This window comes from Hydrogenophaga intermedia, assembly GCF_023715105.1.
GTDB lineage: Bacteria > Pseudomonadota > Gammaproteobacteria > Burkholderiales > Burkholderiaceae_C > Hydrogenophaga > Hydrogenophaga intermedia_A.
The window spans coordinates 1-57,671 of record NZ_JAMBNO010000003.1 but is presented as its reverse complement, the minus strand read 5'-3'; the positions used below and the strand labels follow the sequence as shown (position 1 = coordinate 57,671).

At 64.2% G+C, this 57,671-nt stretch carries 51 protein-coding genes, 1 tRNA gene, 2 pseudogenes and 1 other annotated feature (1 of these 55 running past the window's edge); of the genes and pseudogenes, 33 read left to right on the top strand and 21 right to left on the bottom strand.

Annotation, left to right across the window (positions count from 1 at the left end):
• Positions 1–508 carry the end of a CaiB/BaiF CoA transferase family protein gene (locus M3149_RS03590; RefSeq protein WP_251707973.1) on the top strand. It extends 698 nt beyond the left edge of the window, so only the last 508 of its 1,206 coding nucleotides appear in the window; the start codon falls outside the window, past its left edge; its stop codon occupies positions 506–508.
• 56 nt (positions 509–564) lie between these two features.
• Here M3149_RS03590 and M3149_RS03585 read toward each other — a convergent pair whose 3' ends face one another.
• Positions 565–1,347 (bottom strand): enoyl-CoA hydratase/isomerase family protein, encoded by a 783-nt coding sequence (locus tag M3149_RS03585; protein ID WP_251707972.1) that lies wholly within the window; start codon positions 1,345–1,347, stop codon positions 565–567.
• Between the two features lie 123 nt (positions 1,348–1,470).
• Between M3149_RS03585 and M3149_RS03580 the strand changes: the two genes are divergently transcribed.
• From M3149_RS03580 to M3149_RS03555, 6 genes are all read left to right on the top strand, one after another.
• Positions 1,471–2,439: a Bug family tripartite tricarboxylate transporter substrate binding protein gene (locus tag M3149_RS03580; protein WP_251707971.1), complete on the top strand. Its 969-nt coding sequence runs from the start codon at positions 1,471–1,473 to the stop codon at positions 2,437–2,439.
• Positions 2,440–2,484: 45 nt separating this feature from the next.
• Positions 2,485–3,465, top strand: coding sequence for a Bug family tripartite tricarboxylate transporter substrate binding protein (locus M3149_RS03575; protein WP_251707970.1), 981 nt, complete (start codon positions 2,485–2,487; stop codon positions 3,463–3,465).
• Between the two features lie 25 nt (positions 3,466–3,490).
• On the top strand, positions 3,491–3,916 hold the full coding sequence (locus M3149_RS03570) for an acyl-CoA thioesterase (RefSeq protein ID WP_251707969.1): 426 nt from the start codon (positions 3,491–3,493) through the stop codon (positions 3,914–3,916).
• Positions 3,913–4,818 (top strand): acyl-CoA thioesterase, encoded by a 906-nt coding sequence (locus tag M3149_RS23140; protein ID WP_251707968.1) that lies wholly within the window; start codon positions 3,913–3,915, stop codon positions 4,816–4,818. Before M3149_RS03570 ends, M3149_RS23140 begins: the two co-directional genes overlap by 4 nt.
• 1 nt (position 4,819) lies before the next feature.
• Entirely contained in the window at positions 4,820–6,022 is a 1,203-nt protein-coding gene (locus tag M3149_RS03560; protein WP_251707967.1) for a CaiB/BaiF CoA transferase family protein, read from the top strand.
• An 83-nt stretch (positions 6,023–6,105) separates the two neighbouring features.
• Positions 6,106–7,089, top strand: coding sequence for a Bug family tripartite tricarboxylate transporter substrate binding protein (locus M3149_RS03555; RefSeq protein ID WP_251707966.1), 984 nt, complete (start codon positions 6,106–6,108; stop codon positions 7,087–7,089).
• Positions 7,090–7,136: 47 nt separating this feature from the next.
• Here M3149_RS03555 and M3149_RS03550 read toward each other — a convergent pair whose 3' ends face one another.
• The 11 genes from M3149_RS03550 to M3149_RS03500 form a co-directional block, all read right to left on the bottom strand.
• The gene (locus M3149_RS03550; RefSeq protein WP_251707965.1) at positions 7,137–7,619 is read right to left on the bottom strand and encodes a MaoC family dehydratase; all 483 of its coding nucleotides are present in this window, start codon (positions 7,617–7,619) and stop codon (positions 7,137–7,139) included.
• A gap of 38 nt (positions 7,620–7,657) precedes the next feature.
• Positions 7,658–8,545, bottom strand: a complete 888-nt coding sequence (locus M3149_RS03545) for an SDR family oxidoreductase (protein WP_251707964.1) — start codon at positions 8,543–8,545, stop codon at positions 7,658–7,660.
• The gene (locus M3149_RS03540) at positions 8,542–9,000 is read right to left on the bottom strand and encodes a PaaI family thioesterase (RefSeq protein ID WP_251707963.1); all 459 of its coding nucleotides are present in this window, start codon (positions 8,998–9,000) and stop codon (positions 8,542–8,544) included. Before M3149_RS03540 ends, M3149_RS03545 begins: the two co-directional genes overlap by 4 nt.
• Positions 8,997–9,488, bottom strand: a complete 492-nt coding sequence (locus M3149_RS03535; RefSeq protein ID WP_251707962.1) for a PaaI family thioesterase — start codon at positions 9,486–9,488, stop codon at positions 8,997–8,999. The genes M3149_RS03540 and M3149_RS03535 overlap by 4 nt, the downstream gene beginning before the upstream one ends.
• Positions 9,472–9,630: a hypothetical protein gene (locus M3149_RS03530; protein ID WP_251707961.1), complete on the bottom strand. Its 159-nt coding sequence runs from the start codon at positions 9,628–9,630 to the stop codon at positions 9,472–9,474. Before M3149_RS03530 ends, M3149_RS03535 begins: the two co-directional genes overlap by 17 nt.
• Before the next feature lie 13 nt (positions 9,631–9,643).
• On the bottom strand, positions 9,644–10,435 hold the full coding sequence (locus M3149_RS03525) for a crotonase/enoyl-CoA hydratase family protein (protein ID WP_251707960.1): 792 nt from the start codon (positions 10,433–10,435) through the stop codon (positions 9,644–9,646).
• Positions 10,436–10,543: 108 nt separating this feature from the next.
• Positions 10,544–11,497: a hydroxymethylglutaryl-CoA lyase gene (locus M3149_RS03520; protein WP_251707959.1), complete on the bottom strand. Its 954-nt coding sequence runs from the start codon at positions 11,495–11,497 to the stop codon at positions 10,544–10,546.
• Between the two features lie 12 nt (positions 11,498–11,509).
• Positions 11,510–13,546: an acetyl/propionyl/methylcrotonyl-CoA carboxylase subunit alpha gene (locus M3149_RS03515; RefSeq protein ID WP_251707958.1), complete on the bottom strand. Its 2,037-nt coding sequence runs from the start codon at positions 13,544–13,546 to the stop codon at positions 11,510–11,512.
• A 1-nt stretch (position 13,547) separates the two neighbouring features.
• Positions 13,548–15,155 carry a carboxyl transferase domain-containing protein gene (locus M3149_RS03510; RefSeq protein ID WP_251707957.1) on the bottom strand — a complete coding sequence of 536 codons (1,608 nt, stop codon included), beginning with the start codon at positions 15,153–15,155 and terminating at the stop codon, positions 13,548–13,550.
• A 16-nt stretch (positions 15,156–15,171) separates the two neighbouring features.
• Positions 15,172–15,957, bottom strand: a complete 786-nt coding sequence (locus tag M3149_RS03505; protein ID WP_251707956.1) for an enoyl-CoA hydratase/isomerase family protein — start codon at positions 15,955–15,957, stop codon at positions 15,172–15,174.
• A complete protein-coding gene (locus M3149_RS03500; protein ID WP_251707955.1) occupies positions 15,954–17,120 on the bottom strand; it encodes an acyl-CoA dehydrogenase family protein in 1,167 nt (388 codons plus the stop codon). Before M3149_RS03500 ends, M3149_RS03505 begins: the two co-directional genes overlap by 4 nt.
• A 217-nt stretch (positions 17,121–17,337) precedes the next feature.
• On the opposite strand from M3149_RS03500, the gene M3149_RS03495 reads away from it, so the two are divergent.
• From M3149_RS03495 to M3149_RS03425, 15 genes are all read left to right on the top strand, one after another.
• The gene (locus tag M3149_RS03495) at positions 17,338–17,967 is read left to right on the top strand and encodes a TetR/AcrR family transcriptional regulator (protein WP_251707954.1); all 630 of its coding nucleotides are present in this window, start codon (positions 17,338–17,340) and stop codon (positions 17,965–17,967) included.
• The gene (locus M3149_RS03490) at positions 17,964–18,470 is read left to right on the top strand and encodes a MaoC family dehydratase (RefSeq protein ID WP_251707953.1); all 507 of its coding nucleotides are present in this window, start codon (positions 17,964–17,966) and stop codon (positions 18,468–18,470) included. Before M3149_RS03495 ends, M3149_RS03490 begins: the two co-directional genes overlap by 4 nt.
• Positions 18,471–18,505: 35 nt before the next feature.
• The gene (locus M3149_RS03485) at positions 18,506–20,179 is read left to right on the top strand and encodes an electron transfer flavoprotein-ubiquinone oxidoreductase (RefSeq protein WP_251707952.1); all 1,674 of its coding nucleotides are present in this window, start codon (positions 18,506–18,508) and stop codon (positions 20,177–20,179) included.
• A 4-nt stretch (positions 20,180–20,183) separates the two neighbouring features.
• Complete coding sequence (locus M3149_RS03480) at positions 20,184–21,050, top strand: SDR family oxidoreductase (RefSeq protein WP_251707951.1); 867 nt, start codon at positions 20,184–20,186, stop codon at positions 21,048–21,050.
• Positions 21,002–21,931: an SDR family oxidoreductase gene (locus M3149_RS03475; protein WP_251707950.1), complete on the top strand. Its 930-nt coding sequence runs from the start codon at positions 21,002–21,004 to the stop codon at positions 21,929–21,931. The genes M3149_RS03480 and M3149_RS03475 overlap by 49 nt, the downstream gene beginning before the upstream one ends.
• Positions 21,928–23,169, top strand: coding sequence for a CaiB/BaiF CoA transferase family protein (locus M3149_RS03470; RefSeq protein WP_251707949.1), 1,242 nt, complete (start codon positions 21,928–21,930; stop codon positions 23,167–23,169). The genes M3149_RS03475 and M3149_RS03470 overlap by 4 nt, the downstream gene beginning before the upstream one ends.
• Positions 23,170–23,250: 81 nt before the next feature.
• The gene (locus M3149_RS03465; protein WP_251707948.1) at positions 23,251–24,408 is read left to right on the top strand and encodes an acyl-CoA dehydrogenase family protein; all 1,158 of its coding nucleotides are present in this window, start codon (positions 23,251–23,253) and stop codon (positions 24,406–24,408) included.
• 42 nt (positions 24,409–24,450) lie between these two features.
• On the top strand, positions 24,451–25,641 hold the full coding sequence (locus tag M3149_RS03460; protein WP_251707947.1) for a CaiB/BaiF CoA transferase family protein: 1,191 nt from the start codon (positions 24,451–24,453) through the stop codon (positions 25,639–25,641).
• Between the two features lie 235 nt (positions 25,642–25,876).
• The gene (locus M3149_RS03455; RefSeq protein ID WP_251707946.1) at positions 25,877–26,677 is read left to right on the top strand and encodes an ABC transporter ATP-binding protein; all 801 of its coding nucleotides are present in this window, start codon (positions 25,877–25,879) and stop codon (positions 26,675–26,677) included.
• The gene (locus tag M3149_RS03450) at positions 26,667–28,610 is read left to right on the top strand and encodes an AMP-dependent synthetase/ligase (RefSeq protein WP_251707945.1); all 1,944 of its coding nucleotides are present in this window, start codon (positions 26,667–26,669) and stop codon (positions 28,608–28,610) included. The genes M3149_RS03455 and M3149_RS03450 overlap by 11 nt, the downstream gene beginning before the upstream one ends.
• A 2-nt stretch (positions 28,611–28,612) precedes the next feature.
• A complete protein-coding gene (locus M3149_RS03445; RefSeq protein ID WP_251707944.1) occupies positions 28,613–29,500 on the top strand; it encodes a branched-chain amino acid ABC transporter permease in 888 nt (295 codons plus the stop codon).
• 4 nt (positions 29,501–29,504) lie between these two features.
• Entirely contained in the window at positions 29,505–30,578 is a 1,074-nt protein-coding gene (locus tag M3149_RS03440) for a branched-chain amino acid ABC transporter permease (RefSeq protein WP_251707943.1), read from the top strand.
• 42 nt (positions 30,579–30,620) lie between these two features.
• Positions 30,621–31,865, top strand: coding sequence for an ABC transporter substrate-binding protein (locus M3149_RS03435; RefSeq protein WP_251707942.1), 1,245 nt, complete (start codon positions 30,621–30,623; stop codon positions 31,863–31,865).
• A gap of 64 nt (positions 31,866–31,929) precedes the next feature.
• Entirely contained in the window at positions 31,930–33,171 is a 1,242-nt protein-coding gene (locus M3149_RS03430; RefSeq protein ID WP_251707941.1) for an ABC transporter substrate-binding protein, read from the top strand.
• Positions 33,172–33,197: 26 nt separating this feature from the next.
• Entirely contained in the window at positions 33,198–33,992 is a 795-nt protein-coding gene (locus M3149_RS03425) for an ABC transporter ATP-binding protein (protein WP_251707940.1), read from the top strand.
• A gap of 170 nt (positions 33,993–34,162) precedes the next feature.
• On the opposite strand, the gene M3149_RS03420 is transcribed toward M3149_RS03425, so the two are convergent.
• On the bottom strand, positions 34,163–35,101 hold the full coding sequence (locus M3149_RS03420; RefSeq protein ID WP_251707939.1) for an AraC family transcriptional regulator: 939 nt from the start codon (positions 35,099–35,101) through the stop codon (positions 34,163–34,165).
• Positions 35,102–35,295: 194 nt separating this feature from the next.
• Here M3149_RS03420 and M3149_RS03415 point away from each other — a divergent pair, with 194 nt between their 5' ends.
• Positions 35,296–37,539, top strand: a complete 2,244-nt coding sequence (locus tag M3149_RS03415) for a fatty acid desaturase (RefSeq protein WP_251707938.1) — start codon at positions 35,296–35,298, stop codon at positions 37,537–37,539.
• Between the two features lie 82 nt (positions 37,540–37,621).
• Here the strand turns inward: M3149_RS03415 and M3149_RS03410 are convergent, their stop codons facing one another.
• From M3149_RS03410 to M3149_RS03400, 3 genes are all read right to left on the bottom strand, one after another.
• Complete coding sequence (locus tag M3149_RS03410) at positions 37,622–38,383, bottom strand: enoyl-CoA hydratase/isomerase family protein (RefSeq protein ID WP_251707937.1); 762 nt, start codon at positions 38,381–38,383, stop codon at positions 37,622–37,624.
• Positions 38,384–38,515: 132 nt separating this feature from the next.
• Entirely contained in the window at positions 38,516–38,941 is a 426-nt protein-coding gene (locus M3149_RS03405; protein WP_251707936.1) for a Zn-ribbon domain-containing OB-fold protein, read from the bottom strand.
• The gene (locus M3149_RS03400; RefSeq protein WP_251707935.1) at positions 38,938–40,143 is read right to left on the bottom strand and encodes a thiolase C-terminal domain-containing protein; all 1,206 of its coding nucleotides are present in this window, start codon (positions 40,141–40,143) and stop codon (positions 38,938–38,940) included. Before M3149_RS03400 ends, M3149_RS03405 begins: the two co-directional genes overlap by 4 nt.
• Positions 40,144–40,659: 516 nt before the next feature.
• Here M3149_RS03400 and M3149_RS03395 point away from each other — a divergent pair.
• The 4 genes from M3149_RS03395 (at position 40,660) to M3149_RS03380 (ending at position 43,606) form a co-directional block, all read left to right on the top strand.
• Positions 40,660–41,301: a hypothetical protein gene (locus tag M3149_RS03395; RefSeq protein ID WP_251707934.1), complete on the top strand. Its 642-nt coding sequence runs from the start codon at positions 40,660–40,662 to the stop codon at positions 41,299–41,301.
• A 323-nt stretch (positions 41,302–41,624) separates the two neighbouring features.
• Complete coding sequence (locus tag M3149_RS03390) at positions 41,625–41,855, top strand: hypothetical protein (protein WP_251707933.1); 231 nt, start codon at positions 41,625–41,627, stop codon at positions 41,853–41,855.
• Positions 41,856–42,193: 338 nt separating this feature from the next.
• Positions 42,194–42,667, top strand: coding sequence for a hypothetical protein (locus M3149_RS03385; RefSeq protein WP_251707932.1), 474 nt, complete (start codon positions 42,194–42,196; stop codon positions 42,665–42,667).
• A gap of 273 nt (positions 42,668–42,940) precedes the next feature.
• Entirely contained in the window at positions 42,941–43,606 is a 666-nt protein-coding gene (locus M3149_RS03380; RefSeq protein WP_251707931.1) for a hypothetical protein, read from the top strand.
• A gap of 39 nt (positions 43,607–43,645) precedes the next feature.
• On the opposite strand, the gene M3149_RS23135 is transcribed toward M3149_RS03380, so the two are convergent.
• A complete protein-coding gene (locus M3149_RS23135; protein ID WP_353056793.1) occupies positions 43,646–44,077 on the bottom strand; it encodes a recombinase family protein in 432 nt (143 codons plus the stop codon).
• Between the two features lie 342 nt (positions 44,078–44,419).
• Between M3149_RS23135 and M3149_RS03375 the strand changes: the two are divergent.
• Positions 44,420–44,620 (top strand): annotated as a pseudogene (locus M3149_RS03375) (GDCCVxC domain-containing (seleno)protein); the annotation flags it as partial.
• A gap of 610 nt (positions 44,621–45,230) precedes the next feature.
• Positions 45,231–45,434, top strand: a complete 204-nt coding sequence (locus M3149_RS03365) for a HupE/UreJ family protein (protein WP_435370726.1) — start codon at positions 45,231–45,233, stop codon at positions 45,432–45,434.
• Positions 45,435–45,723: 289 nt separating this feature from the next.
• Here M3149_RS03365 and M3149_RS03360 read toward each other — a convergent pair whose 3' ends face one another.
• Positions 45,724–47,379, bottom strand: coding sequence for a recombinase family protein (locus tag M3149_RS03360; protein ID WP_251707930.1), 1,656 nt, complete (start codon positions 47,377–47,379; stop codon positions 45,724–45,726).
• A 233-nt stretch (positions 47,380–47,612) separates the two neighbouring features.
• Here M3149_RS03360 and M3149_RS03355 point away from each other — a divergent pair, with 233 nt between their 5' ends.
• Together M3149_RS03355 and M3149_RS03350 are read left to right on the top strand one after the other, a co-directional pair.
• Positions 47,613–48,269 (top strand): hypothetical protein, encoded by a 657-nt coding sequence (locus M3149_RS03355; RefSeq protein ID WP_251707929.1) that lies wholly within the window; start codon positions 47,613–47,615, stop codon positions 48,267–48,269.
• Between the two features lie 481 nt (positions 48,270–48,750).
• A tRNA-Arg gene (locus M3149_RS03350) sits at positions 48,751–48,826 on the top strand.
• A 413-nt stretch (positions 48,827–49,239) separates the two neighbouring features.
• On the opposite strand, the gene M3149_RS03345 is transcribed toward M3149_RS03350, so the two are convergent.
• Positions 49,240–49,791: a hypothetical protein gene (locus M3149_RS03345; protein ID WP_251707928.1), complete on the bottom strand. Its 552-nt coding sequence runs from the start codon at positions 49,789–49,791 to the stop codon at positions 49,240–49,242.
• A 200-nt stretch (positions 49,792–49,991) separates the two neighbouring features.
• Between M3149_RS03345 and M3149_RS03340 the strand changes: the two genes are divergently transcribed.
• Both M3149_RS03340 and M3149_RS03335 read left to right on the top strand, forming a co-directional pair.
• A complete protein-coding gene (locus M3149_RS03340; protein ID WP_251707927.1) occupies positions 49,992–50,285 on the top strand; it encodes a hypothetical protein in 294 nt (97 codons plus the stop codon).
• Positions 50,275–51,084 (top strand): hypothetical protein, encoded by an 810-nt coding sequence (locus tag M3149_RS03335; RefSeq protein ID WP_251707926.1) that lies wholly within the window; start codon positions 50,275–50,277, stop codon positions 51,082–51,084. The genes M3149_RS03340 and M3149_RS03335 overlap by 11 nt, the downstream gene beginning before the upstream one ends.
• Positions 51,085–51,581: 497 nt before the next feature.
• On the opposite strand, the pseudogene M3149_RS03330 reads toward M3149_RS03335, so the two are convergent.
• Both M3149_RS03330 and M3149_RS03325 read right to left on the bottom strand, forming a co-directional pair.
• Positions 51,582–52,817, bottom strand: a pseudogene (locus M3149_RS03330) (IS3 family transposase).
• Positions 52,420–52,536, bottom strand: a sequence feature (AL1L pseudoknot). It overlaps the preceding pseudogene by 117 nt.
• Before the next feature lie 242 nt (positions 52,818–53,059).
• Positions 53,060–57,508, bottom strand: coding sequence for an NACHT domain-containing protein (locus M3149_RS03325; RefSeq protein ID WP_251707925.1), 4,449 nt, complete (start codon positions 57,506–57,508; stop codon positions 53,060–53,062).
• Between the last annotated feature and the right edge of the window lie 163 nt (positions 57,509–57,671).

The window sequence follows — 57,671 nt, the reverse complement described above, 5'->3', positions numbered from 1 at the left end:
GCGGCGGCCGTTCCGCACTCTGGACGGCTACATCTGCGCCTTCCTGATCAACGACCAGCAGTGGCGCGCATTGCTGGAAAGCATTGGGGACGGCGCCCGCATGCAGGACCCGCGATTCGCCACCCTGCAGGCCCGCACCGACCATTCCACCGAGGTGTATGCGTTCCTCGATGCCACCTTCCGCACGCGCACCACGGCGCAATGGCTGGAGCTTCTCGCAAAGGAGGACATCCCCGCGGGGCCGTTGCATTCGCTGGAGTCGCTGCTGGAGGATCCCCACCTGAAGGCCGTGGGCTTCTTCGAACGCCACCAGCACCCGACGGAGGGCACGGTGGTCAGCCTGCGACCGGCCTCGCACTGGTCGCGCACGCCGCTGTCCGTCCGCCGCCTGCCGCCGCGGCTCGGCGAGCACAGCGCCGAGGTGTTGCGGGAAGCCGGGTACTCGCAAGCGGAGGTGGCAGCGCTCGTGGCGGCCGGCGTGACATCGGATCGCAACGGCGGGAGTTGAAGGGCATGGCCGACAGCTTGCGGTCCACCCTCGCCCACGCGGCGGCGCACCAGCCGTCAAACACCGCGGAACTGCGGCTGGCGCTTTTCCAGCAGTGCGGCCACGCCTTCCTTCGCGTCGGCCATTTCGAGGGTGCGCGACTGCGCGAACGCTTCGATCTCCCCGGCCGACCTCGGGTCCCAGTTCAGGCCCCGGTAGAGGCTGCGCTTCATCATGCGAACAGCGGCGGGCGCACAAGCCGCGATCTCGGCCGCGAGTTCGCGCGACTTCGACAGCACCTCGCCGGGTTCCACCGCGTAGTTGGCGATGCCCATCTCGGCGGCCTCCACGCCGGAAAACACCCGCCCGGTGAACAGCAGTTCGGCCGCGCGAGGCACCCCGGTGATGCGCGGCAACAGGTAGCTGACGGCCATCCCCGAATGCACGCCCAGCCGGGCGAAATTCGCCCCGTATCGCGCCTCGCGGTTCGCCACGCGCAGGTCGCAGACCAGGCCCAGGCCGAAGCCGCCGCCGATCGCATGGCCATTCATGGCGGCGATCACCGGCACCGCGACGTCCAGGATGGTCAGGAAGGGGCGGTAGATGGCGTACGCGGCATCTGCCGGCAACTGGTCGCCCAGGTCGAGCAGGCTGCTGCGGAAGTCGGCCCCGGAGCAGAAGCTGGCGCCGCTGCCGGTGATGACGACGCAGCGGATCTCGCGATCGGCCTTGACCTGGTCTATCACCTGCTGGAAGGGACCCAGCAGCTCCGGCGACATCGCGTTGCGATGTGCAGGACGGTTGAGGGTGATCTCGCACACGAGATCCCGGCGGCTGACAAGCACCGCGGTTTCGGTCATGGGGCCTCCAACGGACACGACGATTCGGTCCGCATGAATTGTATTCAGCGCCGCACGCGCTGTTCCCTCGGCCGGCCCATGGCTGGCCCGTCTTGACTCAAGCCACCCTCCCTGGAGACCTGCATGAACTTCCTGAAATTTGCGTCCATCCTGCCGATCCTCGCCTGCCTGGTGCAGCCCGTGACGGCGGCAGCCCAGAGCTGGCCCACCAAGCCGCTGCAGATGATCGTTCCCCAGGGCGCCGGTGGCAGCACCGACAACCTGGCCCGGCTGGTGGCGCAAGTGCTGGGCGAGCGGCTTGGCCAGAACGTGGTCATCGACAACCGGGCCGGTGCCGGTGGTGTGCTGGGCGTGGCCGCAGCAGCGCGGGCGGCGCCTGACGGGTACACGCTGCTGGTCGGCTCGAACACGACGGTGGCGGCGAACGCCTTTCTCTATGCCAGCTTTCCCATCGATCCGCTGAAGGACCTGGTGCCGCTCGCGATGGCGGCCGACGCGCCCTTCGCCCTCGTCGTGCCGGCCGCCTCACCCCTGAAGTCGGTAGGCGAACTGGTGAAGGCAGCCAAAGCCGCGCCAGGCAAACTCAACTACGGCTCGGGCACGAGCTCGGCACTGCTGTGCACCGAACTCTTCAAGGCCGCTGCAGGCGTCGATCTGCGCCGGGTCCCCTACAAGTCTTCCGCGCAAGCCCTGACGGACCTGATGGGAGGGCAGCTCGACGTCGTGTGCGAGCCGCTTTCCACCAGCCTGCCCAATGTCCGGGCCGGGCGACTGCGCGCCCTCGCGCAGACCGGTGCGCAGCGCTCGCCGTCGGCACCGGACCTGGAAACCGTGATGGAGAGCGGCGTGAAGGGAGTGGCCTATACGGCCTGGATTGCGTTCTACGCGCCTGCGGGGATTCCGAAGGACGTCCATACACGCCTGTCCAACGAGCTGTTCTCCATCCTGAGCAACCCCGCCGTCATGGAAAAGATTCGCGCCATCGGCTTCGATCCGCGACCGGGCAACGCCGAGTCGCTGGCGGCCGCACACCGGGCGGAAATGGCTTCGGTGGCGGCAACCGTGAAGACGGCCGGCATCAAGGCCGAATAGGGGCACCGCACGCCGATCATCAACCAAACGACCGGAGAACATCGCATGACACGGGCATTCACTCTCCTCGGGAAAGCGATACGGCGCTTTGCCTTGTGCGGCTCGCTCGCCCTGGCATCCTTCACGGCTGGCGCGCAGCCCTATCCCGCCAAGCCGGTGCGCATCGTCGTGCCATTCGGCGCCGGAGGGAGCACGGACGTGTTGGCCAGGTTGGTCGCGCCCCGGCTGTCCGAGTCGCTCAAGCAGAGTTTCGTGGTGGAATCGATGCCGGGGGCCGACGGCATCGTCGGCACCAGTGCGGTGGCACGAGCCGCGCCCGACGGCTATACCCTGCTCATGACGGCAGCGAGCCCCCTGACACTGGCGCCGATTCTGCAGAAGGTACCCTACGACCCGGTCAAGGACTTCGCGCCGATTTCGCTGATGGTCCATCTGAACGGCGTCCTGGTTGTCAACTCGGCGCTTCCGGTCCGCACCCTGCAGGAGTTCGCTGCCGAAGCGCGCAGCCGGCCGGGGCGCTTCAGCTTCGGCGCCGGGACCTCGCTGCTGCGCCTGATCGGCGAACAGTTCAAGCAGGCGCTGCAGGCGGACATGACGGTGGTGCCGTACAAGGGCACCGGTCCCCAGCTGAATGCCGTTCTCGGCGGGGAGGTCGACGCGGTGGTCGACCCGTTCGTGGGGATCCAGCACATCAAGGCCGGCAAGCTCCGCCCGCTGGCAGTGCTGCAGGGCAGCCGCTCGCCGCTGTTGCCGGACGTTCCCACCCTGGAGGAAGTGGGCATCAAGGGGATCACGCTGGGCAGCTGGACAGCCCTGCTGGCGCCGGCGGGGACGCCACCGGAGATCGTCTCGCGCCTGTCCGCCGAAGTGGCTCGCATCATGGCGCAGCCGGACCTGCGCGAGCGCCTGGTGACGCTGTACCAGGAACCTGCCGGCAGCACGCCGAGCGAGCTGGCATCGACGGTGCAAGCCGACCTCGCGAAGTGGCGGCGTATCGCGACCGAGTCGAACTTCAAGCCGAACTGAGCCTGCATCTCTGACGGGAGCCACCTTGTTCATCGAAACCCACCTGGGCCGCGTTGCGCCCGGCGAGTGCGACCACCTTGGCCACATGAACGTGCAGTTCTACGTGTCCAAGGTTTCGGACGCCGCCTGGCACGTGATGGCCTTCATCGGCATCACGCCATCCTTCATCCGCGAGCGCCGACAGGCGCCCGCAGCGGTGCGGCAGGAGATCGCCTACCTGAGGGAACTGCGCGCCGGCGACCTGCTGCGCATGGACAGCGGTGTCGTCGAAGCCAGTGCAAAGCGCCTGACCTTCTACCATCGGCTGACGAATGTCGAGAGCGGGCAGGTGGCGATGACGTCGAAGGTCTACACCGTCAACATGGATCTCGACGCCCGCCGTTCGACGCCGCTGGATCCCGCCGTGCTCGCTGCGGCGCTGGAACGCCTGCTGCCGGAGAGCGCGCTGTGAGCGCTGAGACCTTCATCACCGGGCGTGGTGCCATCAATCCGTGGGAATGCGACCAGTGGGGGCACCTCAACGTCCAGTTCTACCTGTCCAGGGCGAGCGATGCACAGGCTCACATCGCAGCCAGGCTGGGACTGCCGCCATCGAAGCTGCGCGCCTGCGATCCTGGCCTTCTCCCTGTGGCCGACCGCGTGTTGTTCAAGCGCGAACTTCGCGCCGGCAACATCTATTTCATCCGCAGCGGCATTCGCGCGGTCAGCCCTGGCGGCGCGATCGACATCGCCAGCCGGATGGTGAACCAGGAATCCGGGGTGGAGTCGGCGCTCTTCGAAACCCGCCTGCAGTGGGTAGCGCAGGATCGGACGACGGCGCTGCCCTTGCCGACCGAAGTGCTGGCGTCGGCACGCGGCCAGGCTGGCGCATTGCCCGACATGCCGCTGCCGCAACCGATGGCCCCGGTGCTGCCGCCCGGCCAGCCCGAGGTTGAAGGGCTGCATCTGACTTATCGCGGCTCGGTCGAGGCCTGGGAATGCGCAGTCGACGGCGCGGCGCCGCCGCGCGCCCAGATCGCGCGCCTGAACGATGCCATCACGCACCTGTTTCGCGCCATGAAGATCGACCGTGCCGAGCTCCTGGCGCGCGGACTCGGTTCGGCCGCGCTCGACTACGCCATCAGCTACCACCGTCCGGTCCGCTCGGGCAAGGCGGTCGACATTCGAAGCCGCATGGTGGCCGTCGCTGACAAGATCTTCCACGTGGTCCACTACGTGCTCGATGCCGCCAGCGGCGAAGTCCTGACTACCATCGTCGTGGCCGGGCTGTTCTTCGACCTCGCCGCGCGCAAGTCGGTGCCCATCCCTCCCGCCATCCGGACCGAAGCCGAACGGCTTCTCGTGCAGAACTGACATGGAAACCACCCGACCCGGCGCACTGGACGGCCTGCGCGTGCTCGACCTTTCGCGGGTGCTGGCCGGCCCGCTGTGCGCGCAGATGCTCGCCGACCACGGCGCGAACGTCATCAAGGTCGAGCCGCCTGAAGGCGACGAGACCCGACGCTTTGGTCCGCCATTGGATGAACGGGGCGAAGTGGCGTATTTCGGCGCCCTGAACCGGGGCAAGCGATCGATCGCCGTCGACCTGTCGCGCACGGCCGGGCGCGCCGTGCTCGAGCAGCTGCTCGCGGACGCGGACGTGCTGATCGAGAACTTCCTGCCCGGGACGATGGAAAAGTGGGGCCTGGGGTACGACGCAAGCCTGGCCCCGCGTCACCCGCGTCTGGTCTACTGCAGTGTCAGCGGTTTCGGCGGCGACGGGCCGCTGGGAGGGCTGCCCGGCTACGACGCCGTGCTGCAGGCGATCTGCGGCCTGATGAGCGTCAACGGCGAAGCCGGTTCCGGCGCATTGCGCATCGGCGTGCCGGTGGTCGACTATCTCACCGGCTACAACGCCTTCAGCGGGGTGCTGCTGGCGCTCGCCGCCCGCGAACGCACCGGCCTCGGGCAGCGCGTCGAGGCCACGCTCTTCGACACCGGCCTGGCGCTGCTGGTTCCGCACGCGTCCAACTGGTTCTACTCCGGCCGGGTCCCGCAACGCATGGGGAGCTCCCACCCCAACATCGCACCCTACGACCGGTACGCCGCCGCCGATGGGGACGTGTTCCTCGGCGTCGTCAACAACGGCCAGTTCAAGCGCTTTTGCGAATGCGTTTCCCGTCCCGACCTCGCCGCCGACCCGCGTTTCACGGACAACTCGGCGCGGCTGGCCAACCGCGAACCGCTGCGCGCCGAGATCGAGCGGACATTGATCGACTTCCCGGCGGCCGCACTGTGCGAGATGCTGATGCGCCACGGTGTCCCGGCTGGCCCCGTCAACGATGTTGCGCAGGCCTTGTCGCAGCCGCACGCTGCGCACCGCGCGATGGTCATCGACCAGCAGGGCCATCGCTCGCTGGGCCTGCCGGTCAAGCTGTCGGCCAGCCCGGGGCGCGCCGGGGCGCTGCCGCCGCGCCTGAGCGAGCATGCGGATGCCATCCTGGACGAATTGGGGTACGGCAGCGCCGCCATCGAGGCCCTTCACGGCGACGGCACCGTCACCCGGCCGCCGGAATGAAACATCGGCGTGTCCCGCATCCCGGCCGCGCCGACCTGCAGACGCGTGCGGCGCACGGGGGCAAGCACAAGGAGACATGAACCATGAACCACCAGCATTCCGCTGATCCCATGCGGCGTCAGATTCTCAAGGGCGTTGCGTCCGCCGTCGCTGCGGTGACGCTACCGGCACGCGCGCAAATGACGAACGCATTGCGCCTCGTCCTGCCCTTCTCCCCAGGGGGACCCACGGATGCCGCGGCACGAAGCATCGCAGCGTCGATGTCGAACCACCTGGGGCAAGCCATCGTCGTGGAGAACAAGGCCGGCGCAAATGGCGCGATCGCCGCGAGCTTCGTGGCCAAGTCGCCGGCCGACGGAAACACCTTGCTGTACCACACGTCGGCCTTCACGCTGGAGGCGGCGCTGAGCAAGGCTCCCGCATACGACCCCTCGACCGACTTCACGTACGTGGGCCTGACCACTTCGGCACCGCTCGTGCTGCTGGTGCATCCGGACTTTCCGGCGAGAACGCCCGCCGACTTCATCGCCCGCCTGAAGGCGGCGCCCGGCCGGTTCAACTACGGTGCCGTGATTCGATCGATCGTGCACGTCGCGCCTGAGCAGCTGTTCCACGCCCTGGGCGTGAAGGCCGTGGCCGTCCCGTACAAGGGCACGGCGCCAGCGCTCGTCGACCTCATGGCGGGGCAGCTTCAATTCGCGTTCGATGCCGTGAACTCCGCCTTGCCCCATGTCAGGGGGGGTCGCGTCCGGGCGCTCGCCATCGCCAGCCGCGAAAGATCCCCGGTGCTGCCGGAGGTCGCGACCTTCGCCGAAACCGTGTTGCCTGGCTTCGAGGCCGGCACCTGGGGAGCGATCATGGGGCCGGCCGGCGTGCCTTCGGACAGGATCGCCCGGCTTCACCTCGCCCTGGTCAGGACCCTGCAGGAGCCTGCCTTCCGCAGCCAGCTCGAAAGCCAGGGACTGCGCATCCTCGGCGGCACGCCGGAGCAATGCCGGGAGTTCGTGGCCCACGACGTGGCGCGCTGGAAGCAGGTCGCCGCCACCACCAACCTTCCCACGGAGTAGCCCGGATCCGGAGGCCATGCGGCGGCCTGCGGCCGCTGCCGTGCCGGTCAGCCGGCGCCCGTGGGAAGAAAGGTGATCGTCTCCGTGAACTCGGCCAGGACCTCGCCGTGCTGGTTGATGACGCGATGGCGCAGGTCCATGAGCGTGTAGCCCCGAGAGGTCGGGGCCCTCAACCAGGCCTCGCCTTCCACATGGACGGTGTCGCCGGGGAACAGCGCCGCCTTGATGCGTGCGTCCACGCTGGTCATGCCGCCGAACGGCCCGTGCTCGCGCCCCTCGAGCACTTTGTCGATGATGCCCGCAACGGTCGGCGCCAGCAGCCCCATGCCGAGCGAGATGATCATCGGGCCGGGGGCAAAGCGGTTGCGGTGCTTGCCCGCCATTTTGACCCTGATGTACTCCATGTCGATGAAGAAGGGTTCGTGCAGACCGACCACGTTGACGAACGTGACGATGTCGGTTTCCGTGATGGTGCGGTTGTGCGTCTTGAACGGCACCGTCGTGGCGCCGGCGGGTGGTTCGATGGGCATGTGCAGGCCTCAGTGTGTGATCGGGCAGACGGCCGGGCCTAGGCGGCGCCGGGTTTCAGGCACTCCGGCATCGTGGCCAGCGGGAAGCCCTCGTACGGCGTCGAGCGGCTGTGTTCCTCCAGCTTCCAGGTCTGCCGCGCATTGGGCACACCGCCGTCGACACGGATGAACGAGCCCGTGATGTACGCGGCCCCCTCGGAAAGCAGGTAGACCACGGCCGACGATACTTCGGCCTCGGTGCCATAGCGCTGCAGCGGAGAAGTCTTCATCAGGCTGCGGAACTTGGCCTTCATCTCAGGGCCGTAGGTGTCGAAGCCGCTGCTGGCGACGAAGCCGGGGGCGACTGCATTGACGCGCACGCCCGCATGCCCCCACTCGCAGGCCGCCGTCTCCGTGAACGAGAGCATGCCGGCCCGGGCGGCGCCGCTGTGGGCCATGCCCGGCATCCCCATCCACATGTCCGCGATGATATTGACGATGGCGCCGCCGTGAGCTTCCATCCATTGCGTGTAAGCCTCTCGCGAAACGAGGAAGCCACCGTGCAGGTTGTTGCGCACCACCGCGTCCCAGCCCTTCAGCGTGATGTCGCGCACCGGCTGCGGATACTGCCCGCCCGCGTTGTTGACCAGGCCGTCGATGCGGCCGTGGGTACCGAGCACGTCCGTCACCATCTGCCTGACCCCGGCCTCGTCGCGAATGTCGCACGAATGGAGGCTGACCCTTCGGCCGGGTGCGGCAACCGCGATTTCGTTCTGCACGGCCTGCAGCTTCTCGATCTTGCGGCCGACCAGGGCCAAGTCGGCGTCCAGGCTCGCCAGCTCGTGCGCGATGCAACGGCCGATGCCGCTGCCGCCGCCGGTGACGATGACCGTCCGGCCTGCGAACAGGCCGGCGCGATAGATGGAGCGATAGCCGTTTCGTGTCATGCATTTCCTTCCGTGGATGGGGCGGCCTTCAGCATGAAGTTGCCGTGTCCGGTTGCAATCGGCTTGTCCGGGCTCGATTGCCATGCCTCGACGCGCAGGTGCGCCACGCGCTGGCCCTGCTTGACCATGAACACGTTGGCGTAGGTATCCTCGGGGCGCCCGGAGCGCAGGTACTCGAAATTGAAGTTGATCGTCTTGGGCAGGTCAGCGCTCTCCATGTGCCACAGCAGGTAGAACATGCCAGCACATTCGATGAATCCGCCGGTCGCCCCGCCATGAAGCGCCGGCAGCGCCGGGTTCCCGATCAGCTTGCGGTCGAACGGCATGCAGGCGGTGAACTGGTCACCCTTGATGTCAAGACGCAAGTTGAGGAACCGCGCGTACGGAACCAGATCGATCAACGGCTCCCAGTTCCGGCTTGCGCGTGCCGACCGGATCAATTCGGTGAGGTTCATGGCTTGCTTCCCCCCAGCGCGTGGACCGCCTCATCCAGCGAAAGCACAGGACCTTCCGTGAACATGAAGATCGCCGACGAGGTCGCGATGGGATCATCCGGGCTGTCATGATAGGCCGCCCCGCGTACGAAGGCGAGTTCGTGGCCGAGCTTGTAGCAGAACGCACCGCCGAGAATGTCGCGCCCCGGCGTGGCCGGCTTCAGGTAGTCGATGCGCAGATCCAGCGTGGCCATGGGCCTGAGCCTGGCCATTCGCACGAAGATCGCGAGTCCGTAGCAGCTGTCGAGCAACGCGGTGATGACGCCGCCATGCACCACGCCTGTCTCGGGGTTGCCTACCGTCCGTGGATCGTACGGGGCCCGGATCACGCACCAGTCGGGTTGGACTGCGTGCAGTCGCAGCCCCAACTCGCGGCTGTAAGGAGAAATCACGGTGATCTGCTGCCACTTTCGCACCAGCGCATCGCCTGTATCAGTCGGTTCCGACATACCTTCTCCAGATGGCGTCGTGGACGAACCCGGCCGTGCCGGTGCTGTCGTAGACGATTGCGCGTGCGACCGCCAGCGCATGCCGGTACAGCGCCTCCCGCTGCGTCGTCCTCCGGATGGCGATGAGCACGGTTTCGAACATGGACGTCGTTGCCCTAGCGCCAGGCCGGAGCACGCTTGGCGAAGAAGGCCATGATGCCCTCGCTGCCTTCGGCGGTCTCCCAGGCGTCGGCCAGCTTGTCCGCGGTGTAGATCATGCTGGTCGCCAGGTCGTGCTGGTCGACGTAGGCGATCAGCTTCTTGGTGGCAGACACGGCGCCGGGCGCGCATTGCAGGAGGTCGGCGAGTTCGCGCTCCACTGCGGCGTCCAGCTGGTCGGCAGCCACCACTTCGGACAGCAGGCCGAGGCGCTGTGCCTCCGCGGCCTTCATCCGCCTGGCCGTCAGGAAGGTGCGGCGCGCGTTCGCCTCTCCCATGCGCGCCACCACGTAGGGTGCGATGTTGGCCGGCAACAGGCCGAGCCGTACTTCGGTGAGGCAATAGACGCCGCTGTCGACCCCGATCGAGACGTCGCAGACCGAGATCATGCCCACGCCGCCGCCATACGCCGGCCCATTGATGCGGCCGATCAGCGGCATGGGCATCTCGTTGAGCGCCCGGAACATGCTGGCCAGTCGGGCGCTGTCGGCAACCCTCTCGGCGCGTGTCTTATTCATGCTCTCCTGCATCCAACCGAGGTCGCCGCCGGCGCAGAAGGTACTTCCGGCGCCCGTGAGCACCACCGCGCGCAGCCCGCGAGCGTCGCCGAGCCACTGGATCGCCCTGTGCAGCTCATCGATCATCATCGCATTCAAGGCGTTGTGCGTGTCGGGCCGGTTCAGCGTCAGGCGGGCCACCCCGCGCGCATCGACGTCGAGCCGCAGGGTTTCGAACGCGAGTGCAGTCACTTTGCCTCCTTCACATGGTAGACGGGTTGCGGTCCTCGGCAGAACCCGCCGAGCCGCCAGATCCAGCGCCAGCGGCACAGCAAAAGTTCGGACACATGCCGGCGCCGCTCAGGCCCGCAGGGCGGCGAGGGTGCCGCTATGCATCAGATGGCCGTTCAGGGGCCGCCCGATGATGCGCTCCGCCAGGCGCGATGCCTCCAGCAGCTTTTCAAGGTCGATTCCAGTGTTGATTCCCATCTCCTCGCACATGAAGACCATGTCCTCGGTGCAGATGTTGCCCGAGGCGGAGCCGTCCTTGTGTCCGGCGAAGGGGCAGCCGCCCAGGCCGGCGACCGAGCTGTCGAACAGGTCCACGCCCATCTGCAGCGCTGCGAGCACATTGGCGCCGCCCAGGCCGCGCGTATCGTGCAGGTGCAGCCCGATGCGCGCTTCGGGAACGAGTTGCCGCACCGCGCCGATGCGGGACTGCATCTCCTTGGGGTTGGCCCAGCCCATGGTGTCGGCCAGGTAGAACGCCGGAAAGGGGATGTGCCGGTCGGCGCAGACGTCCGCCAGCCAGCGCACGACATCGGTGACCGCCGTGACCGGCACCGGCCCGCCCAGGTTGCAGCCGAACGCCGTGACCACGTAGGCCTGCTCGAGCGGGATGCCCAGTGCGATGTAGCGGTCTATCCAAGCAAGCTGGCGTTTGCGGTTCTCCGCCACGCTGCAGTTGTTGTTGCGTTGTGAAAACGGCTCGGTGACGTAGAAGACGATCTTGCCGTCGAGATCCACCTGCTCGCATGCGCGGGCGCGCTCGAAGCCGCTCTCGTTGAGCCACAACGCGGTGTAGCGCGTTCCCGGCCTCTTCCTGAGCCTGGCAAAGAGCTCCGGCGCATCCGCCATCTGCGGCACCGCGCGAGGACTGACGAAGGATGCACACTGCACCTGCTTCAGGCCGGACTCGGCCAGCGCATCGATGAGCGCCAGGCGGTCGGCCAAGGGGTAGGTCTTCTTTTCCATCTGGAAACCCTCTCTGGGCCCCTCTTCATGGAACTCGACCCGGCGGGGAAGGGAATTCATGGCGGCGCTCCTTCAGTCGGTGGAGGCCACGGCGGCACCCGCCACCTCGGCCAGCAGTTGGTGGCGTTCGACCATGTCCCCCACCGCACAGCGGATGCCCGCCACTACGCCGTCGAAAGGGGCGCTGACGTGCAGCTCCATCTTCATCGACTCGAGCACGATCAGGGTCTGCCCTGCCGTCACGGCCTTGCCCGCGACCGCATTCACCGCAACCACCTTACCCATCATCGGGGCCAGCAGCTGGCCGCCGGCTTCAGCCTCGCCCATTGCCCCGCCGAGGTAGGGCGTGCAGGTGAAGACGCTGCGACCCAGCGGGCTGGCCAGCTCGATGCCGGCGACGTTGCCGAGGATCGCAACTTCCACCGTCCGGCCGGCCAGGCGGAGCAGACTGTGGCCGCGGGGCATAGATGGCGGTGAAGCCAGCGAGGCGGTCTCGACCTGATCCCCGAGGACGAGCTCCAAGCTCCCGTCCGCCAGCGGCGCGGCGAAGCGCACCGCCCACTCGGTGTCGCCCGACCTGAGCAGCAGGGCTGGCTGCGGTGCGGCGGTGATGGTGCCGGTGCCCAGACGCCATCCGGTGAAGCCCTCGGGCTGGCTCCAGCAGCCCAGGTCCGGCGTCGCGGCGCGCTGCAGGGCCAGCCAGTGCAGCGCAGCGGCAGCGAGGTGTTCGACCGGTACGCCGGCAGCAGCACGTCGGGACGACACCGCACCGGCAACCGATTCGTCGATCAGGCGCGTATGAAAGCTGCCCTCGACGGTTTGCGGCCAATGCAGCAGTTCGTGCAGGAACTGCAGGTTGGTCGTCAGGCCGATCACGGTCGTGTCGCGCAGTCCGGCCGCCAAGGCGCGGCGAGCGGAGTCGCGGTCGGCGCCGTGCGACACCAGCTTCGCGATCATCGAGTCGTAGAAAGGCGAGATCTCGTCGCCGCTCTCGACGCCGGATTCGACGCGCAACGCGGCACGCGAGAAGTCGACTCGCCCCAGCCGCCCCGTGGTGGGCAGGAAGCCGGCATCCACGTCCTCGGCGCACAGCCGCGCCTCGAACGCATGCCCGTCGCAGCGCACGTCGCCTTGCACCAGCGGCAGGCCGCCGGCGTCGGCGATGCCCAGCTGGATCTCGACGAGGTCGAGACCCGTGACTTCCTCGGTCACCGGGTGCTCGACCTGCAGGCGCGGGTTGACCTCCAGGAAGAAGTATTCGTCGCCGCTGACGACGAACTCCACCGTCCCCAGGCCGCGGTAGTCCACGCCAGCGGCCAGTTTCACGGCGTCGGCCAGCAGGCGCTCGCGCAGTCTCGCCGGCAAGCCGGCACTGGGGGCTTCTTCGATCACCTTCTGGTGGCGACGCTGCAGCGTGCATTCGCGCTCGAACAGGTGGATCGCATTGCCCTGCCCGTCTCCGGCCACCTGGACTTCGATGTGGCGCACACGGGGCAGATAGCGCTCGACGATCAGCTCGCCGCTGCCGAAGGCCTTCTCGGCTTCGCGCATCGCGCTCTCGATGCGGCCCTGCAGCCCCTCCAGGGACTCGATCACTGCCATGCCGCGGCCTCCGCCGCCGGCGACAGCTTTCAGCAGGACCGGCAACGACATCTCGCGCACCACACGCGCCACTTCGCCGGCATCGTTCATGCCCCCTGCGCTGCCGGCGATCACGGGCACGCCGAGGCGCGCCGCTTCGCGCTTGGCCTGCGCCTTTCCGCCTAGGCGCTCCATGGTTTCGGCCCTGGGGCCGATGAAAATCAAACCCGCGGCGTCGAGCGCCCGCACGAACGCCGGGTTTTCGGAGACGAAGCCGTAGCCGGGGTGCACCGCGTCGGCACCGACACGCCTTGCCGCCGCGACGATGGCGTCAATGCGCAGGTAGCTGTCGGCTGGCGCCGGCCCGCCGAGTTCCACCGACTCCCCGATCTCGCGGACGTGGCGGGCGTGACGGTCGGCCGTGGAATGCACCGTGGCGACCTGCACGCCCAGGCGCCGGCAGGTGCGGGCGATGCGGCAGGCGATCTCTCCACGGTTGGCGATCAGGACCTTGTGAATGCGTTGCATGTCAGAACCGGAAAATTCCGAAGGGCGTGGGTTTGGGCGCGGTGCGCGACGCCAGGTCGAGCAGCAGCCCCATCACGTCGCGCGTCTCGACGGGGTCGATGACCCCGTCGACCCACAGGTTGGAAGAGAAGTTGTCCGCGGGCTGAAAATCTTCGTAGACCTTCCGCACCGGCGCCTTGAATGCCTCTTCCTCGGCGGGCGTCCACTCGCGCCCTTCCGTCTTGTTGATCTGCCTGCGCACCAGGGCCATCACGGTGGCTGCCTGCTCGGGGCCCATGATCGCTGCGCGCGCGTTCGGCCACGCGAACATGGCCGTTGGATTGAACGGGCGGCCGCACATCGCCAGGTAGCCGGCGCCGTACGAGGCGCCGATGAGGATGGTGTACTTGGGCACATTGGCCGACGCCATCGCGGTGATCATCTTCGCCCCGGCCTTGGCGATGCCGGACTGCTCGGCAGCGCGGCCCACCATGAAACCGGTGACATCGGCCATGAACAGCAGGGGAATGTCACGCTGGCAACACAGGTCGATGAAATGCGCCGCTTTCATCGCGCTTTCCGGGAACAGCACGCCCTGGTTGGCCAGAATGCCGATCTCGTGCCCGTGGATCCGGGCAAAGCCGGTGAGCAGCGTGTCGCCGTACAGCGGCTTGAACTCCTGAAAGCGGCTGTCGTCGACCAGCCGCGCAAGGATCTCGCGCGTGTCCGTGGGGATCTTCGGGTCCCGGCTGATCAGGCCGTGGATTTCCCGCGGATCGAATCGCGGCGGCAGGCTGGGCTGCTTGGTCCACCGCGGCTTGGGCGGCTCGCCGAGCTCGCGCACGATCTCCCGCGTCAACGCCAGCGCGTGCCTGTCGTCATTGGCGATATGGTCGGTGACGCCGCTCACGCTGCTGTGCATCTGCGCGCCGCCCAGCGATTCGGCGTCCACTGTCTCGCCCGTGGCGGCGAACGTGAGTTCGGGCCCGCCGAGGTACATGTAGCCCTGCTCCTTGACGATGACGATCTCGTCGCAGAGGGCCGGAATGTACGCCCCGCCAGCCGTGCAGGGGCCGAGCACGACGGAGATCTGGTGGATGCCCTCGGCCGACATGCGCACCTGGTTGTTGAAGATGCTGCCGAACTGCCCGGCGTCCGGGAAGATGTTGGCCATGTCCGGGAGGAAGGCCCCGCCGCTGTCGACCAGCGTGATGCACGGCAGCCGATGCGCCCAGGCGATCTGCTGCGCGCGCACGTGCTTCTTGCAGGTCATGCCGTAATAGGTCCCGCCCTTTACCGTGGCGTCGTTGGCAATGATCATGCAGGCCCGCCCCTGTACCAGACCGATGCCGGTGATGATGCTGGCGCCGGGCGGCACACCCTCGTAAAGGCCTTCGCCGGCCAGCATCCCGAGCTCGAGGAAAGGGGAGCCCGGGTCGAGCAGCACCTCGACGCGGTCGCGCGGCAGGATCTTGTTGCGCGCCAGGTGCTTTTCGCGCGCCTTGGGCGGGCCGCCCGCCAGCGCCTTACGGCGACGCTCGTGCAGGCGGGCGACCAGCGCCTCGTAAGCAGTGCGGTTGAGCCTGAAATCAGAGTCGGCGGTCGATGCGCGCGAGGAAAGGATCGTCATTTGGCGGTCAGGCTCTTCACTTGAACACGGGCGGCCGGCGTGCAGCGAATGCCGCCAGGCCCTCGCTCACGTCGTCGTTCAGCAATTCGGTCGCCATCAGGTCCTGCTCGAGCTGCAGGCCATCGGCCAGGGGCCGGTCCATGCCCTGGCGCGCCAGCCGTTTCATGAGCGCCAGGCCGCCGCGGCTGCGAGTGGCAAGCTGCGTGCAGTAGGCCAACGAGATCTCTCCCAGCTTGTCGGGTTCGACCACATAATTGACCAATCCCCACTGCAACGCCGTGGGAGCATCGACCCAGCGCGCGCTGTAGAACAGGTCCAGACCGCGTCGCAGCCCGACGATGCGAGGTAGTCGCTGCGAGCCGCCCCACCCCGGCACCAGCCCATACTGCGCGTGCTGATCCCCGATGCGGAAGTCGGTCGCCGCGAACGCCACGTCGCAGGCCATCATCAGTTCGCTGCCGCCGGCCAGCGCCAGCCCCTGGCAGGCGGCAACCACCGGCAGATCGCTGCCTTCGAGGCGGCTCAGCACCCGATGCCCGTAGCGGATGAAGTGGTCGATCTTGGCGGGGTCGCTGCGAAGTCCCTTGACTTCGTCGAGATCGGCGCCCGTGCAGAAATGCTTGCCCTGCGCGCGCAAGAGAACTGCGCGTACGCCGGAACCGGCCTGCTCGAACTCGTCCATCGCTGCCTCGATCGCCGCATGCAAGGCCAGCGACAGACAATTGAACTTCTCGGGGCGTGCCAATTCGAGGATTCCAACCGCGCCTTCGCGGCCGACGACGAGCGGGGAAACCGTGCTCATTTCCTGTTCTCCGCCGCATACTGGACCGCCACCCGGCCGGCGCGCTCCCGCGCGACGATGAGCTTCATGACCTGCGCCGTGCCGTCACCGATCTCGAGTCCCATCACGTCACGCAGCCGCTGCTGGTGCGGCAAGTCCTTCGACCACCCGTAATGCCCGAAAGTCAGGATGCACTGGTGGATCGCGTCGAACGCGGTCTTCGGCCCCATCCACTTGACCATGGCGGACTCGGCGGTGTGAGGCTGGCCCGCGTCGCGCAGTGCCAGGCCGTGGTAGCACAGCTGGCGGCACGCGGACAGCAATGTTTCGTACTCGACGATCGGGAAGGACACGCCCTGGTACTGGACGATCGGCGCGCCCATCGCTTGCCGCTCCTTCATGTAGTCCCATGTCTCGTCAATGGAGGCTTGAGCGGCCGCAATGCACTGCAAGGCGATGAGGATCCGGCTGAAGTCGAAGCCCTGCATCACTTCCGTGAAGCCTTTGCCTTCCTGGCCCATCAGGTTCTCGGCGGGGATCCGCACGTCGTCGAAGAACACGGAGCCGCGCCCGATGATCTTGCTGCCCACATCGTTGAACCGCGTGCGCTGGATGCCAGGCAGATCCATCGGCACGAGGAAGGCGGAGATGCCACGGGCGCCGGCCTCCGGCTTGCCGGTCCGCGCGAACAGGACGATGACGTCGCACTGATCGGAGAAACTGATGGACGTCTTCTCGCCCGAGAGGATGAAGTGGTTGCCGTCGCGGCGCGCCCTGACCTGCAGGTTCGCCGCGTCGGAGCCACCGCGCGGCTCGGTCAACCCCAGCCCGATGATGGCTTCGCCCGCGACCAGCCGGCTGTTCCAGTGCCGCGCGAGTTCGGGGTTGGCGTTGCGGTGCACGATGGCGCCCATCAGGGATCCCAGCAATTGCAGGTAGCTGACATTGAAGTCGCCATAGGCCATCTCCTCTGTGATCAGGCCGGCCGTCACGCCGCTCTCGCCGAGGCCGCCGTATTCTTCCGGCAGGTCGACGCCGATCAACCCCAGGGACCCGATCTCCTTCATCAGGGCGCGATCAAAGCCGGTCTCAGCTTCGCGTTTCTGGTAATGCGGCTTGAGCCGCTCGCGAGCGAAGCGCCGGGCCACGTCGCGCAGTGCGATCTGATCGTCGGTGAACAGCATGTTTCGGGTCTCCTTGTCCGTCCTGGCATGGAAGGGAATCACGTCGACAGGCGGCGCCAACTCGCGCCTCGGGCACAGCAAGGTACTGCTTGCGTGCACCTCCAATTCCAGTTTATCATGAGTCGAACAGACGTTAGTTAGAGATTGCGCGGTACCTCGGCCCCTCCCTACGCCACTGGTAGCATGCCTCACTTTCAACCTAACTAACGAGTTTCCCATGGCAACCAAGACCCGCGACAAGCCAGAGACCGTGGATGCCGACAGCGCGACGCGCGAGCGGATCCTGCTCGAGGCCGCGCGGCTGTTTCGGCATCACGGGTACGCCGCAACGACCCTGCGGGAGGTCGCCGACGCGGCGGGGATCAAGGCCGGCAGCATCTACTACCATTTCGAGTCCAAGGACCAGATCCTCGGCGAGGTGCTGGACAAGGGAATCCTGGCCGTCATCGACGCCGTGCAGCAGCGGGTAAACGCCCTGCCCGCCAAGGCGACTGCCCGACAGCGTGTGGCGGCAGCGATCGAGGGCCACTTGTGGGGCTTGCTGCACCATGGCGACTTCACTTCGGCCAACATCCGGGTTTACGGCCAGATTCCCCCGGCTGCGAAGAATCGCCACCGCAAGATCAGGCGCGAATACGCGGACTACTGGGACCGCCTGCTGGAAGACGCACTGCAGCGGGGCGAATTGCGGCCCGATGCCAGCACGGCCATCATTCGCCTGTTCGTGATCGGTGCGCTGAACTGGACCGTCGAGTGGTACAACCCGCAAAAGGGTTCGTTCCAGGACTTCGTCAAGCAGATCACCTCGATTGTCTTCGACGGCACCTTCTTGCGAGAGCCAGGATGAGCGTCAAGCCGGGGTGGGAGGGCCGCTTCTTCGAAGACTTCACCGTCGGCGACGAATACCGCCATCCGCTCGGCCGCACCCTCACGCAGCAGGACAACATCTGGTTCACGCTGCTGACACAGAACACGGCGGCAGTGCATTTCGACGCGCGATACGCGGCGCAAACCGATTTTGGGCGTCCGCTGGTCAATTCCTGTCTCACGGTGGCGCTGGTCACCGGACAGTCCGTGATCGACGTCTCCTACAACGTCTTTGCCAACCTCGGCTGGGACGAGGTGCGATTGCCCCATCCGGTATTCGAGGGCGACACCGTCTACTCTCGCTCGATCGTGCTCGACAAGCGCGAGTCGAAGTCGCGCCCCACTCTGGGCGTGGTCAGCGTCGCTACCGAAGGCTTCAACCAGGACGCCGTGGTGGTGTGCTCCTTCAAGCGCACGCTGATGGTCTACAAGCGCGGCATGGCGCCCGATCGCGCGCCACCGGTTCCGCGATCCACGAGCTGATGGCACACGGCGCACCCAAGCGCAAGTCGAGAAACGTGAATACCCAGAATCTGATCGAACGCTTCGGCCCGCGCGAAGCCATGCAGTACGACGTGGTGGTGGTCGGTGCCGGGCCGGCCGGCCTGGCCACCGCGATTCGGCTCAAGCAGCTGAATGCCGGACTGTCGGTGGTCGTGATTGAGAAGGGCTCCGAGCCTGGCGCCCACATCCTGTCTGGCGCAGTCATGGACCCACGAGCCATCACCGAACTGCTACCTGACTGGAAGGCCCAGGGCGCGCCGCTCGATCAGGCCGTGACCGGCGACGACGTGCTGTTCCTGTCCGAGAGCGGCAGCGTACGCACCCCCGACTGGCTGGTGCCGCGCAACCTGCACAACGACGGCTGCTACGTGGTTTCGCTCGGGAACGTGGTGCGCTGGCTGGCCCAGCAGGCCGAGGCGCTGGGCGTGGAGATTTTCCCGGGCTTTGCCGCCGCCGAAGTCGTGTACGACGACGATGGCGCGGTGCGTGGCGTCGCAACCGGCAACATGGGAGTCGGCAGGGACGGGGAGCCCGGTGAAGGCTTCCAGCTGGGCATGGAACTGGTCGGAAAGTACACCATCTTCGCCGAAGGCGCCCGCGGACACCTGGGCAAGCAGCTCATCGCGCGCTACCGGCTGGACGCCGGCAAGGACCCCCAAAGCTTTGCCATCGGCATCAAGGAGCTCTGGGAAGTCGACCCGGCACGGGCCAGGCCGGGACTGGTGGTGCACACGGCCGGCTGGCCGATGCGCGACCGAACCTTCGGGGGCGGTTTCCTCTACCACCTTGCCGGCAACAAGGTGACGCTCGGCTTTGTAGTCGGCCTGGACTATGCCAACCCGTACATGAGCCCCTTCGACGAAATGCAGCGCTGGAAGACACATCCCGCCATTCGCACCCACATCGAAGGCGGCAAGCGCATCGGGTATGGCGCGCGCGCCATCAACAACGGCACCCCTCAGGCCCTGCCCAAGACGGTTTTTCCCGGTGGTGCATTGGTCGGCTGCGACGCCGGCTATCTCAACGCGGCGCGCATCAAGGGCAGTCATGCCGCCATCAAGAGCGGAATGCTCTGCGCCGAGGCACTCGCATCGGCGCTGGGGGCCGGCCGCCAGCGCGACGAGCTGCTGGCCTACCCGCAGGCTTTTGAGCACAGCTGGCTCTACGAGGAGTTGCAGCAGACGCGCAACTTCAAGCTCTGGTTCAAGAAGGGCAGGTGGGTCGGCAACTTGATGACAGGCATCGAGCAGTGGCTGCTGCCCAAGATGGGAATCACCACGCCACCGTGGACGCTGCACGGCACCCGACACGACCACGAGTCCCTCGTGCCGGCTGACCAGGCCGCGCCCATTGCCTACCCGAAGCCGGACGGAAAGCTCAGCTTCGACCGGCTGTCCTCGGTTTTCGTCAGCAATACCAACCATGAAGAAAATCAGCCGGCGCACCTGAAGCTGAAGGACGCTTCGGTGCCTGTGGCTCTGAACCTGGCCCGGTATGCCGGGCCCGAGACCCGTTTCTGCCCGGCCGGCGTCTACGAGTTCGTGCGTGAGGATGACCGCACCGAGCGCCTGCAGATCAATGCCCAGAACTGCGTGCACTGCAAGACCTGCGACATCAAGGACCCGTCGCAGAACATCGTCTGGGTCCCTCCCGAGGGCGGGGGCGGGCCCAACTACGCTGGAATGTGAACCCATGAGCGAACAGCAATTCGGCTGGGACGACGCCGCGCTGGCGGCGGCGCCGCGCCTCTTCGAAGCCGGCCTGTTCGACGGCCAGGTCGCGATGGTTTCCGGCGCCGGCAGCGGTATCGGCAAGGCCATCGCCTTTCTCTATGCGCGGCTCGGGGCCAGGCTGGTGATCTGCGGCCGGGACCGCGCCAAGCTCGACGCCTGCGAACCCTGGCTGCGCAAGCTGGGCAGCCCCGACGTGCTGGTGCGGCCGACCGACATCCGTCGGTCCGCCGAGGTCGACGGCCTGCTCGACGCCACCTACGCCCACTTCGGCCGCCTGGACGTGCAAGTCAACAACGCCGGCGGCCAGTTTCCGAAGGCCGCGCTCGACATCAGCCCCAACGGCTGGAAGGCGGTCATCGACAACAACCTCAACGGCACCTGGTCCATGATGCGCGCGGCGGCGCGGCGCTGGCGTGACACGGGCACACCGGGCAGCATCGTCAACATCGTGCTGACCTTTCAGCGTGGTTTCCCGGGCGTGGCCCACTCCTGCGCCGCGCGCGCGGCAGTGACCTACCTGTCCAAGACGGTCGCCGTCGAATGGGCGCAACATCATATCCGCGTGAACTGCATCGCGCCGGGGGTGATCGAGAGCACCGGGTTCAAGCAGTACTCGGACGAAGCCCGAGCGCAGTTTCCGCGGGCCAACCCGATGTTGCGCCAGGGGGACGTGCAGGACATCGCCCACGCGGTGGTCTACCTCACGGCCCCGAGCGGAAAGTTCATCACCGGCGAACTGCTCAACGTCGACGGCGGAGGCGTGCTGTGGGGCGACTTGTGGACGATTCCGAAACCAGCTTATTTCAGCCAAGGACAGGCGCAATGAGTGGCAGCGAAGATCAACCCAGGTTCGGCCCCGGCGACACCGCGCTCGCCGGACTTCCCACGGTCTTCCGAGACGACCTTTTTGCCGGAAAGGTGGTCCTGGTGTCCGGCGCCGGCAGCGGCATCGGCAAGGCGATCGCGTTCTTGCTCGCGCGGCTGGGCGCCACGCTGGCCATCTGCGGCCGCAAGCCCGACGCGCTGGAGGATTGCGCCGCAAAGCTGCGGGCGCTGTCGGGCCGCGAAGTTCTCGTGCATCCGATGACGATCCGCGATCCGGCACAGGTGGAAGAACTGCTCGACGCCGTGTGGAGCCGGTTCGGCGGCATCGACGTGCTGGTGAACAACGCCGGCGGCCAGTTCGCCGCGCATGCCATGGATTTCACCGAGAAGGGCTGGAACGCAGTCATCGACACCAATCTCAACGGTACTTGGTACATGATGCAAGGTGCGGCGCGCCGCTGGGTGAAGCAAGGCAAGCGCGACGGCAGCATCGTCACGATCGCCGCCGCGGTCGACCGCGGCCTGCCGGGCATGGCGCATACGGCGGCCTCGCGTGCCGGCGTGATCGCGTTGTCCAAGACGCTGGCGGTGGAATGGGCCGAGCACGGGATCCGCGTGAACTGCATCGGCGCCGGCGCGATCGAAAGCAACGGCTTCAACAACTACCGCCCGGAACACGTCGGCGGCCTGTTCCGCACCAATCCCATGCTCCGGGCCGGCGACGTCCAGGACATCGCCGAGGCGGTGGTGTACCTCACGGCGCCCTCGGGCAAGTACATCACCGGCGAGACGATCAACATCGACGGCGGAATGGTCCTCTGGGGCGAGTTCTGGCCTGCTGGCATGCCGGACTACTTCAAACCTCCCGCATCGAGCACATGAAATCCGCGGAACAAGAACCGGCGCCCGGCCCCCTGGCGGGCGTCAGGATCGTCGACCTCACCAGCGTGGTGATGGGTCCCTTCGCGTCGCAAATCCTGGCGGACCTGGGAGCCGACGTGATCAAGGTGGAGGCGCCCGAGGGCGACACTGTCCGCTACATCGGTCCCAGCCGCAGCGACGGCATGGGGCCGATGTACCTGGCGCTCAACCGCAACAAGCGCAGCATCGTGCTCGACCTGCGCCACCCCGATGGCCTCGCTGCGCTCAAGCGCCTGATCGCCGGCGCCGACGTTCTGCTGTTCAACATTCGTCCCGAGTCGATGCGCCGGCTCGGCCTCGGTTATGACGAGGTCGCCGCCGTCAACCCCCGCATCATCTACTGCGGGGCATACGGATTCGGCGAGAACGGCCGCTATGCGGGCAAGCCGGCGCTGGACGACCTGATTCAGGGCGCCGTGGGTCTGCCGTCGCTGGTCGGCCGCGTAACCGGGGAGCCGCGCTACCTCCCGACGAACCTCTGCGACCGCACCACGGGCCTGACGGCCGTCTATTCCGTGACCTCGGCCCTTTACGCGCGCGAGCGCACCGGCCGCGGCCAGGCAATCGAAGTACCCATGTTCGAGACCATGGCGCAGTTCGTGCTGTCCGACCACATGTACGGCCAGACCTTCGATCCGCCCCTGGCCGACGCCGGCTACGTTCGCCTGCTCGCCAAGGACCGTCGCCCGTGCAGGACCAGGGACGGCTTCATCTGCGTGCTGATCTACATCGACAGGCACTGGAAGAACTTCTGCGAGATGCTGGGCCGGCAGGAGATGTTGAACGATCCGCGGTTCCTGCGCATGTCCGACCGCACGCGCAACGTCGACGCGCTGTACGCGTTCGTCGCCGAGCAGATCGCCCAGCGCACCACCGCCGAATGGATGGAAGCGCTCGCATTGGCCGACATCCCCGCTGCGCCCATGCACACGCCGGCCACGCTGATGGATGATCCGCACCTGGCGGACGTCGGCTTCTTCCGATGGGTCGAGCACCCCAGCGAGGGACGGATACGCAGCATGGATGTCCCTGGGACGTGGTCGGGCACACCGCCGGCGGTGCGGCGCCACGCGCCGCTGCTGGGCGAGAACACGTGCGAGGTGCTCGCCGAGGCGGGTTACAGCGCAATGGACATCGAGCGGCTGCTGGGCAGCGGCGCCGCGCGGGCACAGGAACCGAGCCCCGGAACGAAGCCATGAGCGCTGCCTGGCACCTGGGAATAGCGCCGATGCCCGGCGACTTCACCGGTTCTTCCGCACTGACGCAAGGAGCTGGATCCCATGGACTTTGAATTGAGTGAAGAACAACGGACGATCGCGGAGACGACACGCCGTTTCGTCGAAAGGGAGATGCCGCGCCAGCAGGTCCTCCAGTGGGTCCGCGACAAGGTGGAGCCGCCGCAGGAGCTGTTCATGAAGCTGGGCAGGATGGGCTACTACGGCTTCCTGCTGCCCGAACCCTACAGCGGGCTGGAAAAGCCGGATCCCATGGGCATGCTGGCCTTCGTGGAGCAGTTCGCGGGCGCCTCGGCGGCGATCACCACCGCCTGGGGCCGGGCGGCGGTGATCCTGGCGCCGATGGTCGCCAGGTTCGGCACCCAGGCGCAGAAAGACAGGGTGCTGCCCAAGGTGATGGCCGGCGAAGTGTTCATGGCGCTGGGCCTTACGGAGCCGGGTTCGGGATCGGACGCAGCCTCGCTGCGCACCTCCGCCGTCAGGCGCGCCGACGGACACTGGGTCATCAACGGCGAGAAGCTGTATTGCTCACAGGCGAAATCCGCCGGGTTCCTGATCCTGGCTGCACGGACGGATCCGCACGCCGTCAAGCAGGAAGGCATCTCGACGTTCCTCGTTCCCGACCCAGGCAGCAACCCGGCCATCGAACTGACACGAATCGAAACCATGGGCCTGGGGCCGGTGCCGACGTTTTCAGCCCACTTCCGCGACCTCGTGCTGCCGCCCGACGCACTGATCGGGCCCGAGAACAAGGGCTGGCAGTGCGTGCTGGGCGGGCTGGACAACGAACGGCTGTACCACGGCGCAATCGGCGTCGGGGCCTCGCAGGCCATCATTGATGAAGTCGTGGGCTACGTGAAGCAGCGCGTGCAGTTCGGGAAGCCGCTGGGCAAACTGCAGTCTGTGCGGCACAAGATCGTCGACATGCAGCTGCGCACCGACGCGGCGCGGCTGCTGGTGTACCGCGGCGCGAGCGTGCTCGAGAAGACCGGCGCCTGCCACAACGAGGCCTCGTTCGCCAAGATCGCCGGCGCCGAGTGCTACATGCACTGCGCCCATGCCGGGCTGCACTTGCTGGGCGGCTACGGCTACACCGTCGACTCCGGTCTTCCCATGCACTTCCAGGACGCCAAGCTGTTCGAGATCGGCGGGGGCGCCATGGAAGTTCAGCGCGACATCATCGCGCGCGGCATGGGGCTGTAGGAGACCCGGACCTGACTGCGATCCCGACAAGGCCACTGTCCAATGATCGACATCCTCAGAGGCATCACAGTTCTCGATCTCACGCAGAACATTGCAGGTCCATTCTGCTCCCAGCTGCTGGGCGACTTCGGCGCCGATGTGATCAAGGTCGAACGTCCTGCGGGCGGCGATGATGCACGCAAGTGGCAAACGCCGTCCAGCCATGGCATCGGCACCGCCTTTCTAGCGGTCAACCGCAACAAGCGGAGCGTTGGCATCGACATCGCTACGCCGGAGGGCCTGGCGGTGGTGCGCCGCCTCGCCGACAAGGTGGACGTGCTGGTGCATTCCGTGCGGCCCGGCAGCCTGGAGGCTCGCGGCCTGGGCTGTGAGGACCTGCAGGCGTCCAATCCCCGCCTCGTCTATTGCGCATTGAGCGCCTTCGGGGACAAAGGGCCGCTGGCGCGCGAACCTGGCTACGATCCGCTGATACAGGCGTTCACCGGCATCATGAGCGTGACCGGCCACCCCGACCGTCCGCCGGCCCGTGCAGGGGTTTCGGTGATCGACATGGGCACGGGGATGTGGGCGTTCATCGGCATCCTCGCGGCCCTGTACCAGCGCAAGGACACTGGCCGGGGCGCGCGCGTGTCGACAAGCCTGATGGAAACCGGCGTCAACTGGATGTCGCTCTTCCTGAGCCACTACCTCGGCGCGGGATTCATCGGCCAGCGCATGGGGGACGTGACGCCGATGACCGCACCGTACGAAGCTTTCGACGCGAGCGACGGGCCCGTTCTCATCACCGCCGGCAACGACCGGCTGTTTGCCGCGCTTTGCAACGCACTCGGCCTTCCGGAACTGCCGCACGATCCGCGCTTCTCCACCAACGAAGAGCGTGTCGCTAACCGGCCGGCCCTCCATGCCCTGCTTGCGCAACGCATCTCCCCGCTGACCGCCGCCGAGTGCGTGGCGCTGCTGCGGGCGGCGGGCGCGCCTTGCTCGACGATCAACTCGGTGGATGCCGTGGCCGCCGACGAACAGGTGGCAGCGATGGGCATGATCCGGCCGCTGCCGGCGCCACACCTGCCCGATCTGCGTACCGTCGACCTGCCGGTCGCGATCGACGGCGCGAAAGCAAGCCTGCGCCACGCGCCGCCACTGCTGGGAGCGGACACCGACGGAGTTCTTCAATGGGCGGGGTACACCGGTGCAGAGGTGGCCGCCATGAAGGAAAGCCGGGCGATCGGCTGACGCTGCGCCGGACGCTCGGTGTCGCGGGTTCCTAGGGTCCCTCCTAGGGATCGCACCCTTGACATGCCAACCTAATATCTGTTCGAATTCAGCGCACTCGAATGACCCTCATCCTCCCCACGCGCCGCGCCGCGCGCGCCACACGGAGCCGCACTGGACACGCTCACAAGACCCCGCCAAAAATGATCGCTTCACCTAACGTTAGACAGGCCAGGTTTCCCGCCTGCGTCGGTCCATGAGCGTCCTTCCGCAGCCAGGTTCAGCCGTGCTCGAGTGCCGGGGCCTCGAACGCCGCTTCGGCGGCCTCGTTGCCGTCACCGGCGTTGACCTTCGGGTGGAGCGGGGCGAAATTTTCGGTCTGGTTGGCCCCAATGGCAGCGGCAAGACGACATTGGTCAATGCCGTGACCGGGTTCTATCCGCCACAGAAGGGCAGCATTCTCCTCAACGGCAGGGATATCACGGGCATGAGGCCGCACAACGTGGCCCGGCAACAGGTGGCCCGCACATTCCAGAACCTGGCGCTGTTCAATGGCATGTCGGTGCTCGACAATATCCTGCTCGGCCGCCACGTCCATCTCAAGCCGGGTGTCCTCAAGACCGCGCTGTACTGGTGGCTGAGCCAGCCCCAGGAGATCTCTCACCGGAGGTTTTGCGAGGAGACGATCGAATTCCTGCAGCTCCAGGGAGTACGAGACGAGCCTGTGGAGACCCTGCCCATCGGATTGAAGAAGCGCGTCGAGCTGGCCCGGGCGCTGGTGGCCGAGCCGCTGTTCCTGATCCTCGACGAGCCGATGGCGGGCATGAACCAGGAGGAGAAGGAGTACATGGCACGCTTCGTTCTCGACGCCCGCGACGAACGTGGCATTACCGTGCTCCTGATCGAGCACCACATGGATGTGGTGGTCGGCATCTGCGACCGGATCATGGCCTTGAACTATGGTGAAGTGATTGGCACGGGCCTGCCGCGCGACGTGGTCGCCAATCCCCGGGTCATCGAAGCCTACCTCGGAAAGGCGCACCAGCATGCAGCGTGAGGACCTCGCCATTGCGGCTGCCAGCGCGCGGCAGTGGGACCTGAGCCCCGACACCACCCTCACGCGTCTGCTGGCACTGAATGCCCGCAGCCACGGCAGGCAGATTGCCATGCGCGAGAAGGCGCTCGGCATCTGGCAGGAATTCACCTGGGGGGAGGTACTTGACGAGGTGCTGGCCATTGCCGCAGCTCTCGAACAGCTCGGCTTTGCGGCCGGGGATTCGATGCTGGTGCTCGGCGATAACCGCGTCCGCCTGTATATGGGGATGCTGGCTGCAGGCGCCCTTGGGGGCTACGCGATGCCTGTCTACCCCGACGCCACGCCCGATGAGGTGCTGCATTTTGCGAGTGAGGCAATGGCGCGCTTCGCACTGGCCGAAGACCAGGAGCAGGTGGACAAGTTGCTCGAGCTGCGCGAAAACGCGCCCACGCTACGGCACATCGTCTATGACGACCCGCGCGGTCTGAACCACTACAAGGTGGAGGGTCTGGAATCCTGGGAGGAACTGCGCAAGGCCGGCGCCGCACGGCTTGGCGCCGACCCTGCGCTGCGCGATGCGCTGATCAGCCGCGCGATCCCGGAGGGTCCCGCGGTGTTCGTGCACTCATCGGGCACGACGGGCAAGCCCAAGGGCGTGGTGCTGCAGCAGCGCAACGTGCTGGCCGGCGTGCGCAACGCTTTCCAGGGTCAGGTGTTCGGCTGGGAGGAGCACATCCTGGCCTACCTGCCCATGGCCTGGATTGGCGACTTCGCGGTCACCATGGCCGCCGGCATCGCGCTGCGCTTCACCATCAACATCCCCGAGCGGTCGGAGACGGTGCTGCGCAACCTGCGCGAAATCGCCCCGACGCTCTACCTGGCGGCGCCGCGCAGCTGGGACAACATGCTGACGACGATCCGCGTCCGCATGGAAGATTCGACCCCCCTGAAGAAGCGGATCTTCGACCACTTCATCAACGTCGGGGTCACGGTCGAACGGTTGAAGCTGGAGCGCAAGGAGCCCTCGACGATGCAGCGGCTTCAATGCAGGCTTGGCGACATGCTCGTGTTCGGCCCTCTCAAGGACCAGCTGGGCCTCAGCCGCATGCGGGTGGCGCTGACCGGCGGCGAAGCGATGGGCGAAGACACATTTCTGTTCTACCGTGCCCTGGGCATCAACCTGCGCCAGCTTTACGGGCAGACCGAGAGCAGCGCCTTCAACGCGGTACAGGCCGCCAACGAAGTCCGCCTGCACACCGTGGGCCGGCCGCTGCCGGGCGTCGAGGCGAAGATCGCCGACAACGGCGAGATCCTGCTGCGCTCCGAAAGCGTCTTCAGCGGCTACTTCCAGAACGAGGAAGCGACTCGCAGCACCCTCGTCGACGGCTGGCTGCACAGCGGCGACGCGGGGTATATCGAGCCTGACGGCCATCTGGTCGTGCTCGGCCGCGTGGCCGAGGTCGTGCACACCGCCAAGGGCGAGCGTTTCATCCCGAACTACATCGAGAACCGCCTCAAGTTCAGCCCTTATGTGAAGGACGTGGCCGTGCTCGGCGCCGGCCGAGATTACCTCTGCGCCATGGTATGCATCGACGGGGAAGCGGTGGGCCACTGGGCGGAAGTGCGAGGCATTCCTTACATCAGCTACGCAGACCTGTCGCAGAAGCCGGAGGTCTATGAACTGGTCCTGGCCGCAGTGCGGCGCGTCAACGAAGCCCTGCCGGAGGCTCTGCGCCTGCGGCGTTTCGTCAACCTGCACAAGGAATTTGATCCTGATGATGGTGAAATCACCCGTACGCGCAAGCTTCGGCGCAACGTCGTCGAGGACAGGTACTCCGTCGTCATCGATGCGCTGTACGGCAGTGCGGAGACTGTCGTGATGAAAGCGCAGATCACGTACGACACGGGCGACACCGGCACGATCGAGCGTACTTTGGCCATCAGGAGTCTTTGACCATGGATTGGGCTCTCTTCCTGGAATTGGCCATCAACGGTGCGCTGGCGGGACTGATGTATTCCTTGGTGGCACTCGGCATCGTGCTGATCTACAAGTCGTCTTCGGTGCCGAACCTGGCACAGGGCGCGTTGGCGATGCTCGGCGCCTATGTGGTCCTGGCCGTGTTTGAAGCGACGAAGATGCCCGTGTGGGTTGCGCTACCGGTCGCCATGGTGATCATGTTCGGCATCGGGATGGGGATCGAGCGCGTCGCCCTGCGCCGCCTCGCGGGCCGGCCACTGGTGATGATCCTGATGATGACGCTGGCGCTGGACATCTTTCTTCGCGCCGGCGCACTCACCGCCTGGGGCGGCACGAACCGCGTTCTCCCTCTGCCCATCTCTTCGGATCCGCTGTTCGTGGGCAGGGTCCTCATCAACCGCAGCTATGTGGCCGGCGCCGTCGTCGCGCTCCTGCTGTTCGGACTTTTCGTGTTGTTCTTCAGGACGCGAATGGGCATCGTGCTGCGTGCGATCTCCGACGACTACACGGCCTCCTGGTCCGTCGGAATTTCTGTCGAGCGTGGTGTCGCCATTTCCTGGGCCATGTCGGCGGTGGTCGCCACGTTGGCCGGTGCGCTGTGGGGGTCCATCCAGGGCGTGGATCAGTCGCTTTCTTCGCTGCTGCTGATGGGGATTGCAGTGGCGGTGCTCGGCGGTCTTGACAGCATCGGCGGGGCGGTGCTTGCGGGCGTGCTGCTCGGAGCCTTCCAGGGCCTCGCCTCCGGTTATCTCGATCGTCTTGTGGGGGGAGGCAGTCGTGAACTGGTTGTCGCGGCCACCTTGGTGCTGACCATCCTCATCCGCCCGCACGGGCTGTTCGGTCGAGAAGACATCCAGAGGATCTGACGCCATGTTCTACCGCCAAGCCGGCATTCACCACACGACGTACCGCGGCGATCGCGCCCTCTTCCCGATTCCATTCGAGCGTTGGCAGATCGCGGTATTGCTCGCGATCGCGCTCGCCGTACCTGCCGTGGTCGGCCCGCTCTACATGAAGAGCTATGTCTTGCCCTGGCTCATATGGACGGCAGCTGCCCTGGGCCTGAACCTCATCCTGGGCTGGGCCGGCCAGTTCCACTTCGGATACGCCGCCATCATGGGGATCGGGGCCTATACGGCGGTGCACGCCACGCTCAACGGAATTCCCTTCGAGATCGCGCTCGTGCTCGCCGGCCTGATGTCCACTGCCATTGGCTGCGCGTTCGCCATCACCGCGCTGCGGGTCCGCGGCCTCTATCTGGCGCTCAGCACGCTGGCCTTGCAGTTCGTGATGGACTGGGTGATCAACAAGGTGCCCGCTGTCAGCGGCGGCACGCAGGCAACGATCCAGGCGCCGCAGATGCGGCTGCTCGGAAACCCGGTCGACTCCGACGCTACGCTGTATTACGTTGCGCTGGTGTGGTGCGTCCTCGTGACCATTTTCATGCTCAATCTTCGCCGAACGGGACTGGGTCGGGCGCTGGTCGCCGTGCGCGAGAAGGACTTCGCCGCTGCCGTCATCGGGGTCAACAGCTTTTATTACAAGCTGGTCGCATTCGCGATGTCCTCGTTCATCGGCGGCGTCAGCGGAGCGATCCTCGTCTTCTGCTTCTACAGGGCGGTCACACCGGAGCAATTCGCGGTGAACGTCTCCATCCAGGTGCTCGCCATGGTGATCGTCGGCGGTCTGGGGAGCATCATCGGCTGCTACTTCGGTGTGGCGTTCATCCTGCTGCTGCCGGGCATCATGGCCAACCTGATCTTCGCTGCCGCACAGGCGGCCGAGTTGAGGATCGGCGTCGAGCTGCTGGCGCACATCCCCGCGCTGCTGTACGGCGTCTTGATCATCGGCTTCCTGCTGTTCGAGCCGCTGGGGCTGGCCAAGATCTACAGCAACGCGCGCAATTACTTCATGTTCTGGCCGTTCGGCTACGCCAGGAAGTAGCCTGCCCACTCTCTCCCCTCCACACATTCAAAGGAGACTTCCATGTTCCGTAAGCTGAGAACCCTGCTGGGCGCCGCTGCGTTGGCACTGGCGCTGCCAGCGGCACACGCGGCCGACCCGATCCGCTTCGGGCTTTGCTACGACCTGACGAAGGCCTATACCTTCATCACGCCGCAGGTCGCGCAGGCGGCGAAAGACTATGCCGCACTCCTGAACATGCGCGGCGGCATCGAGGGCCACCCCATCGAGCTCATCGTGCAGGACCACGGCAACGAGCCGCAGCGCGGAATCGAATGCTATGAGCGTGTCAAGGGCCAGGCAGTGACGGTGGACCTCTTGTCCACACCCGTGTCGCGTGCCGTGCTGCCTCGCGCCATGAAAGACGGCAACGTGATGCTGCAGGCGCTCGTCGGCCGCGGCGACGCCATCGACGGCGAAGTGTTCAAGTGGGTCTTCCCGCTCGGGCCGACCTACTGGGGCCAGGCCGCAAACATCGTGTCGCACTTCAAGAAGCAGTCCGGCGGGAACCTCAAGGGCAAGAAGATCGCGTTCCTCTACATCGATTATCCGTTCGGCCAGGAGCCGATCCCCGTGATGAAGGAACTGCAGAAGCGCGAAGGCTTCGAGCTCGAGCTGTTCCCCTACCCGCTGCCGGGCAACGACCAGTCGTCGGCCTGGTCCCAGATGCGCCGCTTCCAACCCGATCTGATCGTGCACTGGGCGTTTTCGGGGATGCACGCCGTGGCGGCGAAGGAAGCCAAGCGCAACGGGATCCCGCTGGACCGGATGATCACCGTCAACTGGTTCAACGACGTGGACCTGAACAACATCGGCCACGACGCCGCCAAGGGCATTCGCCGGGTGACAACCGTGCAAAGCGGTGTCAGCCATCCCATTGTGCAGGACATCCTGAAAGAGCTGTATGACAAGGGCAAGGGAAGCGGCGACCGCAAATTGGTCTCTGACATCTACTACACCACCGGCCTGGCAATCTACGCGTCCGTGTTCGAAGCCGCACGCCTGGCCCTGAAGACCGACAAGGCGCCGCTGACGGCGGAGAAGATGCGCAAAGGCCTTGAGCGCCTGAAAAACTTCGACGCGAACGGCCTGATGCCGCCCCTGACCGTCACGGCGAAGGACCACGGCGGCGGCGGCAAGACCCGCATCGAGATGTGGGACGGCACCAAGTGGGTGGCCCAGAGCGACTGGTCCGCCGACTATACGGATCTCGTCTGGAGCATCGTCAAGCAGCACTCGTCGGAATTCGCCAAGTCCGCCGGCAAGTAGCGCGTCGAAAGCGCGGTTGCACCGATCTCGAAGGTCGGCAGCGTTTAATTTATGGAGACTCCCAATGCGTGCCCTTCTGACTCGAGTTCTTCCCTTTGCTGCGGCCCTCGCCTCTTTCGGCGCCCATGCAGCCGATCCGGTGAAGTTCGGCTTGTGCTATGACCTGACGAAGATCTACGTCGCCGCAGTGCCGCAGGTGGCTCAGGCCGTCAAGGACTATGCCGAACTTCTGAACCAGCGCGGCGGCATCGAAGGTCACCCCATCGAGGTCATCGTACAGGACCACGGCAACGAACCGCAGCGCGGCATCGATTGCTACGAACGCCTCAAGCGGGAAGGCGTGATGGTGTTCGACTTCTTCTCGACGCCGGTTTCCCGGGCCGTCCTCCCGCGCATCGTGCAGGACGGAAACATCATGGTGCAGCCGCTGACAGGCCGCGGGGACGCGGTCGATGGCGAGGTGTTCAAGAATGTCTTTCCCCTCGCGCCCACCTACTGGGGTCAGGCAGCCAACATCATCAGCTACTTCAAGAGGCAGGCGGGCGGGAAGCTTGATGGCAAGAAGGTTGCCTACCTGTACCTCGACACGCCGTTCGGCCGCGAGCCGATGCCCGTCCTCGAAGCCCTCAAGCGCATCGAACGCTTCGACCTGCAGACCTTTCCCTTCCCGGTACCGGGCAACGACCAGAGCGCCGCATTCGCGCAGATCCGCCGCTTCCAGCCGGATTGGGTGGTTCTATGGTCCTTCTCGCCGTTGAATCCGATCACGTTCCGCGAGATGCAGCGCAATGGCATCCCCCTGGAAAAGCTCGTCACCGTCAACTGGATCAATGAAGTCGACATCAACAACTTCGGAGCGGCTGCAGCCAAGGGACTGAAGCGCTCTGCCGTGGTCAGCGGCGGGGCGGACCACCCCCTGGTGCGCGACATCCTCCGCGAGCTGTACGACAAGGGCAAGGGCAACGGCGACCGCAAGCTGGTGGCTGACTCGTACTACAACACCGGACTGGCCGTGTATTCGTCGGTGTTCGAAGGAGTGCGGCTCGCCATCAAATCGCAGGGCTGGCCGCTGACGCCGCAGAAGATCCGGCAAGGCATGTACCAGATCAAGAACTACGACGCGAAGGGCTTCATGGCGCCGATTACCGTGACCCCGAAAGACCACGGCGGCGGCGGCAAGACGCGCATCGACATGTGGGATGGCGCCAAGTGGGTGCCACAGACCGACTGGTTCGCTGACTACACGGGACTGGTGGGTACGCTGGTGAAAGCCAATTCAGCTGATTTCGCCAAGGCGAACAAGTAGATGCCGATCTGCGCGGACAAGGCACCATGACCCACGCCCTGGTACTCAACAACATCGAGGTCATCTACGACCACGTCTTCCTGGCAATCAAGGGCGTGTCGATCGAAGTGCCGCAAGGGGGCATGGTGGCCTTGCTCGGCGCCAACGGCGCCGGCAAGAGCACGACCCTCAAGGCCATCAGCGGGCTTCTGAAGTCGGAGCACGGGGAGATCACGCGCGGCGACGTGAAATTCCTGGGCCAGGACATCTCCAGCTTGCCGCCGCAGGACCGCGTGAAGCTCGGCATCGCGCAGGTGCTTGAAGGACGAAGGGTGTTCGAGCACCTGACGCCGGACGAGAACCTTGTCGCGGCATCGGCCGTGCACGGCGACAGGGCCGCGATGTCCCGCAACCGGGACCGCGTCTACACCTACTTTCCGCGGCTCAAGCAACGTCGCTCGGCGCAGGCGGGCTATCTCTCCGGTGGCGAGCAGCAGATGCTGGCGATCGGCAGGGCACTGATGACCCAACCCAAGCTGCTGATGCTCGACGAGCCCAGCCTGGGCTTGGCGCCGCTTATCGTGGCGGAGATCTTCGAGATCATCCGCCGCATCAACCGCGACGAGGGCATGTCGATCCTGCTCGTCGAGCAGAATGCCATTGCGGCACTGGACGTGGTCTCGCACGGGTACCTGATCGAGAACGGGCGTGTCGTCATGCACGACAAGGCTGATGTCATGAAGACCAACCCGGACATCCGCGAAGCCTACCTCGGCGGAGCCGAAGGCCGGGACTTCAAGGAAATCAAGCACTACCGGCGTCGCAAGCGGTGGCTGGCCTGAGGCCTGCGACCTGAAGCCCGGGCGTGGTGCGACGCGCGCCCACTGACTTCGCGCCACTCGCAACCGCCAAATGGTCGACGTGAAGTCGCGGGCGCCGGAGTTCTTGCCAGCTCGTAATGGGCGTGGTTGAACATTGCCGGCTCATTCATCGCGTTCGAGGCGCAGTGGCCCTATGCCGGTAGGTCCCTGCCCAATATGCGAGTGGGCGGGACTCCTTCCCACCGCCTGAAAGCGCGCCGGAAATTGGCGACGTCCGAGTATCCGAGAGCGTGGGCAATTTCCTGAACGGTGAGCTGTCGGGTGCGCAAGTACTCGACTGCGAGCAGATGCCGCACCTGCTCCAGGATCTGCTGGTAAGTCGTGCCTTCGGCGACCAGACGACGGTGGAGCGTACGGGGCGTCACGTGCAGCAGACGGGCCGTAGCGCTCAACGATGGGAAGCCGTGCTGATGCTCGATAAGGAGTCGCCGCACGCGCGCGCTTACCGGATGGCCAGAATCGAACTTGTCGAAATCACGCTGGCACAAAGCTTCAGCGGCTTGAAACGCCGCAGAGTCGGCTGTGTTCAGGGTCTGGTCGACGCGATCCAGAGGCAGCAGGAATCCAACCCATGGCATTCCGTAGCGCACTTCACAGTTGAACAGGCTGCGCGCGAACGGAGCGTACCCCGGGGGCGCGAAGTCCAACGTCACCGAGTCCACCCGACAGGTGCCGATCGCGACGAAATCAATGATGCCCTTGGTCGCGAGCAGGACGGCTTCGAGAACGGCATGCCGGACTTCGCCTAGAGGAACTGTTTCCTTGAACTGGAAGCGGAGCTGCGTATCCAGCGTGTCCTGGTACGCGGCAATGATTGGAACGCGCGTACCGACGTATCGCTCAAGAACGCCGATGAGCTGACGGACAGAGCCGCTGCTCATTGCGGCAAGGCCGAGGCTGCCATGAGCGTTCGCGGTGAGGCGTTGACCAACCAGCAAGCCGAGAGCGGGCTCTCGCGTCACCAGCATCGCGTCCGAAATGAGGCGACGAAAAGCCGACAAGCTCATCTGCACAGACGACTCATCGAGGCTGCTGGCGCCCAGCCCGCTGCGACGCAGCCAATGCGCCACGTCCCCTCCGCTGGCAGACACGCAATCGGCCACGACTCGCAGGTAGTGCGCCGGCAGGACGAGGCGACCGGAATTGGGCGGCTCCCCAGAGCTCATTTTGTCAACGAATGACCTCAACGTGTCGAAAGATGACCTCCCGCACGTAACTCCTCCGCTTGAGAATCGACTCGTGCAACAAACATCGGAGATCGTCCGTGCGATCTACAACTGTCAACATTGCGCACCCACTGACCGCGTATGTCAACTCGCAGCGCATCACGGTGCGCGACAAGGAAACCCTTTTGGAGGCGGCACTTCGTGAAGGTGTCCAGATCCCTTACTCCTGTCGCGTAGGCGGATGTGGCTCCTGCAAGTGCCGGCTTGTGGAGGGGCGCGTCAAACAGCTGACCGATACCAGCTACCTGCTTACGGACGAAGAGCTCGGCATGGGTGTCATTCTCGCGTGCCGGAGCGTACCGCGAACGGACGGTCGTGTGGAAGTAGAGTTAGAGCCAGATCAGCCGGGCAGGATGACCGGCACTATCGTGGAACAGCGTCGGCTCACTGCGGATATCTGCTGGCTGGGCGTCCGGCTTGATGAAGGCCTGGAGTTTCGAGCCGGGCAATACGCGCGACTGAGCCTGCGGTCGCTGCCTGGGGTTTACCGGAACTACTCGTTCGCCTCGGCACCTCGAGTAAGCCGGCAGGTGGACTTCTTCGTGCGCAAAGTGCCAGGCGGTACCTTCTCATCGCGAGTGAACGACCAGAATGTCGTTGGGGAGCGCGTAGAGCTTACCGCGCCGTTGGGAGATTTCCATCTCCGCGAGGCAGAGGGCCCGTTGCTGTTCCTGGCCGGCGGCAGCGGCTTGGCACCCGTCCTGTCGATGCTCCACGACGCTCTTCATCGCGGCGTCTCCCAGCCGGTGACACTGCTGTTCGGTGCTCGCCGGGCGCAGGACCTGTACCATACTGACGAGATCGCATCGATCGCGCGACAGTGGCCGGCATCTTTCCACTTCATTCCGGTGGTGGCCGAGGTTTCCAAGGACGAGCAGTGGCTCGGGCGCCGGGGTCCGGTCACCGAAGCCATTCCTACGGTGATTCATCCCGCCACCCAGGCATACCTGTGCGGCCCGCCCGGAATGGTTGATGCTGCCTCCGACGTGCTTCGCAAGCGTGGTGTCCCCCGTGAGCATATCCATGCCGATCGCTTCACGACGCTGCGGGAAGCAGCAACGGAGTGCGAACCAGCGCCAGACGCAGTCCGTAGCGGCCCTGGTACTGCGAGGCGCAACGCGAGTGCCGCCGACTATTTGAAGTACTCCCTCTTCCACCTTGTCGCCTTGCTTGCAACGGCCGCACTGCTGAGCGGAGGTCCGTGGATCACTGCGGGACTTGCGGCAATAGTGGCGCTGTACGTGGCTGGCGACGCACTGGCGGGAGACGACACTTCGACCCCTGCCTTCAGGTATCCCGGCGTTCTTACCGCGCAGCTGTGGCTTGCGCTTCCCTTGCTCGCGTTGGTGGTCTTCAGCGCAGTATGGGGAGCAAGCCCGGGAGATCCCCTCGGGTTTGGCGATTGGCTGACGAGGCTCTCCGGCCATGACTTCCTGCTCGCCAAGGAAAGCACCGGGTGGGGCCACCACCTTTCTGCGGTCCTCCTCACGGGACTGATGATTGGCATGGTGGGAACCATTCCCGGGCACGAACTGACGCATCGCACCTGGGACCGCGTATCGATGCTGGTCGGCCGCTGGCTGCTGGCCTTCAGCTTCGACACCAGCTTTTCCATCGAACATGTTTACGGACACCACCGTTATGTCGCGACGGAAGCGGACCCCGCCACCGCCCCCCGCGGTCGCAACGTCTACTTTCATATCTTTGCTTCAACCATCAAGGGAAACGTCAGTGCCTGGAAAATCGAGGCTGACAGCTTGAGGCGCCGCGGCCAAAAGGCGTGGAGCTGGCACAATCGGGCGCTTCGTGGCTATCTCATGAGCGCGGTGCTTGTCACCGCAGCCGCTGCGCTCGGCGGCTGGAGCGCGGCTTTGTTCTTCGTGCTGTGCGGCCTCTGGGGCAAGGCCTTGCTGGAGATCGTCAACTACATGGAGCACTATGGGCTGGTGCGAGACCCGACTACGCCCGTGGAGCCAAGGCACTCCTGGAACACGAACCGGAGAGTCAGTTCATGGTCCATGTTCAACCTGACCCGCCACTCGCACCATCATGCGCAGGGGGAAGTGGCCTATCAGGATCTACGACCGTTTCCGGACGCACCGATGATGATCGGCGGCTATCTCACGACCATCCTGATAGCCATGATTCCGCCGCTCTGGCACCGGCTGATGACGCCCAGGGTGCTGCAATGGGATCGGGTTTACGCCACCGAAAGGGAGCGGCAACTCGCCGCCCGTGCGAACCGCCGCAGCGGGCTCCCCGCACTCGCAGTGACTGCGTAATCTCTTGGTGAGGGGCCAGACATTTCGCGGCTGGCCCTACGCTATGCGTCTCAGAACGCGGCGGCAAGGACGGGACTGGTCTTCACTTGAACTGGGGCTTCCGCTTGCTGCGAAAGGCGGCCACGCCCTCCTTCACGTCCTCGGTCTGGAACAAGAAGGGGAATGCGTCAATGGCGTAGCGCATGTCATCACCGCCGAGCCCGCGGTTGAAGAAGGACTTGGCCATCTGCACCGCCATCTGCGGCTTGCTCGCGATTCTCTCGGCGAACGCAACCGCCTCCTCAAGGAGGTTGTCATGCGCCACCATGCGCAAGGCAATACCCAATCGCACAGCCTCGCTTGCATCGATCGGTTCTCCCAGCATGCTCAACTCCTTCGCCTTCGGACGACCGACGATCTCGTGAAGGCGAAGCAGCGCGAACCCGGGAAGCAGCCCGAGCTGTATCTCCGGCACACCGAATCGAGCGCGTTCCGACGCAAGGATGAAGTCACACGCTATGGCGAGTTCAAAACCCCCGCCGAATGCGATGCCGTTGACTGCCGCTATCAGTGGCTTGCGACAGCGCTCGGGCGCCTCCAGCACCGGAAGCACGTCGGAAATGAAACTGCGCGCCTGCTCAGGAGTTGCGGGAAAGGTGCCAATGTCGGCGCCAGCGCAGAAGGCCTTCTCGCCCCGCCCCGTGAGAATGCCGACGCGGATGTCATCGTCGGCCTGGAGTCTCCGGAGGCTTTCCGTTACGCCCTCACGGATGCCAAGGGAGATGGCGTTGAGTTTGGCGGGTTCGTCGAGCGTGACGATCGCGATACGGCCCCTCTTCTCGAATTCGACACTGCCGATGCGCATAACTGCTCCTATGGTCTGGGCGCGTCACCGCCGGATCAATGACACAACGCCGGTGGGATGGTGATAGGGGACGGATCGGAACTGCGGAAGATGATGCTCAGCAGGACGCGCCCCGACGTTCTCTTGTCGGACTCAAGCCGGCTTGAAGCGCGGTAGCACCACTTCTTCGCTGACCCTTTCGCAGACCAGTTCCACCGGCATGTCGAATTCCACTGCCATGGGGTCGCCATCCACCAGGGAACTGATCATTCGTGGCCCTTCGGCGAGCTCGACCAGCAGCACGGCATAGGGTGTTTCGTGCTTGAATGCAGGGCCCGGGGCGCGGTGGACCACGCTGAACGAATGCACGAGACCTCGCCCGCTCGCCGCCCGGTGCTCGAGAGCGTCGCTGCCGCAGCGACGGCAAATCGCCTGCTGATAGAGCTGTACGTGGCCGCAGTTTGCGCAGTACTGCAACAGAAGTCGGCCATCCTTCAGACCTTGCCAATAGGCCCGCGAGTCCGGGTCGGGCGCCGGCAATGGCTTCACATGGGCTTCATGCGGTTCGATGCGCCTCACAGCGTGGCTCCTGTGCCGAGAATCGTCGTTGCCTGCGTCGCGAAGCCGGCGCCGAGGCTGTGCACCAGTCCGAGTTCGGCACCCTCGACTTGACGCGGCCCGCACTGCCCCCGCAACTGCTGCGTCACTTCGAGAAAGTGCAGCAGGGATCCCGGCATGCCTGGATGCGCGAAGGACAGCAGCCCGCCATGGGTGTTGCAGGGAATGCTGCCGCCGTAGGTGATCTGCCGGTCGTCGACGAAGCGCCCGCCTTCGCCCTTTGGACAGAAGCCCAGATCTTCCAACATCATGATCACGGTGCCGGTGAAGCAGTCGTAGACGCCAGCGACATCGATGTCCTTCGGCGAGCACCCCGCCATGGCGTACGCCTTCGCACTCGATTGGACTGCACCGGTCGTGGTCAGCGACGGCATCAGGAAGATGTGCTCGTGTGTGTAGCACTCGCCGGCACCCAGGATGTAGACGGGTTTCGCCTTGAAATCACCGACACGATCGGCCGAACTCACCAAGAATGCCACGGCGCCGTCCGATATCAACGAACAGTCCAGCTTGTGATACGGCGTCGTCACCCAGCCGGAGTTGAGCACATCGTCCACGGTGATGGGCGTCGTCATCTGAGCGCCGGGCGTGTTGATGGCGTGCTCGCGGTGAATCACGGCAACCTTGGCAAGTTGCTCCGGAGTTGTGCCGAAGTCCTTCATGTGCCGATGCGCCGTCATTGCGAAGGTGTTGGCCACCGGGATGCCAAACGGCATTTCGTACTGCTGGTCTCGGCTCTCGGTCATCGAACGCAGGGCGAGGTCAGGCGATAAGCCTGTGAGCAGGCTGTCGGACCCAATCACGAGGATGGTGTTGGCCAGCCCGCCGGCAATGGCGGCGGCGGCGATGTTCAACATCGTTGCCGCGGTGGCGCCAGATACTTGAAGCGTGTTCGAAAACGTGGGAACGATCCCGAAATACTCGCTGAAGGCGACGCTGAAACGATGAAACGGGGCCGCGAAGGCCGCGCTGGAGAGCACTCCGTCGACCTGCGACCGATCGATGCCGGCATCCTGCAATGCGGCATTCGCTGCGTGGGCGGCCAACGCCAACACGCTCTTGTCCGGCACGCGCCCCACCTCCGACCGGCCCGCGCCGACAATGGCTGCTTGGCCTCGGATACTACGTCGCCGTCCGGCTGCGCCGGGGGAAAGATCTTCCATGTTCACCTCAAACGCTCAATGTATTATAGCCTAACAAGCGTTCGGTTTGCTACCCAGCGCTGGGCAGCGAGGCAAGCGGGTCACTCCTTGGACCTCAGCCAGACCCGGACTCCGGCCGGCTCTACTCGGCCTGCGCTGTGGTCGGCTTCGTCTTTTTGCTGCGTCCGGGAGGGCTATCACATGACTTCCTCGCTCGTGTACGGTCTTCCGAGCGCCCCCGGGTTGAGCGCAGGATCCCACTCAACCCAGGGTGACCGCGGCCCCCTGAACGGTTCTACCGGCGGTCAACCACGCCGCACCACAGTTCGACTCCATTGACTCACGCGCCCCCCGCGACTTGCTGGTTGGTGTCGCGATGGCTTCCCGTCTCCCGGAACCGCGACATAACCTATTGACGGTTCACAACTAGGCGTATGGTCTGCCGCGCGCGAACAGTCATCGGCATGCGTTGCACCCGTGTGATCACCTGAAGGCTAAAACTTCGACCTACATGAAGCTCCAATCCTCGGAGCCCCTATGTACCCTATCGAAATTGAAGTCGTCAGCCTTGGCCAAGCGGAGCACCGCTACCACAGTGAGTTCCCCATCCGGGATTTCCACGACATCCTCCTGAAGGAGCATGCCGCGGTGTCTTCCCATGCAAACGTCACGCTTCGCCATGGCTTCGGTTATGCCGAGCGCCGGGAATCCACATTCATATTCCTGCGCGACACGCTGCTGCCGGAGGTGCCATCGCTCGCAAGAAATCACTTCAGCGTCCGAAACGACCACTCCGCCGACCTGATGGAGAACGACACCTATCTGGAGTTCTTCGGCGACCATGTCCGGGTTCGGGTGCGAGCTGACTCGCTGGGCAGCTTCACCCAACCCGACGAGATGAGCAGCGTCGCGTTCGATATCGTCTTCGTTTGCGGGCCCCTCGTATTTATCAGTACCCACAGGCCCAGCGCGGAGCGCGCCGAGCTCATCACGGCCGACCTTCAGGGCTGCAGCATGGGTGCGGGCTGCAACTACAACCCACACCGGCTCTGGACTGAAGAGCAATTGATGACCGCGAAGCAACGGCGGCGAGCACCTCCGCACGGTCTCATTACGGCGCTTGCGTTCGAACCCGCTCACGATTGGCGCGCTATTTTGGGGTTTCCTTGCTACGCATAGGAACATCCTTTGCGTCGCCACGTTCCAAACTCACCGGACGCTAAGCAGGACATCAGAATCAGGACCGCGGTTCTACTTCCAGGTCTGAGGTCGGTTCGACGGCTCCATTCCCGTCGAAATCATGCATGTCGTGAGGAGTGTGCCGGCCTGGCCTTGGACATGCTTCATGGCCTGGAGGGTGCTTGCGCGGACCCGGCAGACATGGGCAGGGGCCATTTCGTCATGTCACCGGGGACTCTGTCGGTCATGCGACTTGACACGGCCGACATCATTCGCGGCGCCGTGCAAGCCGTCAACACCGTTCCTGGAGAACTCGCGCCGGAATGCGAGTCCAGTTCGGCGAGTACGACGTGAGCATGGTGAGGGCCTGTGTTGATGCCGCCATGGGCATGGTGCACGAACTGAAGCTTGCCACGTGGCCCGAAGGAAGCGAGGTGCCCGCCACGTCCGTCCTCGCCATGGCGACCATGTCCGACGTCCGCTATTTAACCGCGCCGGAAGTCGCGGCCCTGCATGACCATGTGGATTCGGCTCGCAATCGAAAACGTGCATAGCGGAATCCCTGAGCAGTTGCGGCGTGGATCACCCAGCTGCAACTGCATTGCCTCCCAGCCACGGGGAAGTTGCTGCGTCTACGCAACGAGAGAATTTGTTCTCCGGCCGCTTGTCAAGCAGAACAACCAAATCGGTAGCGATTCGCTAGACGTGCGAATGGCCGCCGCCTAAGATTGCGATTCGCAAAAACGAAAAAGCATGAATGTCCCGATCCCGAAAGAGGAACAAGTGAAAAGACCTCGAGAGCTGCCAGCAGGCAGCGTGGAACATGGCAGGGCTGCCTTATTTGATCAAGCCCATTTCAACCGGAAGTGGGCCATCCCTCAAGAGGAGCCCTATGTTTGTGCCATGTCCAAGAGAGTACCTCCGCCTCACCGAACGACTGTTTGAGGCCGGCGCCTGCCGTCCCCCCGTTCCTGCTTCCTATCGGTCCTGGCAACTGCCCGACCAGCTCAAGGCGGACATCACCGTCGGCCGTGCGGAAGTCGTGCTCGCGAGCGCCCGCGCGCAAATGGCGCTGAAGTACCGCACGTTGCCAATGACGCGTATCTGGATGAGGAACGAGTTCTTCGTTACTCCGGATACGAGCATTGCATCGGTGCTTTGCGGCGACTGCGAGCTTCCTGCGCTGGATTCCCGCTATCCCGAACTCCGCGCCTTCTTCGAAGAGTTGGCGTCGATGAATGGTGTCGAGCGATTCGCGCTCGGCGACTTGCTAGAGGAAGCCTGGTACCGGTGGATTCCCTCCGGCTCCTGCTTGCCTGACGTGTTCGCCGCCTACGGCATGCCTTTCGACTGCACGAGCGACTGACGCTCCTGCTGCTGCGGGTGCGCATTTTGCGCACCCGATGCCTCAATCCAACTTCTGCCGTGCCCACGCGTTGATGCGGGGCGGGATCGACACGCCTCCTGCGAAGGAAGTGCGTTCGATCGTGGCAAAACACAAGGTAAAGAATGAACTCGATTCAGATGAACATGAACCTCACGTCCGAGTCTTCCGCTTCGAAGAAGTACCTGGTGGCGTATGCACTGGGCCGCAGCACGCTCTACTGGCTGGAAGCCCTCGTCGAGAGGGTTATCGCACATGGACGACGAAGCCGCACATCCAGAAGGAGCGTGGCTGCCCCTGCCCAAAGTCCAGGAGCTCTGGGTCTACATGGACGTGGTGTCGCGCACCTTCCACTGTGTTGATGACGCACCAGAGGAGCTCTCCGAGACGTATGCGGCAGAGCTCGATTTTGCCGATGCGCGCCGCCAGCAGGATGGCGAAGGGGTGATAGCCATCCGCCCGATGCTCACGGCCACGACTTACAGCGCGCTCGTCCATCTGAACGTGCTCGCCGTGTTGACGTCGCAAGTTGCCGGGGAACCTTCTCGTTCCGCCAACGCTGCTAAACTGGCACTGACCTGTGCGTTCCTCTCCAGACTCTTCCAGAACCTGGACAACCACATGGCAACCTTCCTCGAGTGCGAAAAAGGGATGCCGCCGTGGGACTTCCATCACCTCGCTGTTTGTGCTGCGGTGGCGCAGGACATGCTGCAGTGCCTGAATGACAGTGATTGGGACCCCGACGGTCCCGTACCGGCCTTTGTCACGGCCAGGCTCAACGCGTGGTTGCAGGACCCTAGGTTTCGCGGCTGCGACATGGGGGAGATAGACGCCCTCATCGGGGACGCGGTGCGAGCTGTCGAGCGTGCGGTCCTCGCTGATGCCGACGCCGCGGCCACCGAGGGAGCCACCATCCACTAGCAGCGAGCGCGTTCCGGAGGCCGTGCAGCGGCCTCCGGCTTACCGGTGGGGACTTCGCCTGCGGCTATCGGCGTCCTTGGGCGGAATCGCGCAGGCGCCGAGTGCAGGCGTCTTTCCCCAGTACGTCAACAAGGACAACTCGCTTCCCGTCTCCGCTTCAAAGACCCGAATCCCACGCCGTCTGAACGTCTCCAGCAGAGCACCGAGATGTGTGCTGGATCGTGAGAGGCGGGACGCGTTGTCCACGAGGACAACGTCGCACATCCCCGCAGCAAGCAAATCTTCCAGGCTGCGGTAGCCTGGCCTCCCCACGGGCAAACATCTTCCACCCACCCCATCATCCTGAAACCGGTTCCTGGCATCTGGCTCCAGTCCGAGGTGCTGGGCGGCAAGCGAGCACCTTTCGAACTGCTGCTGAATGGCGGCGGGGCAGGCCTGCGCCGTTCGGGCATACACCGCGGCGTTCTTCATTGGCAGTTCCTCCGCTTCCTTTCCGCCTCATCGACGGCAGCGCACGTGTAGCAGTTCAGACGCTCGTGCAGGCCACAGTGTTCCCTCCCGGCATCCGCTCGCGCGGGCAGTTTGCCGGTGAGGCCACCGTGCACAGCTATCTCCGGCCGACAGCCGGATTCGTTTTCGGGCGGGAGTGGGAGAGTAGGTTCGGCTTCACCGGAAGGAGCAGTCACAGGAAACTCCTAGTATTGGTTATGGGGAGTTCTTATAGGCACCGCGAGTCGCAGATGTGATGCCGACGGCTTCAGCCGTCCCGTCGGTCAGAACGGGCGGGCTGCACCGGCACAATTGGATTCACCCATGACAACCCTCATCCTGACCTCGACGCTAACTTGCCCGGCGTGCGGGCACGCGAAGTCCGAGACCATGCCTACGGACGCGTGCGGGTGGTTCTACGAGTGCGAGCATTGCCACATGGTGCTGCGGCCAAGAACTGGCGACTGCTGCGTCTTCTGCTCCTATGGGGACGTCCCCTGCCCCCCCATCCAGCTTCAGGGCAAAGTGGCAGGATCTGCTCCGCACCGGCCTCCGGATCTACCTGACACATTGACCCAAGGGACCCGGCCGGCGCCAGCGCGCCCGCTCAGAAGAAGTGCCGACACAGGGCGACCATGGCGATCTGGGTCTTGTCACCCATTTCGGCTAGGAATCGATCGTGTCGGGCACCAACATCCAGGTTGCCACGACCAGGAAGGACGCCCCTGTCAGACAGAGGAGAATGTCCGGACCAAGAGCCTGTGCCGCCCAGCCCCCAGCGACGGCAAGCGCGTGGTCGGCAAGCGTGGCAATCAGGATGCCGAGGATGTTGGGATCGGCCGTCGAAACTTGGCGGCTAACTCCATCGCGAGAAGCTGGGTCCTGTCGCCCATCTAGACGGGGGCGACAACGCCGGTAGAAATGAAGACAACTTCCAAGGACTCCGCGAGCCGGCGATCAGGAACCAAGGACTGCGCCGCGCCCCAGGGGCCATGCCGGAAACAGCGCGGTCAAGGGTCTTGCCAGGCTCTGGAGCTGCTCGCGCTATGGCCGTGAGGGCCAAGTGTGTTGACGCGCGAACCAGCTCCTAGCGTCAGCGTCGTCTTGTTCCAGTATCGCTCTGCAGCACGTCGCTGTGTACGTCAGCCTGTTCGCCATCGGCCACTCCACCACCATGCTCCTAGGTGTGTGGACGGGCGTCGCCGTCAGCAGCTACCTGATCGACGCCGTCACCGGCCTGTCGATGGTCTACAAGGCGCTGGACAACCTGGGTGCGTTCCAGGGCTGGTTCGGCTGGCAACCCGACATCCGCCGGGAAGCCCGGAGGTGCAGCAGATGATGGAGATGCGCATGCAGATGATGGAGTCCATGATGCAGATGATGATGGACCGGATGGACTCCTCCATGCAATGAAGTGAACCTACTTCAGTCGGCTGCAGCAAGGGTGCGGAGAGGTAGACTCGATCCCGAGACTCGATCCCGAGACTCGTCCGACAGGATTTTTGTTTCCTTCGGGGACCATAAGGAGACGAATGCCCCGTGGTGATCATCCATGCTGGATCGGTAAGGGACGCTCAAGAGAAAAAAGGGGCCATCTTCCGATGGCCCCCTGAATCATCAAGCGGGGTTTAGATTCGCACTCCCTTGACGTCCCAGGTGACTGGGCGCCTGGCGGTGGTCACTACGTCAATCCTGAAGGCGACGCGAGTCGTGTCGATGACAACCGAATCGCTCTGCTCCGCCACGAATACGCCCGGCTGAAACTCGAGCTCGAAGACGCTATGCCCCTTGCACTTTCGCGCCACCAATTGAAAGCGCGCGACGAGACGCTGAAGAACCATGCGAACCTTGTAGGCAGCAGGCTCGCCATCCATCAGTTTGTCCAGTAGCGGCAGCGGTTCGATGCCGGCCTGCAGTTCCACGACCTCCTTCGTGACCTGGTTCATCCGGTCCTTGATGGCCTGCAACTTGCGCGTCTTCTCATCCATTTCCGCGCTGATTTCTGCCAGCTTGTTCCTCAGCCACTCCTCCGGTGTCTGCGGGTCCAGCAACAGACGCTGAATGCGCGCGAGGCCGGCGTCGAGCTCCTTCAGACGCGCCTGCAATGCCGCTTCCTCATTGGCGGGCCCTTCCGTGAGCCGTGACCGCAGGCGGTCCCGGAATTCCGCGAGCAGCTCTCCAGTGAACACCTGTTCCAAGCCCCACCTCAGTGCGAGCTTCACAGCCGTGAGTGACGTGTATCCGATGAAGTGGGTTGCGTTGTTGACCCTGTGGGCCTGCTCGCACTGAGGACACGATGCGTGGTAGCCGGTAGTCCCGCTGCCCCCGATGGAGAGCCGGGCGTTGCAATAGCCACACCGGACAACGCCGGAGAGGGCGTGACGCCCGCCACCGCGGACCTTCTCTTTGCCTGCCGAGGGATTGCACGCGGCCCATACCTCGGGTGTCACCAGCCGCAGATTCGGCCTGTCGTAAGCCTTCGACTCCACGACCTGTCGACGTTTCCTGGCCTTTGCCTTCGTGAACGCAGAACCCCGCCACATGAAGACTCCCTTGTACACAGGGTTCGCCAACACACGCGCGACCGTTGCCGGGCGCCAGTAGGTAGGCCCCTTCTTCATACGGCGATGCCCTGGGCACGGCATGCCCGCCTCGTTCAACTTCTTGGCGATGGCCAGGAGTGACATGCCCTCATAGCGCCAGGAGTACATCTGCACCACCACCGGAGCGGTAGCCTCGTCCACTTTCCAGAGCGTTCCGCGCTGCCGCGGATCGTCACCACTCACGCGCTCGGCGACATATCCGAACGGGGCCTGGGCGATTTGGAAGCCTCGCTCAAGCTGACCGACCATGGCCCGAACGACTTCCGCCGCCGTACTCTGGTTCTGCTGAACGGCGGACATCAGTTTGAACGACCACATCAAGGTCCAGTTCTTGTCCTCAGAGTCGATGTGGTCTCCGGTGACCACCCGTAGGCCCGTCCTCTCCACCAAGTCGATGATTTTCGCGCCGTCCAGATGATTGCGTGCGACACGCGAAACCTCATCCACGAACATGACATCGACCTCGTGCGCCTCGACGGCGTCCAACAGATTCAGGAAGGCTGCGCGCTTGCTGCTTCCCTTGGATGCACCCGTGATGGCGCTGTCCGCGAACACCCATCTGTCGTCTACCGCGAAGCCTTTCGCGGCCGCGAGTTCGCGGCATTGGCGAACCTGGTCTTCGATGGACGTAGGTCGTTGGTCCTCTGTTGAATAGCGCGCGTATATGGCTGCTGTGCGCATGTCTTCTTGTCTCCCATGTTTGCGTTGTCGTTGATTGCCGCAGCCGCGATGTCCACAAGGAGCTCCAGGAGCTCACTCAATTCACTGTTCATGTTTCCTCTTGATTTCTTGCCTTGGCACCTCGTATAGCAACGAGCAATTCGGATCCTGGCGTGCGCCCATCCTCCCACCTGGATCACGGTGCCTATACGAGTCGTGCCGCTTTGGCACTGCAACTGATAGGACACATTGAGATGAAGGAAGAGACCAACATCGGAGCTGCGCGAGTCAACAGCACCCGGGTGGCGCCGGGCGTCTACTACGGCCGGCTCATGTCACCGGAGGAAGTCGGCGATGCGATACGAGACCGCGCAGAGGCGGAGCGCCGCGCCATCGGCGCTCCATGGACTCTCTGCGGGGATGTCACTCGAGACCTATTCGAGCTGCTGCGGTCCTCGAAGCTTCTGGACAGGGCCATGGAGCGCATCAGCGCGTTCAGCTCTCCGGAAGGGGCGAACTACGCGGTGTTCACGAACCAACTTGGCGCGTTCCAACACCGCTTCCTGGTGCCGCTGTATGACGAAGGGGCGATTGCATTCGTGAAGGACCTCACGAGGTGCCGCCTTGCCTACAGCCTCGGCGGGGACGACACTTCGGAAGCCGTGCTCTGGTGGAGTCAGCTGCGGCCGCACGAGGTCCTGCCCCTGCAGGCGCTGTGCGGCCAGCTGCCACCGGAGCACGAAGGACGCGTGGCCCAGGAGTATCCGAATATCGTGCGTGCCATGATGAACGCGGCGCAGGTTCCATCCACACGAGCCGACGTGGCAGTGAAGTACGTGACCGTCGCCGCGGTTCCACCGCACCGGGTGCTGCTGTCGAACCTCGGATTCGCTACGGGGCAGCGCCGGTGAAGGAGAGCTCACAAGGCCCGGAGACAGTCGCCGCTGCGAGGCGGTTGTTCTGTGCGGTCGACAAGGAGTCGCTGGACCTGCTTGTGATTGTGGAAGCTGGATCGGTGGAAGAAGCCGTTCCTCGACTACTCCACGTCATCGAGTGGTTCCAGTTGGCCAACTGGGAGGACATCTATGTAGCGCCTTGCGCAGGCCAAATGGAGGGCGTCCTGACGTTCCTTGATGCCTTCTTCCTTGCCTTTCCGCTATGCCCCGGGCCAGCTGCTGGGGACGGAACGAAGGCCATTCACTGATTGAAGTCCCGCGGAAACGCGGGACTTTTTCTTTCTGGCGCGTCACAACGCCCGCCTTCCGCCCCCCGGGACAGGCGGTACAATGCTGACTACTGCGGCTGTAGCTCAGTGGATAGAGTATCGGCCTCCGAAGGCTGTCGTCATTCGGGAACCGCGCAGTAGAACGAGTATTGGTCTTTTCCAGCCACGCGGCTGTAGCTCAGTGGATAGAGTATCGGCCTCCGAAGCCGAGGGTCGTGGGTTCGATCCCCGCCAGCCGCGCCAAATCAACGACTTACGCGCATCCAAGCGTGAGTCAAGCACGAAGCCCAGCACCTGCCTTAGCCCGGAAGCGCTTCGCTCCCGGGCTAAGGCTGTAGTTGAGGCAATGGTCTTCGAGTTGCTACGCTGATGGCTGTGGCCCACATCTGGCCCATCTTTGGCCCTGTGGTGGGGAGATGCTGCTGTTCAGACCTGAAGAACGACCATTGCCTCTAGGCCCGCGACATTTCGCGTGATCCAGCAACGCGGATGCAGGCATCTGCCCTGTCGCGACTTTTGTGTGCCAAACGCGAGGCAGAGTCGTAAGGCGAAGAACTGCTGTGCAGCGCGTCGGTCACTGTACTCAAGGCCTTAGCAGCTCTTTCCGCCCAAGAGCGGATGCCTCCCGACTCAAGCTGCAGACGTTTGACGCATTTCTAGGCTACGTCACCGTACTTCAGCCGTTGCACCTGCTTGCGCAGATTCAGTTTGGTCATTTCGGGTAACAATTCAATGGACGGCAGGCCACTTTGCTCCTGCAAGTGACGCGCTACCTTCCACGCGTCGTCAATCGCTTTGGAGAGTACGGATCCTTTGATTCCTGCCCCTTGCCAGATTCGCTTCGTGTCCCTTACAGAATCTGCATCGATGTGAAAGTGTGTGGTGTCCCGAACGATCTTCAGCCTTGCTGATATGTCCAAGAGCACTGCGACGTCAATGGCGGACTTGCGCATGAAACTGTCTGCAAGGCCCTGGTCGATTCGATAGAGGTACCAGAACGACGCAACGCGTGGACCATTCTCGAAGACTTTCATGGCATGTGCCATATAGTCATTGAAGAGCGCAAGGTATGCGAGCCGAAGTAGCGGGTAGCCTTGTGCGCGTTCCGCCTCAATGGCCAGCATGGCATCGCGGTTGTGAATAGCTCGCTGTAACTCTGCAAGGTTACGTGCAACAGCGCTGATATAGCGAGGCGTGGGATTTTTCATGTACTGGCCATTGTTCCGGCTAAGCGTGTCGATACAGTCACAGGCGATGGGGGGCTAGGAAAGCAGCACAGGACAATGGCTTTGCGCGAGGCACGAGCGAGAGTGGGAGCAAACAACCCCCTTACACTCGTCGCCTTTGTGTGCTTTTCTCTGTCTCATGCTGCTGAGCGTCAAGACGGACAATTTATGAGGGATTGGGCATGTCTTTTTTGAAAGGCCTAGGCGATCTGCAGAGAACTTTGTCCGAGGCGCAGAGAGCACTTGAGTCTGTCAATGGTGAGCTCGGCACCTTGTCCTTCAATCCAGAGGATCCAGGAAGCGTTGAGGCGGCAATCGCTGAATCTGAGCGATTGGTCGACGAGCGACTGGGAATATATGCCAACAACTCGATCATCGGCCCGCTGATGGTTCAAATGAAGCAGTCCTTCAGAACCGCTGTGCTTGAAAAGGCAGCCGAAGCACGTCTTAAAGGAGGAGCGTCAGATGGGGAGTAGAGATGTTCTGTTCAAGCGCATCAACAACGCTTTATTCGATATGCAGGCGGCAACGTCGCAGACCTTCGAGCAGCACTTCCTGACCTTCGCCCGACTCCTTGCGGATTCATCGCTACAACATCTGAACCAAAAGCTGACAGCAGAGCTCGACGTTGACGAGTTCTTGGAGGTCAGTTCCCGATCACAAGGGAGCATGATGGGTTCGGCCCGTCTCGCATGGCCTGAGGGTGCGGATGAGGTGCTTGGTCTACAGTGGTTACTGATTCAGAAGTTTGCACGTGAACCACGAGGTTTATTGAGCTTCGCGCACACCTACTACACAGTAGGGCGCAATCTCACCGATGAACTGCACAGTCTGACGCGGCAGTTGCTAATCCCATTCGCCCGCGATTACAAGGACCACGTGATGGCCGTGGAGCAACCGGAAGAGCTAACGTCCATGGGCAGCACCGGGGGCGGGACTGCATACCAGCCTACACAGATCACATACCAAATCAACGGTAACAACGCGCGAGTAAATCTCCAGTCGGTCGACAACTCGGTCAATTCGGTGGTGATTAGCAGTACGGTAATAAACTACATTCGTGATTTGCGAGCCGAGGTTCAAAGGGCGCCTCTCTCAGAGGAGCAACGGGCCTCAGCTATGGAGGTGGTTGATGAGGTGGAGTCGCAGATTGTGTCCGGAAAGCCAAAACGTGCGATCTTGGCTCCACTGCTAGCTTCTCTGCCCGCCATAGATTCGATTACATCGATCGTCAGCAACCTGCTTGAGGCCTTAACGACGATCGGAGCCACCTAATCGTTAAAGGCCCGGTTGGGCAACGGTGAACTCGCCCCTCCCATATCAAGCTTGGGTCCGACTCTTTCGGATCGGAAGCTGCCGGGCTCGTGCCGAGGGCGAATATCTCAGATCACTCTTTGTCTGTCGTTGGCGAACGACCCTAAGCCTCGCATTGCGACGCACCTGACCCATCGGCGCCGAGCAGACTTGCTCATGAGGGTGCCCCAGTTTTCAGTGTCCCCACTTGAGCGACCGGGAGCACATCACCCTGTAAGAAGCTCGCTATGTCGTCTTGAGCTGCCTGGCAGCTTCCCGTTTGCCCATCGCCATGACCTCGAAGTAACGCACGAGCTTTGAGGCTCGCGGAGTCACCTGGCCAGACTCCTACTTCCACAGACTCAGTGAGGAGATCCCGAGAAGCACGGCCATCTGTGCTTGACTTAGTCCCAATGCCTGTCGCTTTGCCTTGAGGCGTTTGAACCGCCCCGGCTTTCGTGGAGGCCGGTTGGTTTAAGTCAGGCCTCCGCCATGGAGACCTGATTGGCGAGATGCCGCCAGTAGTTTGCCTCAGCCTCTGCCGGCGGGATGTAGCCGATGGGCTCGAGCAATCTTTGGTGGTTGAACCAGGACACCCATTGCAGGGTGGCCAACTCCACCGATTCCCTGGTCTTCCAGGGTGCCCTGCGGTGAATCAACTCGGCCTTGTACAGCCCGTTGATGGTCTCGGCCAGGGCGTTGTCGTAGCTGTCGCCCTTGCTGCCCACTGAGGGTTCGATGCCCGCCTCGGCCAGTCGCTCCGTGTAGCGGATGCTGACGTATTGCGACCCCCCTGTCGGAGTGACAAACCAGGCTGCCGTCGCGCTCGGGCTGCCGGTCATAGAGCGCTTGTTCCAAGGCATCCAGAACAAAGTCCGTGCGCATCGTGTTGCTCACGCGCCAGCCCACGATGCGCCGCGCGTACACGTCGATCACGAAGGCCACATACAGCCAGCCCTGCCAGGTGCTGACGTAGGTGAAGTCCGAGACCCAGAGCAGGTTGGGCCGATCGGCCTTGAAGACGCGATTGACCCGGTCCAGCGGGCACGGCGCCTTGGCATCGCTGATGGTGGTGCGCACCACCTTGCCCCGGCGCACGCCCTGCAGGCCCAGGCGGCGCATGAGCCGTTCGACCGTGCAGCGCGCCACCACGATACCCTCGCGGTTCATCTGCTTCCAGACCTTGTCGGCGCCGTAGACCTGCATATTGGCGTGCCACACGCGCTCGACGTGCGGTGTCAATGCGCTGTCGCGTTGGGCGCGCTGACATCGCAGGGCCGGGTTGCGTTGCGCAGCGGCGTGACGCCAATAGCCAGACGGGGCGATCTGCAACACCTTGCAGATCGACTCGACCCCGTAGGCCTGTCGATGCTGATCGATGAAGCCCTTCAGGACTTCAGACGGCGGTCGAGCTCCGCCTGGGCGAAAAACGCGCTGGCCAGCTTCAGGATCTCGTTGGCCTTGCGCAGCTCCTTGTTCTCGCGCTCGAGTTCCTTCAGGCGCTGCAGCTCGCTGGTGGTGATGCCCTCGCGCGCACCCGAGTCGATCTCGGTGCGTTTGACCCATTCGTTGAGGGTCTGGGGCACGCAGCCGATCTTGGCCGCGATCGATTCAATGGCCGCCCACAGCGAGGGGTACTCGCCCCGGTGCTCCTGCACCATGCGCACGGCGCGCTCGCGCACTTCGGGTGAGAACTTGTTCGACTTCTTGTTCATGGCTCAATCCTCTCAGAGAAAAGAGCCTCCTCAAATCCCGGGGCGGTTCAGTTCGGCATTGAAGGCAGGCGTTCGACCCGAGCGCGATGACGCGCCCGCTTCCAATTGGACGGGCGCGCTACGAGCGGTAGCCTTTTGTGTAGTGCGCAGTTGCGCCCGCAGGTCTCTTACCGATCGTTTGAAGGGCGACCAGTGACGGCACTCACCTAGAGTAGGTGTCTACGATGCCTGCCAGCAGTGTTTCACTGTGCTGTCTCGGGAGCCAGGCGTTGTACTGGCAGTGCCGGCCAGGGCGCGCCGGTTTCAATGTCGGGGTGGCGTGGCTCACCCGAAGCTACGCCATACATGTCTCGAAGTTCATCGATACGGACAAGGCACGCTGCCGCAAGACGGGATTCGATTCCGGTCGCGGTGCGCGATAGTTCAAACAGGCGCTTTCGCAGTGAAGGCGCGGGTGTGCTTATCTGTTCGTATGCGCTAGCCCAGTCGGATAGCGGCCGCCGCTCGACCACAAGGTTCTCGATTGCGGAATCGAGCGTGCCGCAGAATGTTCTTCCCGTCGCGGCATGGCTACCGATAAGGAGCATCACGCCGGCCTCGTCGGGCGTTTCCGCGACTGCGCATTCGAGTATCGCCATCGCCGGTGGCGCAACGCCGGATGCCAACCGTGCATACACGTCGGCACGGAACGCAGGATGGGACTGCATGCCGGCAGCAAACCTTCGGCCAAACATCCAGGTGTCCGGCCGGCCCTCCCCGCCCCTCACTTCGCCATCACATATCAGGTCGAGCAGCATGCGGAGCGACGACAGCGTGCCCCTCTTCTCCAAAGCTGCGAACCAGCCATACTCAGACAGGAATCGCGAGTCCTCCTTTGCCAGTCCCAGCAGGACTTGCTCAGCTGTGTCGGACGGGGCGAAGCCCAAAGCCGACAGCAATTGCCGAAGACGCCATGGCAGCCGGATGTGGGGTTGCAGGCACGCGAGTACTTCAAGTGTCGCTTCTGGCCGGCTGGTGAACGGCATCAGCAATAGCCAGCGATCTATTGCGCCTTGGTTCTGCTCCAGGAGCCAGGGTTTGGTCTTCGCGTCTTCGAGCAGTGCTTCAATGCTTGAAATGATCAAGTGGGCTTCGATCAATTCGCCCGCGTTGACAAGGGCTGTGAAGAACCGGAGCTTCTTGCTGTATGGCTGCGGCAGTCGCTTTAGCTGGTCTATCGTGGCGCTCTTGTCACCGTAAGGTAGGCCCAAGGCGATAGCCGCAAGCTGCAGCGCGTGAACCTGAGCTTCGTCGTCTGCGGCATTGCCCAATAGTTTGTCCACGGCGCCAAAGATGGCTTCTGCGATTGGCGAGGTCGCCGGACCCGACGAGTCCTGCCGCTCAGCCCGTCGAGCCCGAATATTGGAGAACGCTGGCGAACCTCTGAAGGGTAGGTCGTCCGTTTTCCCCAGCTGTCGCTGCCCAATCGCGCATAGCGCCTCTGCGGCGTTGACCCCGAATCCGCCATGGCCGGTATCCATGAGATAGGACTGCAATGTCGCGATCGATTGATCGCCACCGATCGCGACAAACGCGCGTGCATACTGCAATGCCCATGAGTGAGAGGCTTCGGACGCGGGATCATGCTTGCGGCGCGCCCTTGCTGCGGCACTTTCTTCGCGCTGCTGGCGCCATTGCCTCAGGTCGCGGGCCAGCATGCGCGCAAGCGGCTCAGCCAGTTCCGGAGCGGCCAGTCTCTCGATAGCTCGCGCAACTTCGCCGAGGATGCTCCGCGGTGAGCCTTCATCCGCGAGCAGCTCGTCGACCCAATTTCGGATGCTTGCAATCAATGCGTCGCGAGAGACGCCATTGAGGCACAAGCAGCCACGATCCCCATTCTCGCCGTGCTGTGCGATGAGTTCGGCAAAGTGTCTGATGCTCGTCGGATCTGAAGTTGCAGCGCGTGCCAGCACGGCAGATATGAAGGACTCCACCGGCGTCAACGCGATCAGACCCTGAACGCGATGGTATTCATCGTACGTGATCCCCGGCGGTGACTGCTTGAGCCGTTCGCGCATTCCAGGCAGCGCGTCGATGAGCTTGCCGGTCGTGGCGGGGCCGAGAAGCCTCGCCGCAGCGTTTGAGAGTTGCCGATCGATACCGGCCTCTAGGGCGAGTTCGGCGATAGGCCCGTCGTCGATGACGACATCGCTTCTGCGGAGCAGTTCCTCGGTACGGAAGGGGAATGGCAGTCGCCGTTCCAGCCGGCCAAGAAGCGCAGCCCTGACTTCCTCGGGGTAGAGCCGGTCGGCTTCTTCGATCGCACTCCAGGCGCGTTCTTCCCTATCGCTGAAGTCGCCCGTCTCAATCAAGGGCTTGATTGCCGCCGCGACGGCTTGCCGATTGTCTCCCCGGCGCAGCAGCGCGCGCAGTTTCCGCGCTGAGCTTTGCTCTTCCTGTTCCAACTGAGCGGCTTCCTGGCGCAGACGCTCCACAAGCCTGGGCGGTAGCGAATCCTCCGGGTATCCATTCCGCGCGAGCGCCTGCCAAACTTCACGCGGCGCCGCCGTCACCAGGCGCTGCATCTGGTGAATTGCCTGTCGGAAGTGCAGCGATTCCGCGACACTGGTCTTCACGTCGGTGTCATCGTCGGACAAAGCGATGTTTGTGGCGATCTCGATGCCTTCAATACCGCCGTACATCACTAGCTCGGATAGAAGGTGCGACCGATGCTTAGGTGGCAGTTGGGAGATTCGGCCGGCTATGTCGCTTCCCAGGACAGAAGGTCGGAAGCGACCGCCGGCGCGCATCGCCTCCAGATACACCTGATCGTCAGGGTTCGCTATAAATGACCACAGAATGTCCGCGAACTCGGGGCGGCCGGTCCTTATCATGAACCGGACTGCGCGGTCCATTTCGTTGTGCGTGTGCCAGTGGTCGGCAAACTCGACCACGGGATCCTTGACGACTTTCCACAACGCGTCCGAGCCTCGATAGATCGCTGCAGCAGCGAGCATCGGGTCAATGGTGAGCGCTTCGAGAACGAGGGTCGCGGCGCCCAACACAGCTTCAGCGTCTCCGCGCGAAGCCCGCTCACATGCAAATAGCACCGCCTCTTCCCACGCGTACACATTGAGGACGTCGGTTCGCATGCGCTGGCGGGCCTCGGCATTGGCCCCTGCAGCGGCCCGCATCAGCACCTCGACCTCATGCGAGGCGAACCACTCTTGAAACTGTTGGTGCTGGAATTCGACACCGCTTGCGGTGCGGACCAGCAGGTGGTGACCGACAAGAGCGGCCAGGACAGCGTCCGGTTGTGGCGCCGCCATCTGGCCTTCGCGGACAAGCCGGCTCGCTACATCGCTTATCACGCTTCTGGCGCGACGCTCCGATACGGTGACGCTGCCCGCCACGGTCGCTTCTATGGCTATGGCTGCCAACATCTCTCTATGAAACCCCGCTGCGACGCTGCTCAAGACCTCGCGCGCGGCGGCGTTGCGGTCAATCTCAGCGACGAAGAGGCGTAGCACTTCCTCTTTCGTTGTCGGCAGGTTCCCGTCGGGCGTTTCCGTAAGAAGCTTCGTTAGATACAGCGGAATCGCCACAAGATCACGCAACCCGTTCGTTCGCCAGGCCTGATCAAGCAAACGCTCCCCGGCTTCGCCGCGGTAAGCGCGCGCGATAGCCATTTGTTGAGCTTCCGACAGCGGCTCAATCTCAACGACCGGACCTGAGATGGGCACATCCAGTGCCTGAACGCGCGTGCTCATCACTATCCCGAGGTTTGGGTAGTCGCGCTGCATGCCTTGGATCTCAGAACGCAGCCGCTTTCGCGACGAGGTATCCAGTTCGTTCCATCCATCCATGCAAAGGACCAAGCGGCCCTCGCCGGCGAGAAGTTTCAAATGCTCTTCGCGCTCCCCGGCGAAAGCGGCCCGCCGAACGATCGATTGCAGCAACGTATGCCCTTGTGCAGACCATTCGCTCAGCGGGATAAATGCCGCGACAAGGTTCTCGTTGATCGCAATGCTGCGAACGACCTGTATAAGCGTTGTCGTCTTTCCCGTGCCAGGCGGGGCAACGACAACGATCTCGTTGAATGTTTCGATCGCGGCGGCGAGTCCGGCAACGTCAAACGACGTGACACGCTCGCTCTCGATTAGCCGCAGTCCGAGCGCGATGGAATCAACAGGAGACTTAAGCGCAGCGACAAACGCGTTAAGGTCTCGTACTGCGGCAGCCCGCAGTCGTGGCGTTAACGACTCGATGTTGTCTTGTGACGCGAGACTGAGCCGTTGTGCAAAATCAAAGGCCGACGATACGGTCTCGGGTTTCGCCGCCCTCGCATAGGGCGTCCGCAAGGTGAGGATCGCGAGGGCCGATGTTTCCTCCGCCTGTTTTTTCCAGGCCTTGAGTTTGTCAACCGTGAAGTGAACAGGATCGTCATCGATCTGCTTCGCGTGTGCCGAGCACAGCCAGATGCCATTCGATGCGTGTTGCCGCTCCTCGGCCGACTGCAGCGGGTCATAGCGGGGACCGCCCGGCGCCGCTGCCTTGATGTGGGCAGCAATGCCGACGTTGACGAACTTGACGTCATCGCCAAGCGCTGCGCCAGCGGTCAGACGCCGGCAGTCAGGATTCGAGCAGGCGTAGCCGGCGCGACCGGCGAGCGTGCGCTTAGTTGTTGGGGAAAAGTCATCGCGTATCGCCACTGTTCTGCTACCGCTTGCCCTCGCTATCCATCCTCGTGAGATAGCCCCCCAAATCCCCGGACCCGTCCTATCGCTTATCTTTAAAGATAGGAGTAGGACTGTGAGTACGACTAGGCATACGGACACTGTTGAAGTCATCTTGAAAGACCAGCGCCGCAGGCGC

Coding starts and splice junctions, on each gene's coding strand:
- M3149_RS03585 (WP_251707972.1), bottom strand. CDS start 1,347: ATGACCGAAACCGCGGTGCTTGTCAGCCGCCGGGATCTCGTGTGCGAG.
- M3149_RS03580 (WP_251707971.1), top strand. CDS start 1,471: ATGAACTTCCTGAAATTTGCGTCCATCCTGCCGATCCTCGCCTGCCTG.
- M3149_RS03575 (WP_251707970.1), top strand. CDS start 2,485: ATGACACGGGCATTCACTCTCCTCGGGAAAGCGATACGGCGCTTTGCC.
- M3149_RS03560 (WP_251707967.1), top strand. CDS start 4,820: ATGGAAACCACCCGACCCGGCGCACTGGACGGCCTGCGCGTGCTCGAC.
- M3149_RS03555 (WP_251707966.1), top strand. CDS start 6,106: ATGAACCACCAGCATTCCGCTGATCCCATGCGGCGTCAGATTCTCAAG.
- M3149_RS03550 (WP_251707965.1), bottom strand. CDS start 7,619: ATGCCCATCGAACCACCCGCCGGCGCCACGACGGTGCCGTTCAAGACG.
- M3149_RS03545 (WP_251707964.1), bottom strand. CDS start 8,545: ATGACACGAAACGGCTATCGCTCCATCTATCGCGCCGGCCTGTTCGCA.
- M3149_RS03540 (WP_251707963.1), bottom strand. CDS start 9,000: ATGAACCTCACCGAATTGATCCGGTCGGCACGCGCAAGCCGGAACTGG.
- M3149_RS03535 (WP_251707962.1), bottom strand. CDS start 9,488: ATGTCGGAACCGACTGATACAGGCGATGCGCTGGTGCGAAAGTGGCAG.
- M3149_RS03530 (WP_251707961.1), bottom strand. CDS start 9,630: ATGTTCGAAACCGTGCTCATCGCCATCCGGAGGACGACGCAGCGGGAG.
- M3149_RS03520 (WP_251707959.1), bottom strand. CDS start 11,497: ATGAATTCCCTTCCCCGCCGGGTCGAGTTCCATGAAGAGGGGCCCAGA.
- M3149_RS03515 (WP_251707958.1), bottom strand. CDS start 13,546: ATGCAACGCATTCACAAGGTCCTGATCGCCAACCGTGGAGAGATCGCC.
- M3149_RS03510 (WP_251707957.1), bottom strand. CDS start 15,155: ATGACGATCCTTTCCTCGCGCGCATCGACCGCCGACTCTGATTTCAGG.
- M3149_RS03505 (WP_251707956.1), bottom strand. CDS start 15,957: ATGAGCACGGTTTCCCCGCTCGTCGTCGGCCGCGAAGGCGCGGTTGGA.
- M3149_RS03500 (WP_251707955.1), bottom strand. CDS start 17,120: ATGCTGTTCACCGACGATCAGATCGCACTGCGCGACGTGGCCCGGCGC.
- M3149_RS03495 (WP_251707954.1), top strand. CDS start 17,338: ATGGCAACCAAGACCCGCGACAAGCCAGAGACCGTGGATGCCGACAGC.
- M3149_RS03490 (WP_251707953.1), top strand. CDS start 17,964: ATGAGCGTCAAGCCGGGGTGGGAGGGCCGCTTCTTCGAAGACTTCACC.
- M3149_RS03480 (WP_251707951.1), top strand. CDS start 20,184: ATGAGCGAACAGCAATTCGGCTGGGACGACGCCGCGCTGGCGGCGGCG.
- M3149_RS03470 (WP_251707949.1), top strand. CDS start 21,928: ATGAAATCCGCGGAACAAGAACCGGCGCCCGGCCCCCTGGCGGGCGTC.
- M3149_RS03465 (WP_251707948.1), top strand. CDS start 23,251: ATGGACTTTGAATTGAGTGAAGAACAACGGACGATCGCGGAGACGACA.
- M3149_RS03460 (WP_251707947.1), top strand. CDS start 24,451: ATGATCGACATCCTCAGAGGCATCACAGTTCTCGATCTCACGCAGAAC.
- M3149_RS03455 (WP_251707946.1), top strand. CDS start 25,877: ATGAGCGTCCTTCCGCAGCCAGGTTCAGCCGTGCTCGAGTGCCGGGGC.
- M3149_RS03450 (WP_251707945.1), top strand. CDS start 26,667: ATGCAGCGTGAGGACCTCGCCATTGCGGCTGCCAGCGCGCGGCAGTGG.
- M3149_RS03445 (WP_251707944.1), top strand. CDS start 28,613: ATGGATTGGGCTCTCTTCCTGGAATTGGCCATCAACGGTGCGCTGGCG.
- M3149_RS03440 (WP_251707943.1), top strand. CDS start 29,505: ATGTTCTACCGCCAAGCCGGCATTCACCACACGACGTACCGCGGCGAT.
- M3149_RS03435 (WP_251707942.1), top strand. CDS start 30,621: ATGTTCCGTAAGCTGAGAACCCTGCTGGGCGCCGCTGCGTTGGCACTG.
- M3149_RS03430 (WP_251707941.1), top strand. CDS start 31,930: ATGCGTGCCCTTCTGACTCGAGTTCTTCCCTTTGCTGCGGCCCTCGCC.
- M3149_RS03425 (WP_251707940.1), top strand. CDS start 33,198: ATGACCCACGCCCTGGTACTCAACAACATCGAGGTCATCTACGACCAC.
- M3149_RS03410 (WP_251707937.1), bottom strand. CDS start 38,383: ATGCGCATCGGCAGTGTCGAATTCGAGAAGAGGGGCCGTATCGCGATC.
- M3149_RS03400 (WP_251707935.1), bottom strand. CDS start 40,143: ATGGAAGATCTTTCCCCCGGCGCAGCCGGACGGCGACGTAGTATCCGA.
- M3149_RS03395 (WP_251707934.1), top strand. CDS start 40,660: ATGTACCCTATCGAAATTGAAGTCGTCAGCCTTGGCCAAGCGGAGCAC.
- M3149_RS03390 (WP_251707933.1), top strand. CDS start 41,625: ATGCGAGTCCAGTTCGGCGAGTACGACGTGAGCATGGTGAGGGCCTGT.
- M3149_RS03385 (WP_251707932.1), top strand. CDS start 42,194: ATGTTTGTGCCATGTCCAAGAGAGTACCTCCGCCTCACCGAACGACTG.
- M3149_RS03380 (WP_251707931.1), top strand. CDS start 42,941: ATGGACGACGAAGCCGCACATCCAGAAGGAGCGTGGCTGCCCCTGCCC.
- M3149_RS23135 (WP_353056793.1), bottom strand. CDS start 44,077: ATGAAGAACGCCGCGGTGTATGCCCGAACGGCGCAGGCCTGCCCCGCC.
- M3149_RS03360 (WP_251707930.1), bottom strand. CDS start 47,379: ATGCGCACAGCAGCCATATACGCGCGCTATTCAACAGAGGACCAACGA.
- M3149_RS03355 (WP_251707929.1), top strand. CDS start 47,613: ATGAAGGAAGAGACCAACATCGGAGCTGCGCGAGTCAACAGCACCCGG.
- M3149_RS03345 (WP_251707928.1), bottom strand. CDS start 49,791: ATGAAAAATCCCACGCCTCGCTATATCAGCGCTGTTGCACGTAACCTT.
- M3149_RS03340 (WP_251707927.1), top strand. CDS start 49,992: ATGTCTTTTTTGAAAGGCCTAGGCGATCTGCAGAGAACTTTGTCCGAG.
- M3149_RS03335 (WP_251707926.1), top strand. CDS start 50,275: ATGGGGAGTAGAGATGTTCTGTTCAAGCGCATCAACAACGCTTTATTC.